The following is a 57,671-nucleotide window of genomic DNA, read 5'->3' as shown; positions in this document are numbered from 1 at the left end:
CTGCACCGCGATGAGCGCGAGCTCGTGGCCGATCGTGTCGTGCAGGTCGTCGGCGATGCGTGCCCGCTCCTCTGCCTGCGCGCGCTCCGCGAGCGCCTCGGCATCCATCTCCCGCTGCTCGGCGCGAAGCAGTCGGTAGCGCCCCCACCACCACGGCGCGACGACCGCCAGGAGAGCAATGAGAACACTCGTCATCCAGTCCCCGAGTGGCGCTCCGCCCGGCAGTAGGAACGACACGGGCAGCGAGACGACGAACACGGCGGCGAAGGCGACGACCGCAGCGGCGAGCGACGACATCCGACGCCCGACCAGATGGCTGGCCACAGCCGCGGGAAGGAGGAGGAGCACGAGCGCGGAGTCGCCCCAGCGCGCGACCGGCAGTGCGGTGAACGTCGCCGCGACCAGCAGCAGGACGCCGGAGACAGTCGAAACCCGTCGCGCCGTCGCACCCCGGGATCGCAGCATCCCACCATCGTAGAAACCGGGGTTGCATCGCGAGACTGACGAAAGTCAGGTGAACACCATCCTCCCGTCGGATGTGACGGCCGTCGCGCCGTCCGTAGCGTCGCCGACATGGACCTGCTCGCGCTTCTGACGGCGCTCGTGACCGACCTCGCGGCATCACCCTGGGTGTACCTCGTGGTGTTCGCCGTGTGCGTCATCGACGGCTTCTTTCCACCCGTGCCGAGCGAGACAGTCGTCGTCGGCGCCGCCACGATCTCGGTCGCGACCGGTGAGCCGTCTCTGCTGCTGCTCATCGGCGTCGCGGCGGCGGGCGCGATCGCCGGCGACAACATCGCGTACCAGCTGGGACGCGGGCTCGGCACGACCCGCTTCCGGTGGATGCGCACCAAGCGGATCGCCTCCGCCGTCGATTGGGCTCGACGCGGACTCGACCGCCGGGGCGCGCTTCTGATCTTCACAGCGCGATACATCCCGGTAGGCCGCATCGCTGTCAACATGACGGCAGGAGCAACGGGATACCCGCTTCGCCGGTTCGTTCCGCTGTCGGTCGCGGCGGGTGTCGCGTGGGCCGCGTACTCGGCGATCTTCGGCATCGTGGCGGGGCAGTGGCTCCACGACCAGCCTCTGCTGGCGGTCGTGCTCGCGGTCGCGGTCGCGGCTCTCGTGGGCGCGGTGCTCGATGCGGTTCTTCGCCGCATCCTCCGACGCGCCGATGCGGCAGCCGGCCTCGGGAAAGCCGGTGCGCTCCCGATTGAGAAGTCGGTGTGCGTGTAGTGGTTCGGCGACTCGTGGCCCGTCCGGGGATGCGAGTAAGCCGATCGGCCTCGGCGCAAGCCCCCGGCGCATTCTCGCGTCCCGCCGGCATCCCGAGAAGGATGGGAGCATGTCGACCCATCCGTACGAGTCGAAACCATGGCTGGCCGCATACGCCGAGGGCGTCCCCCACGAGATCGCGGAACCGACGCAGACGCTGCCGGAGATGATGCAGGCGAGTGTCCGTGCGTACGGGCGCCGACCGGCACTCGAGTTCTTCGGGGCGGTGACGACGTACCGTGACGTGGGGGAGCAGATCGACCGCGCCGCCGAGGGCCTGCGACGTCTGGGCGTGCGCAAGGGCGACCGCGTCGCGATCGTGCTGCCGAACTGTCCCCAGCACGTCGTCGCCTTCTACGCGGCCCTTCGTCTCGGTGCGATCGTGATCGAGCACAACCCGCTCTACACGGCCCGGGAGCTCCGTCACCAGTTCGAAGACCACGGCGCGCGCTTCGCGATCGCCTGGGACAAAATCGCCGACACGCTCGCCGACTTCCCCTCGGACCTGAAGCTCGAGCGGATCGTGAGCGTCGACATCACGACGGCTCTGCCGCTGACCAAGCGGATTCTCCTGCGCCTGCCGATCCCCCAGGCGCGCGCATCCCGCGCACAGCTGACCGGTACGCCCAAGGCCAGGAACCTGCTCACCTGGAGCAGACTGCTCGGCAACCGTCGTCTTTCTCGCCGCATCCCGGGGCCTTCGCTCGACGACATCGCGCTTCTGCAGTACACCAGCGGCACGACGGGTGCGCCGAAAGGCGCGATCCTCACGCACGCGAACCTGCGGGCGAACGCCATGCAAGGTCGGGCCTGGGTTCCGGGACTCGTCGAAGGGCAGGAGGTGTTCTACGGCGTGCTGCCTCTGTTCCACGCCTACGGCATGACGCTCTGCCTGACCTTCGCCATGAGCATCGGCGCCAAGCTGGTCCTCTTCCCGAAGTTCGGCCTGGACCTGGTGAAGGATGCCGCGCGCAAGAGCCCGCCGACCTTCTTTCCGGGAGTCCCTCCCATCTACGATCAACTCGCGCGAGCGGCATCGCGGGGAACGATCGACCTCTCGACCGTCCGCTTCGCGATCTCCGGCGCGATGAGCCTTCCCGTCGCCACGGTCGGCCGCTGGGAGGAGGCCACCGGCGGCCTGCTCGTGGAGGGATACGGGATGACCGAGACATCCCCCGTCGCGCTCGGCAACCCGATCGGCCCCACCCGTCGCCCGGGCACGGTGGGAGTGCCGTTCCCGAGCACCGAGATCCGCGTGGTCGATCCCGACGATCCCACCGTCGACCGGCCACTGGGTGAACCGGGCGAACTGCTGATCCGCGGACCGCAGGTGTTCCAGGGCTACTGGGGGCGACCCGCCGACACCGCCGCAACGCTGCTCGCCGACGGCTGGCTGCGAACCGGTGACATCGCATCCGTCTCGCCCGACGGGTTCGTCACCATCGTCGACCGGCTCAAGGAGCTCGTCATCACCGGCGGCTTCAACGTCTCACCCACCGAGGTGGAGCAGGCGCTGGAAGCGCACCCCGACGTCTCCGAAGCGGCCGTGGTGGCGCTTCCCCGGACGAGCGGAGGCGAGGACGTCGCCGCCGCCGTCGTGATGCGGGAGGGCGCGGTCCTCGACGTCGACGCGCTCCGCGACCACTGTCGCACTCGCCTCACGGCCTACAAGGTGCCCAAGCACATCGTCGCCGTCGAGGACCTCCCCCGGTCCCTCATCGGCAAGGTCCTGCGCCGCGAGGTGCGGGAGCGGATCCTCGCCCAGCGGTAGCGCGAGCTTCTCACCGGAACGTGGGCGAAGGCTGAACTTCAGCCAAGGATTGCTCGCACCAGCGACTTCCCCTTGTCCCCCAAATGGGGGACAAGGTACGGTCGTCGATGCGGGGGAGAGCGTCTGGTGCAGAAGCGCTCATCTGGGGCCCGCGACGGAGACGCGGCGGTCTGGGGGCGCGGCGTCTCCGCCATGAGCGACACTCCCCTCGGGACGTGGTGGGGGCAACCATCACGCCCGAGGGGAGCGAAGGAACCGCGTCGGCCGCACGAACTTCCCGCTGGGGACGGGAACGACGCTGGGGACGCCGGCGCGGCGCGGGTGACGCATCGGTTCACGCCGAACGATATGGGGGTGCCGGTTGTTAGCGCAATCATCTTGCGCAGGACCGCGCTGTGGTGCTGCGGACCGTTCTTCGTGGTGATGACCGGCGCACCCGCGTGGCACGGCGCGGCCGCGAGCTCAAAGCATGTCGACTGTTCCAGTGACGTGGTCGAAGAAGCCGCCGAACGGAGCATCCGTGTCGCCGGTGTCGCGCGCATCGAGCGGGACCGTCTCCTTGGTGAGGACGATGCGCTCGCGGCCGGTCATGTACACGCTCACGTCGCGGTTGCCCACAACCACGAACTCGACGAAACCGCCGCCCGCTCGGATCGCCTCCGCGATGCGCCGTTGCAGGTCGCCGTAATCCTGCGCCTGAGCGAGAAGGAACGGGTCCTCGCCGATGGTCAGCGTCGTACGCTCCATCGTGTGGTCGTCGGTCATGGGCACGGACGATAGGGGCTCGAGAGCGTGCGCGCCACGGGGTTGCGTGAACGCTGCTTACTGCCCGGCCGGAGCAGTGGTGGAGGGAGACGGCGCCGGCTCGGTCGCCGGTGTGGGCGCCGTTGACGGGGCGGTCGTCGGTGCCGGGTCCGGTGCTTCGTCCCCGGGCTGCGGGACAGGGGTGCTCTCGACGTCGGGCTGAGGCGGGCTGCTCGGTGTGGCATCCGGGGACGGGCCCGTGGACGGCGTCTGCTCCACCGGGCTGGGCGTCTCGGTCCTCGCGTCACCCTGGAGGATTTTGAGGATCTCGACTTTGTAGCGACTCAGCGCGTCGGCCAGCTCCGACAGCGGCCGGCCGGGGATGGACTGCGCGTAGGCGGCGATCTCCTTCCACAGCTCCTCGAGCGCGGCCATGGTTGCGGCATCCGGCGGGCCGTCGAGGGTGACCACGAGCTGGCTGGCGAGCGCGAACGCGACGCACTCGATGCACTGATAGTTGACCGCGGCCGAGAGGTTCTGCGGCACGACCACATCGGCCTCGCCGACGATCAGAACGACCTGGAAGCTCACCGCCACCGCCGCGCAGCCGGTGCAGCTGGCGAACGCGTAGGCCTCGTTCGTGGTGTCGACGAGGTTGTCATCTGCCCAGACGAGAGCGAAGGCCACGTCGTAGACGACCGAGCCGTCCTCCATGGCGACGGCGAGCGCCTGCGTGTCACCGGCGGATGCCGCCTCGGGCTTGGAGAAGGGGAAGACCCACGACGGCTCGGCGCTGTCGCGCGGCACCAGTACGACGGCGAGGAGCGGCTCCTCCGGTCCGGGCAGCGCCGCTCCTCCGGGGACGACCGCGACGGTGGAGCCCTGCTGCCCCTCCTGGATCACCGGCGTCTGCGCGCCGAACGAAGCCAACGGTGTAATGGCGCTCGCGAGAGTGCCGGATTCATAGGGCTGGACCGGCCGATACCGGTGCGCGTCAGGCCACCAGGCCAACGCGACGGCGGCGAGAAGCGCCAGCAGCGCGGCGATGGCGGCCGTACGGCGCACGGGGCGCCCCGCCGTCCGCTGCCATGCCGAGCGGACGAGCTGCCTCACGAGCCGGATCAGGATGTAGATCACGCCCGCCATGGGGATCGCGATCGCCACGATGCCGAGCAGATGAGCGCCCGCCGCGGCGACGTCGCCGCTCGCGGCCCCCTGCCCGAGCATGGCCGCCTGCTCCTGCACGCCGTGCCACGCCGTACCGAGGAGCCTCGGGAACGCCAGGACCAGGGCGACCGCCATGAGGATCAACAGCGGGACGACCAGAAGCACCCAGGCCGTGATCACAGCGCGAGCCCCGGGCTTCAGCATCCGGGCTTCAGGGTCGTTCCAGCGCCAGGGGAGCAGGCTTCGCAGCGTCGGGCCGATGCGCTGGAACAGGTCCGGCACACCGGTCGCATCGGCGAGGACGTGATAGCCGTCGAAGCGGACGATGGGGATGAGCTGGCGCACCATCATGATGAGCTGGGTCGCCACGATGAGCAGGATGGCGTCGAAGCCGGTGGCCCACCAGATCCCCACCATCGCGACGGCGACGATGGCGTTGAAGTAGAGCCCGCCGAGATCGGTCAGCAGCCGGCCGCGCCGGTTCAGGCGGTAGGAATCGGTGACGTCGGTGTAGAACGCTGGCCAGACCAGGTACAGGCCCGCGCCCATGGCGCCCGGCGCGGCACCGGCGCGCGCCGCGGCGGCCGCATGCCCGAACTCGTGGAAGCCGGCGGATGCCAGCGTCACGGCGAAGACGAGCAGGAGAAGGGCGGGTTGCGCGAACGCCTCGTGCGTCGCCGAGGCCAGGCCCTTCACCATGAGGACCCACCAGCACACCGCCGCGAAGGCCGCGAGCCCCGGGATGGCGACGAACGGTGAGAACAGCACCCGGAAGGGGCGGGTCAGTCGCCGCGTCGCCTCGGGGCTCGTCACCGCGATCCGGAACCGCATCCGAAGCAGCGGGTCCGCCTTCTTCACGCCGGGCTGGGATCCGTCCGCCAGGCGGAGCAGCCCGAGCGGCAGCAGGTGGGCGTCGATGAGCTTCTGGACGTCGCCGGCGCCGACCTTCCGTCCCTCGGCCACGCTGACCGCTTCGGCGATCCCCGTCGCGTCGCGCTTGCCGTCGATGGATGCCAGCACGCGGTACAGCAGCGGTGTGAGCTGCAGCACCTGGCCGTCGGCGCGCCGAACCAGGGCGGGCGGCTCCCTGTACCCCGACCCCTGCATCTCGCCGAGAAGCTGGACGCCGTCGGCGAGAGCAGGCGCGGACCGGGCGGCAGGCGCGGCGGACGGCGCCCCGGGCGGAGATGACGACAGGGGCGATTCGGCCGGGTGCGGCGGCATCGTCGCTTACTGCTGCAGGTCGGACTGTTGGTCCGCGGTCGCGGTGGCCTCGCCCTCGATGTTCTGGGTGATGATCGCGTCCTGCTGGGCGATCGACACCGCGTCGCTGTCGACGGACCCGATGTTGGCAGCCACCGCGGCGTCGATGGGCGCCGCCACGTTGGCGTTCGCGGCGACGGCGCCGTTGATCGGCGCGGCGAGGTCGGCGTCGGCGGCAAGGTTCACATCGACGTTGAGGAGGTTGCCGTCGAGGGCGGAGGCGAGGTCGCCGGGGAGCGTCTCGCCGTCGACGGGCAGCGCACCGCCGTCCACGGGAAGGGCCCCGCCGTCGGTGGGGAGGGCGCCGTCATCGACCGGGAGGGCGCCGCCGTCCACGGGCAGCGACGCCGCGGCCGGCTCGGCCGTGGCTGCGGCATCCGTCGTCGCGGCCCCGTCGGAGGCGGACTGGTCGATGGCGCTGTCCTGCGTCGAGGCCGCCGTCGCATCGGCGGCGATGCCCTGCTCGATGACCGTGCCCTGGTCCGCCATCGCCTGGGCGCTCGAGCCGGAGGAGAGGATGTTCGCACCCACCGCGGCGTCGATCGGCGCCGCCACGTTGGCGTTCGCCGCCACCGCGAGGTCGATGGGCGCCGACAGGTCGAGCGCAAGGTCGAGATCTGCGTTGAGGTCGAGGATGGAAGCCACTTCCTTGTCGGGCAGGGCGGTCACTCCCTGTGCTTCCAGTTCCTCAGCGGACAGCGAGTCGCGTTCGTTCTCCGTGCTCAAGGTTCTCTCCTTCGGTGCAGCGGTCGGTGCGTCGGCGGGCGCTCGCCCGGTGAACCCCGAGGTTGCCCCAGATCGGATGCGTCACGGAAGGGCTTGCAAACGCGAACGCCATTCGGCTAGGACCGCGACCGGCGCTCTCGGCTGCCTGGGCGCACCTCGCCATAACGTTTCCCGACGGCGCGCACCAGCCCCTCGTGGCAGAAAACCGGGGTCTCTACCTTTGAGGAATGGCGCGCGACGAGCAACTGCCGGAGCACCTCTACACCGGCCCGATCACCCTGCCCGGCGTTACTCCGACCGACGGCGAAGAGCCTGATCCCGAGACGCCCGAGATCAGCTACGACGAGCAGCGCTATCCCGCGCGCCCTCGGCGCCTCCGCCCGCGCGATCACCTCCGCGGCAGCAGCGTGCGCCGCATCAGGACCGACCCGCGCACCGCGAACGGCACCAATCCCTCGTACGTGGAGTGGCTCGTGCGGCAGGCGATGCTCAAGGATGCCGACGTCCTCGCGCGTCAGCTCTCGGGGCAGCCGACGATGTGGCGCCACGCGTACGCCCGTCCCGACGCGCGCCGGGCCATCGCGACCAGCGACGTGTGGTTCACGGCGTACCCGATCTCGCTCATCACCCGGCCCGGGCAGTCGTTCCTCGCGGCACTCGGCGAGGAGGAGCTCTGGGAGGCGTTCGAGCGCATCGGGATCACCGCCGTCCACACCGGCCCCGTGAAGCGGGCGGGCGGTATCAGCGGGTGGCTGGAGACCCCGAGCGTCGACGGTCACTTCGACCGCATCAGCACGCAGATCGACCCGGCGTTCGGAGCCGAGGACGAGTTCCGCGCCCTGTGCGATGTCGCCGACGCGCACGGCGGAAGCATCATCGACGACATCGTTCCCGGGCACACCGGAAAGGGCGCGGACTTCCGGCTCGCCGAGATGGGGTACAAGGACTACCCCGGGATCTACCACATGATCGAGATCCCGCCCGAGGACTGGTCGCTACTTCCCGAGGTGCCCGAGGGCGCCGACAGCGTGAACCTCGACCCGGCCACCGAGCACAAGCTCGCCGAGCACGGATACATCATCGGCGCCCTGCAGCGGGTGATCTTCTACACGCCGGGCGTGAAGGAGACGAACTGGAGCGCGACCGCCCCTGTCGTCGGTCCCGACGGGCGCACGCGCCGGTGGGTCTATCTGCACTACTTCAAGCAGGGGCAGCCATCCATCAACTGGCTCGACCCGACTTTCGCGGGGATGCGGCTCGTCATCGGCGACGCCCTGCACTCGCTCGGCGAGCTCGGCACGAGCGCGCTGCGTCTGGACGCGAACGGCTTCCTCGGCGTGGAGAAGAGCGCCGAGGGGCTTCCGGCCTGGTCGGAAGGGCATCCGCTCTCCCACGCGGCGAACCACATCATCGCCGGCATGGTGCGCAAGGTCGGCGGCTTCACGTTCCAGGAGCTCAACCTCACAATCGAGGACATCCGCGACACCGGGGCGGTGGGAGCAGACCTCTCCTACGACTTCATCGGACGCCCGGGCTACCACCATGCCCTCGCCACGGGCCAGACGGAGTTCCTCCGGCTCGCGCTCACCCAGTCGCTCCATCTCGGCGTCCAGCCCGTGCAGCTCGTCCACGGGATGCAGAACCACGACGAACTGACGTACGAGCTCGTCCACTGGGCCACCCGGCACGGCGATGATCAGTTCCGCTTCCGCGGGCGCGAGATCACCGGCGGTCAGCTCGCCGAAGAGGTGCGCGCCGACCTGACGGAGAAACTCACCGGCTCGGCCGACTACAACCGTGTCTTCACCCAGAACGGGATCGCCTGCACGACGGCATCCCTCATCGCGGCCACACGCGGGATCGAGCGCCTGGACGACATCACGGACGACGACATCCCCGCGATCCGCGATGCGCACCTTCTGCTCTGCGCCTACAACGCCTGGCAGCCCGGCGTCTTCGCCCTCTCCGGCTGGGACCTCACCGGCATGCTGACCGTTCCGGCCGACGAGGTCTCCGACCTCATCGCGGCCGGCGACACCCGGTGGATCGAGCGCGGCGCCCACGACCTGCTCGACGTCGATCCCGATGCGCGCCGCTCGGCGGCCGGCATGCCTCGGGGGCGTTCCCTCTACGGCGCGCTGCCCGCGCAGCTCGACGACCCGGCATCGTTCGCCTCGCGTCTGGCCGGCATCATCGACATCCGGCGCGCGTACGGCATCGCGACCGCGACGCAGGTCGACATCCCCGAGGTCGCCCACGCCGGGATGCTGGTGCTCGTGCACCGTCTGGACGACGGTGACCCGCACGCGGATGCCCCGATGCAGGTGACCGTGCTGAACTTCTCGCAGGAGCCGACCGAAGGGACCGTCCGGTCTGAGGAGCTCGTGCCGGGGAGCCTCGTGACCGACGCCGCGTCGGGCGACGAGGTCGGCCGCGTCGACGATCTGCGGAGCTTCTCGGTGTCGCTGCCGGCGTACGGAGCGATGTTCCTGCTGCTCCAGCCTCCGGAGCCGGTCGGCGAGCACCCCGAAGCGGAGTGAGCGGTCCTCGGCAGCCGGACCGATCGCGTCCGCGCGCCGGGGCGCCTTACGAGAGGGCGGCGTCGATGCCGGCCAGTGGCACGGGGAGCCAGTCCGGGCGATTGCGCGCCTCGTAGATCGACTCGTAGACCGCCTTGTCGAGCACGAGCGCCTGCAGCAGCACGGGATCCAGCTCGACCGATCCGTCGGCGGCGGCGTAGGCGTCGACGAACGCGGCCTGGCAGGCCTTCGCCCAGCTGCCCGCATCAGGTCCGCCGGCGACCGCGCCGGCGTAGTCGAAGGAACGCAGCATGCCAGCGACGTCGCGGGGAGTCAGATCGGGGATCGCGCGTTCGGCCATCGGGCGGAGGGGCTCGCCTTCGAAGTCGACGATGCGCCACCCGCCGTGAGGCACCGCGAGCACCTGACCGAGATGCAGATCACCGTGGATGCGCTGCAGCCGCGGCCACGGGCGCTCGAGCGCCGTGCGGTAGACCGCCTCGACCGCCGGGGCACGATCGGCGACGGCGGGCACTTCGGACGCGGCGATCGCGAGCCGGCGCCGCCAGGCCGTTCCCGTCGACGTCACCGCGTCGGGCCCGGCATCCGACGTCCCCAGCGCTGCGCCGAGCGCGGCGTGGACCCCAGCCACGGCTGTCCCGAGGTCGCGCGCGGCGTCGGTGAAGTCACGTCCCTCGCCCGCCGCCTCGAGCGCGACCGTCCACCCGTCACGCACACCCGGCAGGAACTCCTGTGCGAAAGCGACGGTGCCGTGCGCGACGCCGGATCCGCGGCCGACATCCGGCCACTCGGCGTCCAGGCTCCCGAGGAACCGCGGCACGTAAGGCGACCCCGCTTCGCTCAGCGCGCGCTGGACGGTGACGTCGGGATTCTCGCCGTGGTGCAGCGTGCGGAAGAGCTTGAGGATGATCGTCGGCTCGCCGTCTTCGTCGAACACGATCGAGGTGTTGGACTGCTCGCCGGTGAGCACGCGGGAGCCGGTCACCCTGCTGACATCGACCCCCATCTCCGCGAGCATCGCGACGGCGAACGCGGGATGCCGGGCGGCGTCGACGAGATAGCCGCTGTCGTCGCGGCCGACGACGGCCTGCGGGTCGAGCGGCTCGGCCACCAGCGAGAGGGGCACGTGGTAGAGCGCCGGGAGCGTGCCCGCGTCGTCCATGAGCAGGTAGCGGATCGCCTCGGGCACCGGTTGCGCATCGAGGACGCGGAATCGTGGCGCGTGGCTCTTGCCCGCGTACCACCGCTGTTGCGCCACCCAGGCGCCGAGATCGTCAGTGAACTGCACACCTCACCTTGACCGGCGCAGGCCCTGCGAAGAAAGGGGTGGACGAGCGACCGCGAAAGGGCGTAGGGGCTACCCCGACCTATCCCATGCCGTCGGCTGCTGGGCCCAGGCGGCTGGTCGTTGACGCGCCACGCAGACGCTGTGAGACGATGCACCGGATGGACACCGAGACGCGGGACGAACTTCGCCTTCTGCGAGCTCGCGCGTACGGCCCTTCGGCTGATATCCAGGGGGACCCGGCAGCGCTGCAGCGTCTTCACGAGCTCGAGGCACTGGTCAGCCGACCGGCGCCCGTGTCCCCCGTTGCCGCCGCGGCGCCCCGGGCCGCGGAACCTGCACCCGCGCCGGAGCCGGTGGCGGTGTTCGACACCCCCTCGCATGCGGAAGCGGCGTCAGCGCTCGCTGTGGATCCGGAGCCCGCGTCGGCGGAGACCGAGGGTACGCCACCGCCGCCGAGGTCCGGCATCCGGCGTCGGACTCGGGTGCTGTGGGTGCTGTCGGTGCTGGCTTCGGCCGCCGTCGCGGCTGGGATCACTTACGGCCTGACGTCGGTCGCTCCCGTCGCGGTGTCTCATGGGGCGCGGCAGATCGCCACGCTCGAGCCGACATCGGTCCAGGTCCCCGCCGGCTGGATGGGTGCAGGTCCGAGCTCGGTGACGTGGGAGTTCTATGGTCTGACACTCTTCGAGACCGCGCACGGATTCAACGGGCCCGGCGACGAGTGCTTCACCCTCGTTCGGACGGACCAGGTGCCCGCCGAGGACGCCGATACCGGGTCATGGTCCTTCGACGGGAACATGTACGCCTCGTGCGGCGTCGGGGTCTTTCCCGCCACGATCGAGATGGTCGTCGACAGCAATGCGCCCGAGGAGCTGCGCGCTCAGTTCCCGGACCGCGCGCTGCAGTTCGTCATGGACGGCGACCGGGTCGGCGTCTTCCTCGACGAGAACTGAAGACGGACCTCACCCGAACGTGCGCAGCGCACGCTCCAGTGCCGCGAGGTCCGAGCGCGTCTCATCCGTCATCAGGAGGCCGTGAGATCCGAGGCGTCGGGTGTGTTCGCCTCGGCACGGGATCGTGACGATCGTCGTGAGGCCCGCTCGCCAGGCGGGCACCAGCGCCCTCACCGCCTGCCTGATGATGTCGTCGCGGATGCCTCGAGCATGTGAAGCGGCGTGCGCTTCATCTCCTTGTCGGGACCACTCCCGGTACGACGGGTCCTCGAGTGCTGCATTGCCGAACTCGTCACGCCAGCTCGGGCCGACGACACCTCGAAGAAGAGCGGCACGCTCGGGGCCGCCCGGCGTGTTCTGGATCCTGTCGAAGACATCCGGACCCAGGGGAGGCGCCCCGGCGTGCTCGGCGGCGGCATCCCAGATGACCGGCCATGCCGCATCCCAGGTGGCTCGGGTCGCGGGGCTGAGTGTCAGCTCCGTCGCGGCGGCTGGCCTGCTGACGAGGGGCGGCGGGAGGTCGGCGCCCTGCGGCTGGAGAGCATAAGCCTCTCGGATCCACAGCAGCTCGAGCAGCACGGTCGGTCGGTCCTCGACCGCGATCAACATCCCGTGCGGCCACTGCTCGCCGGGTACCGGCTGTGCGGCTTTCATCGTTGCGCGCTCTCGGCGCGGCGACCGATCGTCAGCCATGCGATGGCGCCGATCACCGGGACGAAGAGGACCACGAGTGTCCACAGCAGCGCCTGCGCGGCGGTCATCCGTCTCGCGGATCGGGCCAGCGTGACGAGAGCCACCGCGATGAGCGCGACGACCACGACCGTGACGATCGACCATGCGATGTCATACTCGGCCGGAACCAGCGGATTGTGTCCGTCGCCCACGGGTACAACCTACGGGCCGGACACGAGGGTCGCCAGCGCATACGGCTGAGGCTCACGCCTTACGCGAGCCGCCAAGGGAAGAGGGACCAGAGCACCGCTGCGGAGGCCGCCCAGAACAGAGCCACGAAGACGACGTCGCGCGTGCGGAACGGCACGAGGTGTCGCTCGGTCCGATCGGCGTAGGCGCCGAAGGCGCGCGCGTCCATGGCGAGAGCGACCCGCTCGGCGTGCCGGATCGCACCGGCCAGGAGCGGCACGATGTACCCGAACCAGCGGGCGATGGCCGAGAACGGGCCGTGACCGCCATGGGCACCGCGCACGCGGTGGGCCTGACGGATGATGTCGAGCTCGTGCCCGAACCGCGGCACGAAGCGGAACGCCGCGAGCGCGGTGTAGCCGATGCGGTACGGCACACGCAGCTGCTGGACGGTCGCGCGCACCAGGTCGGGCCCGGTCGTCGAGAGCCCCGCGATGAGGGTCAGTGCGACGATCGCCGCCAGGCGCAGGCCAGTCGCGAACCCGACCTCGAACGCGCCGCCGTACATCGTCCAGCCGCCCAGCTGCCACACCACCACGGACTGGTCCACGCGCCCGGCGTCCGCCCACAGCGCGAAGCCGAGGGCGATCATTGCAGCGCTGAGCGGAAGCGCGAGGAAGAGGATCGCGGCGAGCCGGCGCGTGAAGCGCGCGCCGACGAGCAGCACCGCGTACGCCAGCGCGAGGAAGGCCAGCGGGGTCTCGACATCCCGGACGAACACCAGCAGCACCATCGCGGGAAGCGGCGCCGCGAGCTTCGCCAGCGGGTTCAGGCCGTACAGGAACCGCACGGCCGGCGCGTCGATCTGCGGCGCATACGGGTCGGGGTGGTTCGAGGTCGCCACGACAGCATCGCTCATGCGTCGCCTCCCCGCGTCGCCGCAGCTGTCCGCGCGATGCTCTCGCTCGCGTCGGGGAGGTCGGCGAGTCGCACGATGCTCGACAGCTCGGGATGCCTGCGCACGCCGGCGAGCGCGCGCCGGAGCGGCGGCATTAGCAGGCGCGCGCGTTCGATCAGGTCGGCATCCGCGAAGACGTCGGCGGTGTCGCCGGCAGCGAGGATGCGCCCGTCGGCCATGACGACCGTGCGGTGGGCGTACTCGGTGACCAGTTGCATGTCGTGGGTCACGATGACGACGGTGGTGCCCGTGGCGTTCAGCTCGCTCAGCAGCGCGAGCAGCTCGTCGGCGCGGGCGCGGTCCTGGCCGAACGTGGGCTCATCGAGCACCAGCACGGGCGCCCCGGCGACGAGGGCCGTGCCCACCGACAGGCGGCGCTTCTGGCCGCCCGACAGCAGGAAGGGGTGGCTCTGCGCCTTGTCGGAGAGGCCGAAGCGGGCGAGCAGCTCCTCCGCGCGAGCCCGGACCTCGGCATCCGGCAGGTGCTGCAGCTTCAAGCCGTGCGCGATCTCGTCGAGCACGGAGTGCGCGATGAACTGGTGCTCGGGGTTCTGGAACACGAACCCGACCCGCCGCGACAGCGTGCGCGCGTCGGAGCGGGCGACGTCGAGGCCGTCGATGAGCACGGTGCCACTCGGCGGCGTGATGACGCCCGCGAGCGCCTGGATGAGCGTGGTCTTGCCCGCCCCGTTCGCACCGATGACCGCCACGAACTCCCCGCGTGCGATGTCGAGGTCGATGCCGTGCAGCACCTCCGTGCGCCCCCGGCGGAGCGTGAGGTTGCGCACCGAGATGAAAGGTGCCTCCGCAGTCCGGTTCTTCCCCGGATTCGGATCGAGGGCGCTGCTTCGGATGCCAGTGCGCGAGGCATCCGAATCCGCGGGGGTGGTCCGAATCCGCGCGGGCGCGGTCGAGGGTCGGGGCGGAGTCGCCGCGGCCTCGAGGGCGGCGTGCAGCTCATCGGGCGTCAGCGGCAGCGGGTCGAGCGTGAAGCCCGCGCGGCGCAGACGCAGCGAGGCGAGCGTCGACACCGGGAGCCACACGCCCATGTCATGCAGCCGCTCGGCCTGAGCACGGAGGATGTCGTCAGCGGAGCCGTCGGCGACCAGACGACCGTCGTGGTCGAGCACGACGACGCGGTCGACGAATCCGACCGCCGCGTCGAGGTTGTGCTCGACGAGAAGGATGGCGCGGTCACCCGCCGCGACGAGGTCGGCCAGCGCCGCGTATACCTCCTCGATCCCGCGTGGATCCAGGTTCGCCGTCGGCTCGTCGAGCACCAGCAGCGGCGAGCCCATCGCGAGCGCGCAGGCGATGGCGAGCCGTTGGCGGCCACCGCCCGAGAGGCGATCGGGATTCTCGGTGCGACGCTCCCACAGACCCACGCGGCGAAGCGCCGTCTCGGCGCGTTCCAGCACGTCGGCCACCGGCATCCGGAGGTTCTCGGGACCGAAGGCCACCTCGTCCAGGACCGTCCCGGTGACAAGCTGCGCGTCGGGGTCCTGGAAGACCATCGCGACGTGGGTGCTGAGCTCCGCGACGGTCGCCGATTGCGTGTCGTGCCCCGCGACCCGCACCGACCCCGACACGGTCGCCGGGACCGCATGCGGGATCAGGCCGTTGAGAGCGAGGGTCAGCGTCGATTTCCCCGAGCCGCTGGGCCCGAGGAGCAGCACGACCTCGCCCGGCGAGATGTCGAACGACGCGGATGCCGGAGCCGGCGTGGCCTCACCCTCGTGCGTGATCGCCAGGTCCGCCACGCGCACGAGCGCCGACGGAGCGGATGCCGCACCCGCGGGCGGCGCGCTCGCGGGTCGCGCGGCGGAGCCGGCGGGCTCGGGTGCAGTCACAGGGTGTCCCAGGCGGAAGGAACGAAGGCAAGCCTGACCAGCCCACCCTAACGGCTCCGCCTGCTCGAAGCAGGACGGTGCCGGTGCGGCCCGTGCAGCGCGACCTCTTGCCGACGTCACGTCGGAGGCGCCCGGGCACAATGGCTCTCGTGATCCGCATCGAACTCGCAGCACCGGATGGGGTGCGGTGGGCTCCCGAGCAATCCGTCGGCGATGGGGTGCTCGTGGTCGCCGGGTCGAGCGGCCGCATCGATGAGGACCGCGCTCGAGTCTTCGCCATGCATGGATGCTGCGCGGAGTCCATCCGATGGTTCGGAGGGCCGGGACAGCATGCGGGGCCGTGGGAGATTCCGCTCGAGGTCTTCCTCGAACGGGTCGATGCCCTGAAAGCTGACTGCGACCGCGTGTGGGTCGTCGGCACATCCTTCGGCGCGGAGGCTGCGCTGCTGTGCGGCGCGCTGTAAGACCGAGTTGACGGTGTCATCGCGTTCGCGCCGTCAGATGTCGTGTGGGCAGGATACGACGAACGGGGCCGAGAGACATCGCACTGGACCCTCGGCGGCACGCTCCTTCCTTACGTGCCGCTGGACTGGGCAGAGTACGAAGAAGAGACGCCGCCACGCTTCCGCGCCGTATACGAGCGCTCGCGACGCACGTTCCCGGGCGACGCCGCAGCAGCGGCGATCCCCGTCGAGCGAATCGGCCGACTCCTTCTGGTCGCCGGCGGCGACGATCACGTGTGGCCGAGCACCGCTCACGCCGAACGCATACGGATCCGCCGGGCGGCCGCCGGACTGGCCACCCCAATCGTCACTGCGCTCGACGCGGGTCATCGCGCGATCCTCCCCGGCGAACCGCGCGTTGCGGGCGGGGCGGCGATCAGCCGCGGCGGGACGGAAGCTGCCGATCGCCGGCTCGGGGAGCGGGCCTGGGCGGCGATCGTCTCACAACTCGATTCGGCACGTCATCGCGATTCGGGGACGTGCTTGTAGCGGAGCGTATCCCGGTGAGATTTCGCGATCAGCGTGACGGCCAGCAGAGCGCTGGCTCCCCCGACGATCAGAGCTGCCGGCGCGCCGACGACAGCGGCCAGCATGCCTCCCCGCATGTTCCCCAGCTCAGGGCCGGCGACTCCCGATGACGTGATCGACGGCTGAGACGCGGCCTCGGTAGCCGTCAGGCGTGACGAGCTGGACGAGGGCGCCGCGGGTGATCGCTCCGATGGTGTCGGCGGCTCCGGCGATGACGAGGCCTCTTGCGCGCAGAGCGACACCTTGACGAGCCGGGCACTCGCCTGAGCGTCGATGGCTCAGTGCGGCGATCCTGGCGAAAGGTCGTGGAGCGCCTGTGCGGTTCTGCTGTCCGCTGGGTAGAAGGCTTCGATCCGCAGTTCCTCGATGGTGACATCGAGAGCTGATTCGACGGCGGACGAGATGCTGAAGAGCCTCAGCTCCTGTCCATCCATGCTCAGCTCGAGAGGAACGACGACATCGGTGATCGCGGGTCTTCCGGCCCGGTCGCCCGGGTAGGACTCGACCTCCTCGGCCAGCGCACGCAGCCTCCGATCGCCAGTGCGGTCCGCACGGCTGCGCAACTGGCCGAGGAGGTGTGCGCGCCACTGACCCAGGTTGCTGATGCGCGGGGCGAGGCCGTCGGGATGCAGCGACAACCTGATCGCGTTGACGGGAGGCTCGAGCAGGTGCGCGACGCAGCCCCCGAGCAGCACGTCCGTCGCAGCGTTGCGGTCCACGATGTCCCACCAGCGGTCGATCACGAGCGCAGGGTGAGGCAGATGCGCATCTAGGATCCGCTGGAAGGCCACGCTCACTGAACGCAATTCCGGGGCCTGCAGCGAGCGTTGCGGATGGGTGGGAGCGAAGCCAGCCGAGAGTAGAAGCTCGTTGCGCTCCCTCAGCGGAATCTCGAGGCTCGAGGCGAGGCGGTCGATCATCTCGCGGCTGGGCATCGACCTTCCCGTTTCGACGAAGCTGAGGTGCCGGGCGGACACGTCGGCATGCGAGGAAAGCTGCAGCTGGCTCATGCGGCGGCGCTCGCGCCACCCCCGGAGCAGACTTCCCACCGCAGGCGTTTGGACGCTCGTCATGCCCCGACACTAATGAGGCACGTATGGCGACGCGATGACGTGGGAGGTAATCGACGCGACGCGGGGTCGAGCATGACCATGGCTGACGGCGGTTCCCCGCCGCTTCCAGACCGAAAGGAACTCCAATGGACGCTCTCGCGAACCACTACATCGCAACTTGGAACGCCACCGACCCGGTCGCACGTGCGCGCCTGCTCGCGGAGCACTGGTGTGAGGACGTGACATACACGGATCCGCTCACCGAGGTTGCCGGCCACCAGGGGATCGGTGCCACGATCGGCGCGGTGCAGGACCAGTTCCCCGGGTTTGTGTTCTCGCTGGTCGGGTCCCACGACACGCATCACCAGCAGACGCGTTTCCAATGGGGGCTCGGCCCCGCTGGCGCAGATCCGATCATCATCGGTTTCGATGTCCTCGTCGCTGCGGAGGATGGCCGCATCCGACAGGTGCTCGGCTTCCTCGACCAGGTCCCCGCCTGACGCAGCAACGCCGGCTCGAGACCGCCGTTCCGGGATCGGCGGCGGTCCGGGCGGTTGCGGGGGTCCGCCGGATCAGTTTGGGCCCGGGTTTGCAACTATACCTACTGGTAGGTATAGAGTCGTGTCATGGATTCTCGGGAGCGGCTCGTGGAAACGATGAGCGAGCTGATGTGGGAGCGCGGCTATGCGGACACCAGCCCTCGCGATGTGCGGGAACGATCTGGAGTCGGCCAGGGCAGCATGTATCACCACTTCCCGACGAAGCGCGAACTTGCGCTCGCCGCGCTGGAACGCAATATCGCCGACCTCCTGCCGGCCTCGAGTGAGCTCGACGGCACGGAAGGCAGTCCCCTGGCGCGGATTCAGGCGTATCTGATGCGGCCCCGCGATGCACTCAAGGGCTGCAAGGTGGGGCGGATGACGCAGGATCCGCAGGTTCGCGAAGACCCCACGCTCCTCGCTCCCGTCGGCCGCGCGTTCGCGCAGGTCCACGCCAGCTGGGTGAACGCGCTTCGCAGCGCGATCGCGACGGGCGAGCTTCGCGACGACCTCGATGCGGAGCGGTTGGCGCACACCCTCATGGCAGTGCTGCAAGGCGGATACGTGCTGGCGATCGCTCAACAGGACTCGAAGCCGTTCGAAGATGCGCGCGACGGCGTGCTCGACCTGCTGCGCGCCGCTGCGCGGCCCCACGCCACTCCCGCCCCGGGCGACGACACGAAGGAACGGATGCCATGACAGTACGTATCGGAATCAACGGATTCGGCCGGATAGGTCGCAGCTACCTGCGCGCGGCGCTGGCTTCCAACGCCGATGTCGAGGTCGTCGCGATCAACGATCTCGCCGCCACATCGACGCTCGCCACTCTGCTGGAGTGGGACTCCCTCGCCGGCCACCTCGACGGGGTGGAAACCGAGGATGACGTGCTCATCGTGCAGGGTCGGCGCATCAAAGTCTTCGCCGAACCCGACCCGGCGAAGATCATGTGGTCTGAGGTCGGCGCCGAGGTCGTCATCGAATCCACCGGCCGCTTCACCGAGAAGGCGGCAGCGTCGGTCCACCTTGCGGGCGGAGCGAAGAAGGTCCTCGTGTCAGCGCCGGTCAAGGGCGACGTCCCCACCGTCGTACTCGGGGTGAACGACCACGATCTCGACCTGAACGCACACGACGTGTTCTCCAACGGTTCGTGCACCACGAACTCGCTCGCGCCACTGGCTAAGGTGCTCCACGAGTCCTTCGGTATCGAGTCCGGGTTGATGACGACCGTGCATGCCTACACAAGCGACCAGCGGCTTCACGATGCCCCGCATTCCGACCTGCGGCGCGCCCGCGCGGCGGCGATATCGACGATCCCCGCCTCGTCAGGAGCAGCTGACGCCATCGGCAAAGTGCTGCCCGAACTCGACGGGCGCCTCACCGGCGCCGCGCTTCGCGTCCCGGTGCCTGTCGGGTCGATCACCGACCTGACGGTCTCGCTGCACAGAAAGGTGACCGCGGAGGACGTCAACGCCGCCTTCCACGCTGCCGCTTCCTCCCCGCGTTTGAATCGGTACCTGCAGTATTCCGAGGCCCCACTCGTCTCTGCTGATATCGTCGGCAACCCGCACTCCTCGATCTACGATGCACCGCTGACGCAGGCCGTCGGCCGCCAGGTCAAGGTGCACGGCTGGTACGACAACGAATGGGGTTTCTCAAACCGTCTCGTCGAGTTCTCGGAACGACTCGGCGCGGTGGTCTGACGTGTGTGGACGAGTCGCCTGATGAAAAGCCCGATATGAGTGGCCTTCCTGAAGGGCACGCGGATTTCCGTCACGTCGGATCACCGTCGGCGGACTGGCCGATACGGATCGTGCAGCATCCGGATCTCTCCATCGATGATCTCGCGGCGCTGCGCGCGTTGTTCGACTCGGAGTATCTCGCCGACTACGGGTCATGGAACCCGGATCAGCCCTATGGCTACTCGCCGGCCGACGTCCACGTGATGGTGTTCGACCAGGAGCGCGTCATCGCGCACGTCGGCTTCCAGGTGCGCACCATCACGGTCGGTGGCGTGGCCGTCGTCGTCGCCGGCACCGGAGGCGTCCTGGTCGATGCGGTCCATCGGGCGCGGGGGGTGGGCCGTCGAGCGATGCTGGCCGCGCACGCCGCTATGCGGGCAGATCCTCGAATCGCCTTCGGCTACCTCGGCTGCCGATCAGAGGTGGTCCCGTTCTACGAGAGCGCGGGATGGCAACGGATCCACGTCACCGAGCGATGCACGTCGCGCATCGACCAGACCACCGTGCTGACCGAGACCGCTGCGCCCCTCCTCATCCATCCGGTCCACGCGCAAGCGGCCGATTGGCCGCCGGGAGACGTGGATCTGCGCGGAACGCCCTGGTGACCGATCGCGGGGCGGTCAGCCCCGCGATCCGCGCACCACTCCGGCCCGGCGCAGCGCCGCGCCGATGGCAAGGCCGACGGCGGTCCACCCCATCGGGCCGAGCAGGGACAGCAGCAGATACGCGACCTGCGCCCACATCTCCAGTGCGCCGAGGTCTGCGGCGAAGAACACCACGACCGCGACCAGGATGCCGATGACGACGGCCGAGAGGAAGAAGCGCCAGGGTGCCCACGACCGGTAGCGGACGGCGGCGGCGACGAGCTCCTGGATGCCGCCGAAGAGAACCGCCGTGCCGAGGAACTGCCACGCGTAGATGGGGGCGATCGCGCTCGAGACCAGCGCCGCGAGTCCGTGAGTCACCAGCGCGACCCACGGCGTGCGGAGCGCCTCCTGCGCGATGATGCCCGGCAGCACGTGCACGCCGAGCAGCAAGCCGTACACCGGCGGGAACGCGACCAGCAGCGGCACCGTCAGCCAGCCTGCCGCGCCGCCCAGGATGCCGGTCGCCACTCCGATCGCCGCGCATGTGAGCAGAACGCTCGTCGACAGGCGGGAAGAGCGGGCCACCTGCACAGACTATCGAGCCGGTGGATTCCCTTTCTCACACAGCTCTCATTTCTGAAAGGCGACTGAGAGTTACGTTTGAGCGAGCCGTGCCCCAACGACGTGGCGCGGCGACTCCCCACTCCTGACCCTCGATGGAGGCAACCATGGGTCGAACCTCCGTGAGAGCGGCTGCGGTCGTCACACTCGCCGCGCTGTTCACCGGTACCGCCACCGCTGCATTCGGTGCGACTCCGGAGGAGGAGGTGAACACCCCGATCCCCATCGATCTCTCGGCCGGGCGCTACATCGTCCTTCTCGAGGAGGCCCCCGCGGCCACGTACGAGGGCGGCGAGAACGGACTGGCCCCCACCAAGCCCGAGAAGGGCGACAAGCTCGACGCGTCGGCGCGCGATGTGCAGCGCTACTCCAACTTCCTCGAGGACCGGCAGCAGGAGGTCGCCCAGGAAGCGGGCGTCACGCCGGACGGCAACCTCACCATCACCCTCAACGCGTTCACCGCGAACCTGACGGCCGCGCAGGCGGCCAAGCTCGCTGGGGCGAAGGGCGTCAAGTCGGTCGTGCCGGACGAGATCCTGCACCCCGACGCCGTGCCGTCCACGGAGTTCCTCGGGCTCGAGGGCGACAACGGCGTCTGGAACGCCGTCGGGGGCGTCGGTGAGGCCGGCGCCGGCACGGTCGTCGGCGTGGTCGACACGGGCATCGCGCCCGAGAACCCCTCCTTCGCCGGAGCGCCGCTGGGCACGGCGCCGGGCGCTGAGCCGTACCTGGACGGCAACACCGTCGTGTACGCCAAGGCGGACGGCAACGCCTTCCGCAGCGACCGCGTGACCGGTCAGGCGTGGAGCAACGACGACTACTCGACCAAGCTCGTCGGCGCCCAGTACTTCAGCGCCGGCGCAGCGGCGGCGGGCTTCGACTTCGCCGACGACTACCTGTCGCCGCGCGACAAGGACGGCCACGGCTCGCACACCGCCGGCACCGCGGCGGGCAACCACGATGTCGCGGCATCCGTCGAGGGCATCGACTTCGGGAACGTCTCGGGCGTCGCGCCGGCCGCGAAGGTCGCCGCATACAAGGCGTGCTACGTCGGTCCCGACCCGCTGGTGAGCAGCGACGACATCTGCGCGCTCAGCGACCTGATGGCAGCGATCAACGCCGCCGCCCGCGACGGCGTCGACGTGATCAACTACTCCATCGGCGGCGGTGCGGCGACCACGACGTTCGCCACCGAGGATGCCGCGTTCTTCAACGCCGCGGCAGCGGGCATCTTCGTCGCGGTCAGCGCGGGCAACGACGGCCCCGGTGCGTCGACCGCCGACCACGCCTCGCCGTGGTACACCACCGTGGCGGCATCGACCGTCCCGACGTACGAGGGCACGGTCGAGCTCCCCAACGGCTTCCTCGCGGCCGGGGCATCGGTGAGCGTCCCGTTCGGTGAGACCGTCACCGCGCCGGTCGTCTACGCCGGAGACGCCGCGGCCACCGGCGCGGCGGTGACGGAGGCGCAGCTGTGCTTCCTCGACACCCTCGACCCGGCCGTCGTGACGGGCAAGATCGTGGTCTGCGACCGCGGCACGAATGCCCGCGTCGAGAAGTCGCAGGCGGTCGCCGAGGCGGGCGGTGTCGGCATGATCCTGGTGAACGTCACGCCGGGCTCGCTCGACAACGACTTCCACTCGGTGCCCACCGTGCACATCGCCGACACGTACCGCGCCGACCTGCTCGCCTACGTGCAGGGCACGCCGGATGCCACCGCGACACTGCACAGCGAGAACATCACGGGCATCGAGACCCCGACCCCGGTCGTCGCAGGCTTCTCCAGCCGCGGCCCGATGCTCGCCGATGGCAGCGACATCCTCAAGCCCGACGTCAGCGCACCGGGTGTCGCGATCCTCGCGGCGACGCAGAACGCCGAGGGCGAGCAGCCGACGTTCGGCTTCAAGTCCGGCACGTCGATGTCGTCGCCTCACGTCGCCGGTCTTGCGGCGCTGTACCTGGGTGAGCGTCCCAACGCGACGCCGGGCGAGATCAAGTCGGCCATGATGACGACCGCCTACGACACGAAGAACGGCGACGGCAGCACGAGCACCGACCCGTTCGCGCAGGGCGCCGGACACGTCGACCCCACGCGGTTCTTCGAGCCGGGTCTGATCTACGACAACGGTCCGGCCGACTGGGCGGCGTACCTGCAGGGCAAGGACCTGTACGACTTCGGCGTCGAGCCGATCGACGGCAGCGACCTCAATCTCGCCTCGATCGCGATCGGCTCGCTGTCGGGCCCGCAGACCGTCACGCGCACGGTGCGTGCGACGACCGCCGGCACGTACACCGCCTCGGCCGAGGTCGCGGGCGTGGACGCCGTCGTGGAGCCGGCATCCCTCACCCTCGCCGAGGGGCAGACGGGCACGTTCACGGTGACCTTCACCAAGACGACCGCCGACCCGGAGACGTGGGCGACGGGCTTCCTCACCTGGTCGGGCCCGACGACGGTGCGCTCACCGATCGCCATCTACCCGGTGACCGCGGACGCTCCCGCGGATGTCGCCGGCGAGGGCATCAACGGCAGCACGACCGTCGAGATCACGCCCGGCGTGACCGGGGAGCTGCCGCTGAACCTCAGCGGCCTCGCCCCCGCGGTGCTGCAGACCGAGGAGGTGTTCGGCAACGGCGTCGAGGTGCCGGGTCACTCCGGCAACGAGACGTCCGGTGACGCCGACGGCTACTCGTACTACGTGGTCGAGGTGCCGGAGGATGCGACGCTCGCCCGGTTCGACCTCGACTCGTCGGACGACGAGGGCTCCGACCTCGACCTGTTCGTGTACCGCGTGGTCAGCGCCGAGGACCTGCGCTACTACGAGTCGTGGCAGTCGGCCAGCGCCGCCGCGGACGAGTCGGTCGTGCTGACGGAGCCGACGGCGGGGACGTACCTCGTCGAGGCGCACGTGTACTCGCACACCGCGCCGTTCACGTGGGACCTGACGACCGCCGTGGTCACGCCCGAGGGCGAGGGCTCGCTCACCGCGACCCCGAACCCGCTGCCCGTGACCGAGAGCACGCCGACCAGCTACACGCTGTCGTGGACCGGCCTCGCGCCCGACACCCGCTACTACGGCGTGGTGCAGTACGGCGAGTCCGACGTGCGCACGGTGCTGACCGTGGACGCCGGCGCTGCGGCTCCGGTCAACAAGGTTGCACCGAAGATCGCCGGCTCGGCGAAGGTGGGCAAGACGCTCAAGGCCAACCCCGGTCGCTGGGAGCCGAAGGACGTCGCGCTCGCGTACCAGTGGCTGCGTGACGGCGCCCCCATCGAGGGAGCCACCGCGCAGACCTACACCGTGACGCAGGCCGACGCCGGAACGGCGTTGTCGGTGCAGGTCACCGCCACGCAGGAAGGCAACATCAACGCCGGCGCGGCGGTGAGCGAAGCCAAGATCATCCGCTAGACACCCCCATGAAGGCGCCCGGGCTTCGGCCCGGGCGCCTTCGTCTGCCCTGGCGTCTCACCCCGGTGATCGAGCAGCGCGCCAGCGCGTATCGGGATCCCCGAAGCGGAGGTGACGTACCGGCGGCCGCCCGGCGCGTGATCCGACGTGAGTTCAGACGCGGCGACGACGCCGCGTCAGCCGCACGGCTGGAAGCGGCGGTGCCGGGATCCGCTCGTCGCCGTGCTCCACGACGCGACCGAACCGGTCCGAGCCTGCCTCCCAGGCCTCGCGTGCCTCGACGATCTCGTCGTGGCTGCGCCCGACGAAGTTCCACCACATGACGATCTCGTCGTCGAACGGCTCGCCGCCCAGCAGGAACAGCGTCGCGCCCGCCTCGCTCGCGATCACCACGTCGTCGCGCTGGAGCCCGAGGTACAGCAGGTGCGCGGTGTCGAGAGTGACGGATGCCTCGCCCCGCTCGCCGTCCGAGCCGGGTTCCACCAGTGCCACCTCGCCCTCGACGGCGATGAGCGCGTGCTCCCATGATCGCTCCAACGGCACTCGGACGGTCGACCCGGGCGGGATGCGCAACTCCGCTCCGACGATCGGGGTGTACGTCGATGCCGGCGACACGACGCCGTCCAGCTCGCCGAGGACCACCGTCGCAGACCCGGGCTGTCCCGACTCCGCCATCAGGGTCACTTCGGGGAGCACGGTGTGCTGCTCGAACGCGGGCACGCCGTGCCGACGCGACTCCGGCAGGGCGACCCACAGCTGGAGGGCATCCAACGGCGTGGCATCCTCGCCGACCGAGTACTCGGAATGCGCGATGCCGGCACCGCTGGTCATGAGGTTCAACGCCCCGCGACGGACGATGACGTCGCTGCCGACGGAGTCGCGGTGACGCACGTCGCCGACGTACGGCCAGGTCACCGTCTGCAGGCCGATGTGGGGGTGCGGCTCGACGCGCATCCTGGTGCTCTGCGGGCCGAAGCGGTCCAGGAAGCACCATGCGCCGACGAGCGGCAGATCGCGCTGCGGCAGCGACCGTCGCACCGACATCGCGCGGACGCCGCCCAGCGGCACCTCGCGTGCTTCCAGGAGCAGCGTGCGGGGGCCGTCGCAGGCCGCCGCACCGCCCAGCTCCATGGCATCCGGGTCGAGGCCGCCGGCCACACCGGCCGACCCGGCGGACGAGGTGTCGAGCCTGGTCATGTCGCGTCCGCCGTCAGTTCGACGCGGGCCGCGATGGCCACGCCACCCGGAGGCCGGGCACGTCGTTGTCGCGGAGGTAGGCGGCGACGACCGGGCACAGCGGCACGATCACATCGTCGCGCTCGGCCTCGTCGGCCATCGCCTCGGCGATGAGTGTCTGCGCCAGGCCGCGCCCGCGGAAAGCGGGGTCGATCTCGGTATGCGGGAATCGGAGGCGCCCGCGCGCGTCGGTCGAGAACTCGGTGAACCCGGCGAGCACATCGCCCACGTGGATCTCGTAGCGCCCGGCCTCGTCGTTGCGCGCGACGGTGGTCTCGTCGGTCTTCGCTGGCATCGGCATCCTCTCGTCCCTCCCCTCAACGTAGGCGGGGTCGCGGGTGTTCCGCCAGCGCCGGACCCGTGCCGGTGTCGCGCCCGGTCCCTAAGATCGCAACGTGTCGATGTTGCACGTCGTAGGTGTCCCCAGCAGCGCGGGCAGCTACGCGCCCGGACAGGAGCAGGCGCCCCGCGCACTGCGAGCGGCGGGCTTGATCGCAGCGCTCGAGCAGGCCGGCAACACCGTGGTCGACGCCGGCGACCTCACGCACCGGGTATGGACGCCCGATCGCGAGAACCCGTACGCGCAGAACCTCGACGATGTCGTGGCATCGACCACGGAGCTGGCCGAGACGGTGACCACGCTCGCGCCCGACGGTGCGCGGCTTCTCGTTCTCGGCGGGAACTGCCTGGTCGCACTCGGCGTGTGCGCGGGCCTGCGACGAGCGGGAATCGACCCGCGCCTGGTGTACCTCGACCGGCACTTCGACCTCAACACGCCCGAGAGCACGAACGAGGGGGCCCTGGACTGGATGGGCGTCGGCCACGCGCTGGCGCTGCCGGGCACCGCCGACGCACTCACCGATGCCCTCGGGCCGCGGCCCCTGCTGGCATCCGACCGGGTCTTCTTCCTCGGCGTCGACCCCGAGGCTGCGACGGACTGGGAGAGACAGCAGGTCGCGGAGCTCGGCCTGCCCATGGTCACGCTCGATGAGCTGTCCGCCGCACCGGCGTCGGCCGCGCGCACCGTGCTGGCCGACGTCGGCGCCGGTCCGTTCGTGGTGCACGTCGACGTCGACGTGCTGGACTTCATCGACGCGCCGATCGCCGAGAACGTCAACGGCCGCAACACGGGGCCGACGATCGAGCAGCTCGGGGAGGCGCTGACCGAGCTCCTGCGCAGCCCCGGCTGCCGGGCGATCTCGGTCGGTGAGCTCAACCCGATCCACGCCGAGGCCGATCCCGCCGCCCTTCCGCGCTTCGTGCAGGCTCTCGCCGGCGCGCTCGCACGGCGGTAGCGCCACCCCACGGGGAGCGGATGCCACGGCACGACCTGGCAGACTCGGACGATGCCCGTCTCGCTCCTGGATGCCGTGCCCCGTGGTGCGGACGCCGACGCGATGTACACCGGGTTCGTCGAGTGGGCGGCCGATCGAGGGCTGACACTGTACCCGGCGCAGGACGAGGCCGTCATCGAGATCGTGTCGGGGTCGAACGTGATCCTGTCCACGCCGACGGGGACCGGCAAATCGCTCGTCGCCGTGGCCGCGCACGCCGCGTGCCTGGCCCGCGGAGGCCGCAGCTATTACACGGCGCCCATCAAGGCGCTCGTGAGCGAGAAGTTCTTCGCCCTCGTGGACATCTTCGGCGCCGCCAACGTCGGCATGGTCACCGGTGACTCCTCGGTCAATCCGGACGCGCCGATCATCTGCTGCACCGCCGAGATCCTCGCGAACCTCGCACTGCGCCACGGCGCGGATGCCGGCGCGGATCAGGTCGTGATGGACGAGTTCCACTACTACGGCGACCCGGACCGCGGCTGGGCGTGGCAGGTGCCGCTGCTGCTTCTGCCGCGTGCGCAGTTCATCCTGATGTCGGCGACCCTCGGCGACGTGACGACCATCGCGGCGGACCTCGAGCGTCGCACCGGGCGCCCGGTCGCACGCATCACCGGCGTCGAGCGCCCCGTGCCGCTGCACTTCTCCTATGCCCGCACGCCGGTGCACGAGACGGTCGAAGAGCTGCTGCAGACAGGTCAGGCGCCCGTGTACATCGTGCACTTCTCGCAGGCCGCGGCGATGGAGCGGGCGCAGGCGCTGTCGTCGATCCGCGTCGTCACCCGCGAGCAGCGCGAGGAGATCGCCGACGCGATCGGCGGGTTCCGGTTCACCACGGCCTTCGGGCGCACCCTCTCCCGTTATGTGCGGGCCGGGATCGGCGTGCACCACGCCGGGATGCTGCCCCGATACCGCCGCCTCGTCGAGACGCTGGCGCAGCGGGGACTCCTGCGCGTCATCTGCGGAACCGACACCCTCGGCGTGGGCATCAACGTCCCGATCCGCACCGTCCTCATCACCGCTCTCTCGAAGTACGACGGCACCCGGATGCGCCAGCTCACGGCCCGGGAGTTCCACCAGATCGCCGGACGCGCCGGCCGGGCCGGCTTCGACACCGCCGGCACGGTCGTCGTCATGGCGCCCGACCACGAGATCGAGAACGCGGCGGCGCTCGCGAAGGCCGGCGACGACCCCAAGAAGATCAAGAAGGTCGTGCGCAAGAAGGCGCCCCAGGGGTTCGTGAACTGGAGCGAGGCATCCTTCGAGCGCCTGGTCGCCGCTGAGCCGGAGCCGCTCGCGCCGCAGCTGCAGCTGACCGCCGCCATGCTCATCAACGTCATCGCCCGCGGCGGCGACGTGTTCGGCAACGTGCGCGCCCTCGTCCGCGACAATCACGAGCCGCGGCACCGCCAGTTCGAGCTGGCACGTCGGGCGCTGGCCATCTTCCGCACCCTGCTCGCCGCCGGCGTCGTGGAGATCGACCGAGGTGACGACTCGTCTCGCTCGGCCCCCGGCGCGGCGACGATCCGGCTCACCGTCGACCTGCAGCCCAACTTCGCGCTCAACCAGCCGCTGTCGCCGTTCGCGCTCGCGGCGATCGAGCTGCTCGACCCCGAGGATGCGCCCGGCGCCGCCGGCACGGGCCACTACGCGCTCGATGTCGTGAGCGTCATCGAGGCGACGCTCGACGACCCGCGCCCGGTGCTGTCGCAGCAGGAGTTCCGCGCCCGCGGCGAGGCGGTCGCGGCGATGAAGCAGGAGGGTCTCGACTACGACCAGCGCATGGAGGCGCTCGAGGAGGTCACCTACCCCAAGCCCCTCGAGGAGCTGCTCGCACAGGCCTACGAGGTGTTCGCGTCCAGCCAGCCATGGGTGCGCGACTTCGAGCTGTCACCGAAGTCCGTCGTGCGCGACATGTTCGAGCGGGCGCTGTCGTTCTCGGAGTTCATCTCGCTCTACCAGCTCGCCCGCAGCGAGGGGCTCGTGCTCCGGTACCTCAGCGACGCCTACCGCGCCATCCGTCAGACGGTGCCGGCCGACGCCCAGACACCGGACCTGCTGGATCTCATCGCGTGGCTCGGCGAGGTCGTGCGTCAGGTCGACTCGAGCCTCGTGGACGAGTGGGAGGCGCTGATCAACCCCCAGGACGACCCCGAGGCGCCCGTCGTCCCTCCCGCGCCGCCGTCCGTCCTGAACAACCGGCGCGCATTCGGCGTGCTGGTGCGCAACGAGCTGTTCCGCCGCGTGCAGCTGGCGGCGTTGCAGCGTGACGATGAGCTGGTCGAGCTCGACCCGGACGTCGACTGGCCCGCCGCGCTCGACGCGTACTTCGACGAGCACGACGAGGTCCTCACCGGCGGTCCCGCGCGCTCGCCGCGCCTGGTCGACATCGACGAATCGGATGCCGCCGGCACGGGCCATTGGCGGGTGGAGCAGATCATCGACGACCCCGAGGGGCATCACGACTGGCGCATCCGCGCGGTCGTCGATCTCGCGGCATCCGAGGAGGCGGGCACCGCCGTCGTCCGTGTCACGGAGGTCGTCCGGCTCTGACCGCGGGGCAGCATCCGTCCTCGGCGCCCGTGTCCCGAACATGTCCCGAAAAAACGGCTGGGATGCCGGTTCCAGGCCTGTTTCCGGGACGCGCGGCCGCTTCTTCGGGACACGGCGGCGGGGGCGTAGGTGGGCGGGCGCGGCGGGCGCCGGGCGAAGTCAAGGCGCTCGCGCCAGAGATGGAAGTCGACCTAGCGTCGTCGTATGAGTCGAGCGGAGCAAGAGCGTCCCTGGTGGGACACGGCCGTCGTGTACCAGATCTACCCGCGCAGCTTCGCGGACTCCGACGGCGACGGCGTGGGCGACCTGCGCGGCATCCTGCAGCACATCGACCACCTCGCCGATCTCGGCGTCGACATCGTCTGGCTGTCGCCGGTGTACCAGTCGCCGCACGACGACAACGGCTACGACATCTCGGACTACCAGCGCGTCGACCCGATGTACGGGACCCTCGAGGACCTCGACGAGCTGATCGCCGCGCTTCACGAGCGGGGCATCCGGCTGATGATGGACCTCGTCGTCAACCACACCTCCGACGAGCATCCGTGGTTCGTCGAGTCGCGATCGAGCCGCGACAGTCCCAAGCGCGACTGGTACTGGTGGCGGGATCCGGTCATCGACGAGGACGGCCAGCGCCAGGAGCCCAACGACTGGGGCTCGTTCTTCTCCGGGCCCGCCTGGGAGTGGGATGCCGCGACCGGCCAGTACTACCTGCACCTGTTCTCGCGGAAACAGCCCGACCTGAACTGGGAGAACCCCGAGGTGCGCGCCGAGATCCACCGGATGATGAACTGGTGGCTCGACCGGGGGATCGACGGCTTCCGCATGGACGTCATCAACTTCATCTCGAAGGACCCCGCCCTCCCCGACGGCGACCCGATCCCGGGCTCACCATGGTCGGACGGCGCCCCGCACTTCTCGTACGGCCCGCGCATCCACGAGTTCCTGCAGGAGATGCACCGCGAGGTCTTCGAGGGGCGCGACGCCCAGCTCGTCACCGTCGGCGAGATGCCCGGGGTGACGACGGAGCAGGCGCGCCTCTTCACAGACCCCCGTCGCGGCGAGGTCGACATGGTGTTCCAGTTCGAGCACGTCTCGCTGGACCACGGTGAGATGGGCCGGTTCACCCGGCGCTCGGTGGAGCTCGTGCAGCTGAAGACGGTGTTCGACCACTGGCAGCGTGCGCTGGCCGATGTCGGCTGGAACAGCCTCTACTTCAACAACCACGACCAGCCGCGCAGCGTCAGCCGGTTCGGCGACGACGGCGCGCACTGGTACGAGTCGGCCACGACGCTCGCGACGCTGCTGCACCTGCAGCGGGGCACGCCCTACGTCTACCAGGGCGAAGAGCTCGGCATGACGAACATGAGGTTCTCCGACATCGCCGAGGTCCGAGACATCCAGAGCGTGAACTTCTACCGCGAGGCGCTCGCCGCGAGCGACGGCGCCTCGGCGTCCGAGGTGTTCGAAGGCGTCCTCGTCGGCGGCCGCGACAACGCCCGAACACCGATGCAGTGGTCGGCCGCGTCGAACGCCGGATTCACCACGGGTGAGCCCTGGATCGCCGTCAATCCGAATCACTCCTGGCTCAACGCCGAAGCGCAGCGCGACCAGGAGCGTTCGGTCTTCGCCTGGTATCGCTCGCTGATCGCGCTGCGACACGAGGACCCGCTCGTCGTACGGGGCGACTTCACGCTGATGCTTCCCGACCATCCGCGGCTCTTCGCCTTCACCCGCTCGCACCCGGACCACGGCGGGATGCTCGTGGTCGGCAACTTCTCGAGCGGCGATGTGAACGTTCCGGCGGACCTGTTCGACGATTGGACGGATGCCGAGCAGGTCCTCGCCAACCACCTGGGCGATCGCCGGTTCGAACCCGTGATGCGCCCCTGGGAGGTCCGCGTCCTCCGCGTCCAGTGAGCAAGGACGGCGATGCGGTGGCGACAGCTCAGCCGAGGCTGAGGCCGCCGTCCGTGGTGAGCACCTGCCCCACCACCCAGGACCCCTCCGCGGTCGCGAGCCACGCGATCAGGCGGGCGGGATCGGCCGGCTCGCCGTACCGGCCGAAGGGCGTCCGCCGCATCCACTCCTCGATTTCGGCGAGCGGCCGATCGGTCGTGTCGGGATCGAGGTAGCCGGTGTTCACCGGACCCGGGTTGATCGTGTTGAGGATGATGCCGAGATCGAGCAGGTCGGCGGCGACCGTGCGGGTGACACCGGCGAGAGCCGCCTTGCTGGTCGCGTACGCCACCTCGCCGGGCATCGGCCCGTCGATCTGGCCGGACGTCATCCAGAACACGTGACCGGTCGGCTCCGGGTACGGCGCACGGCGAGCACGGCGCTCTCCCGGGCGCATCGCGGGCGAGGCATCCGCTGTATCGGCCCGCAGCGCTGCGAACGCGCGCGTGAGGAGGATGGTCGACCGCGCGTTGGTCTGCCAGAACGAGTCCAGCCGGTCGGCGGTCATGTCGAGGAGCGAGCCGTCGTCGCCGCTCTGGGCGTGGTTGCACACGAGGATGTCCAGCCGGCCGGTGAGCGCCGAGGCCGCCTCGATCACGACCGGGACGGCGCCGGCGTCGCGCAGGTCGGCGCTGACGTCCCCGAAGGCGGCGCCGGGTGACAGAGCGTCGCGCAGCTCGGCGCGCACGGCGTCGAGGTCGTCGCCGCCCCACGGCAGCCGGGTGTCGTGCGGGCGGAAGTGATGGATGAACACGTCGGCGCCGAGCTGGGCGAACTGGCGCGCGACCGCGAAGCCGATGCCGCGGCGCCGTGAGACGCCGGTGACGAGCGCGGTCTTGCCGTGCAGTGGAAGGGAGGAGGAGAACATGCGATGCCTTTCGCGGATGCGCGATGGCGGCATCCGTTGGTCTTCGCGCGAACGCGCGGTCTGCGGGTGACGGGGCAGGTCACAGGCATTGCATGGCTCAGAGAATACGCGATGCACCAGGATGGCGGCATGCCGACCTACGTGGGGTTCCTCCGGGCGATCAACCTCGGCCGCAACCGCGTCTTCCCCAAGGACGACATCCGCCGGGTGGTCGAGCAGGCCGGCTTCACCGACGTCGCGACGCACATCAACACCGGCAACATCCGCTTCTCGACGCCCATGCGGTCCAGGGAGAGGATCGAGGCTCAGCTCGAGCGCGCCTTCGCCGACGACCGCGGGTTCGAGGTGCCGACGATCGTCTACCGCCTCGACGAGTTCGCCGGCCTCGCGAGGGATGCCGCAGAGCTCAGTGCCGCGCATCCCGGCCTCGCGCGGCATTACGTCTACCTGCTCAAGGAAGAGCCGTCGCCGGAGATCGTCGCCCGTCTCTCCCAGCTCGCCTCGGATGCCGGCGAGGTGGTGGTCCGCGGCCGCGCCGCACACGCCCTGCTGCGCCCCGGCTACGAGGCGGGGAACGTCGACCCGCTCGGGGCGGTCAGGCTCCTCGGCGTCGCGACGAACCGGAACCTCAGCGTCATCACAACGCTCGCGTCGAAGTGGGCATGACGGGGCATCCCGGTCTTTCGGCGCAGACCCCCGGCGGCGTCCGAGGCCGCGGCTACCCTGGTACGGGTGAGTGTTCCGCAGGGCGACCCGTACGCCGATCTGGCGTGGGATCCCGATGAGTTCGCCCCGCCTCCGCCCGAAGACGACCCCTACGCACCCTCCGGCTGGTTCCCCCCGGATGCCGCAGGCCCCGACGCGCTCGCAGCGCCGGCGTTCACGGCATCCGGTCCTCGACGTGACTTCGTGGGAGCCGACCCCCGCGGCGTGCTGCAGGACGTCTACGGGTACGACTCCTTCCGCGGCGAGCAGGCCGCGATCGTCGACCACGTCATCGCCGGCGGCGACGCGGTCGTGCTCATGCCGACCGGTGGTGGCAAGAGCGTCTGCTACCAGGTGCCGGCGCTCGTGCGTCCCGGCACGGGTCTCGTGGTCAGCCCGCTCATCGCGCTCATGCACGACCAGGTCGATGCCCTCGTCGCCAACGGCGTCCACGCCGCCTACCTGAACTCGACGCAGAACCCGCAGGAGCGGGCGGCCGTCGAGCGGGCCTACCTCGCCGGTGAGCTCGACCTGCTCTACGTCGCCCCCGAGCGGCTGAACCTCGAGACCACCCTGCGCTTCCTCGCCCGCGGCCGGCTGAGCGTCATCGCGATCGACGAGGCCCACTGCGTGTCGCAGTGGGGCCACGACTTCCGCCCCGACTATCTCGCGCTCGGAGCGCTCGCCGACCGGTTCCCGGGCGTGCCGCGGCTCGCCCTCACGGCCACCGCGACACCCGCGACGCACCGGGAGCTGACCGAGCGTCTGCGGCTGCCCCGCGCGCGGCACTTCGTGTCGAGCTTCGACCGGCCCAACATCCAGTACCGCATCGAGACCAAGACCGACCCGCGGCGGCAGCTGGTGCGCTTCATCCGTTCGCAGCCCGAAGGCTCGGCGGGCATCGTCTACGCCCTCAGCCGCAAGTCCGTCGAGCAGACAGCGGAGTTCCTGTCGGGGCAGGACATCGACGCGCTGCCGTATCACGCGGGTCTGCCGGCCGAGACCCGCGCGGCGAACCAGGCGCGGTTCCTGCGCGAGGACGGCGTCGTGATGGTGGCGACGATCGCCTTCGGCATGGGCATCGACAAGCCCGATGTGCGGTTCGTCGCCCACATCGACCTGCCGAAGTCCGTCGAGGGGTACTACCAGGAGACCGGGCGCGCGGGCCGCGACGGCGAGCCCTCGGTGGCGTGGATGGCGTACGGGCTCGGCGACGTCGTGCAGCAGCGCCGCATGATCGACCAGTCACCCGGCGACCGGGCATTCAAGACCCGGCTCGGGCAGCACCTCGACGCCATGCTCGCCCTGTGCGAGACCGTCGGATGCCGTCGCCAGAACCTGCTGTCGTACTTCGGTGAGGACTCCAAGCCGTGCGGCAACTGCGACACGTGCCTCGAGGCGCCCGAGACGTGGGACGGCCTCATCCCGGCGCAGAAGCTGCTGTCGACCATCGTCCGTCTGCAGCGGGAGCGCGGCCAGGCTTTCGGTGCCGGCCACCTCATCGACATCCTTCGCGGCACGGCCACCGACCGCATCCGACAGCAGGGGCACGACACCCTCTCGACGTACGGCTTGGGCGCGGATCTCAGCGAGCAGGACTGGCGCAGCGTGATCCGGCAGCTGCTGGCGCGGGGCATCCTGGTGGCGCGTGGGGAGTACGGAACGCTGGCTCTCGGCGAGCCTGCCGCCGGCGTGCTCCGGGGCGAGGCGCCCGTGCCGCTGCGACGGGATGTGCTCGGACGCGTGCCCGCGACGCGCGTGCGCCGGTACTCCGCGACCGAGACGCTCGACGACGACGACGCGGCGCTGTTCGAGGCCTTGCGCGTCTGGCGTGCGGGGGTCGCGAAGGAGCTCGGTGTGCCGGCGTACATCGTGTTCGGCGATGCGACCCTGCGGGCACTCGCGCAGCTGCGGCCGAAGCGTCTCGCCGACCTCGACGGGGTGAGCGGCATCGGGGCGAAGAAGCGGGAGGCCTACGGCGAAGCCGTCCTCGCCGTCGTCGCGGCGGCCTGAGGAGGCCATCGCACCGCCCTCGCGCCTGCCGCGTTCGCGTGGCGGCAGCATGCCTTGAGTCACGCGAGCCCCGAGGGAGAGCGTCAGCGCGGGCGGTACGCGCGCACCCGCTCGACGCGCAGCACGTGCGGCAGCGCGGAGAGGTCGCGGGTGCCGTCGCCGCGGGGGAACTCGTAGATGTCGAGCATCAGCTGCACGGGATAGCCGATCGCCTGCGCCACCGTCCTCACCCAGCGGCCGTCGATGAAGAACCGCAGGCGGTCCGGCGTCCACTCGACCGCATAGTCGTGCATCTGGGTGAGGTCGCCGTCGACCCGGACCTTCTGGAAGTCCGTACGCAGCCGCGGATCGTGCTGCGCCTTCACGCCGACGCCCACCAGACCGCCGTCCTCATCGATGTCGCTGCCGAAGATCTCCGCGATGCAGATCTCGCCGCAGTCGTCCGGCTGCTGCTCGAAGCCGATCGGCCAGAACGCCACCATCACGTCCGGATGCCGCACCGCGGCCATCCTCACCTCGATGACGCCGTGCCGTACGAGCAGTCCCCGGTGGTCCGGCTGCTCCTCGCGCACGCGCAGCCCGGCGCGGAACCGGTGCTGACCGATGCCGCTGCCGAGCGGTCCGGAGTGCTGACCGGACTGCAGGTGCGAGACGCGCAGGTCGCCGTCGAGCTCCGGCGCCCACGGTGCGGTGTCGGGGTCGATCCGCAGCTCGAGTCCTCCATGGCCGACACTCCAGCGGGATGCTGCAGCCTCGCGCGACGACCAGTGCGGCAGGTAGTACGGCCACCATCGCTCGGGATCGAGGCCCGGACCGGCGAAGCGCTCGTCGACGTGGAGCTCATAGCGTGCGCGGTCGAGCGGCGACATGTCGAGCACCCAGATGTTGAACGTCATCTCGGCGCCGCGCCAGAGTTCCGTCACGCGGCCGCGGTGCTCGAACCCGGCGCGCCGGCACAGCGCATTGGACGCGGGATTGTTCACGCTCGGATACGCCACTACAGGCCGCGCCTCATCCTTCACCGCCACTTTCGCAAGGAGAAGCCGGAGCGCATCGCGCGCGACGCCGCGACCCTGCCATGCGGGGAGGACGTTCCACCCCGCTTCCCACACCGCCTCGCCCTCATGTTCCCTCGGCCAGAACCCGATGCCGCCGGCCGGTGCGCCGTCCACGACGATCCGGTACATGAACGCTTCCCCGGTCTGCCAGCGCCGCAGGTAACGCTCGTGTCGTGCCCGGATGTCATCCGCGGACTCCGGTCCACCCAGGTGAGTCGTCATTTCGGGCGTGTTGGCGGCGACGAGCAGTGGCAGGTCATCAGCGCTCCACCGCTCCAGTCTCACGACGCCGCTCACGAGCTCAGTGTGCACCGCCGCGCCGACAGAGCGCACCACCACCTCGGTCCGCTCCGCTGCAACTTGCCGCCGGTGTCGTGCACATGATCAGATCGACGGGCGTCGAAATTGCAACGATTCACACGGGACGGCCGCGTCCCCCAGGAAGGACGACGATGACCAATCTCGCAGCGGTGATGCCCGAACTCGGTCGGATCGAGGTCCGCGACGTCCCGGAGCCGCAACCCGGCCCTCGGGAAGCGGTCGTCCAGATCGAGGCGGTGGGCGTCTGCGGGTCGGACACCGCGTACTTCACGCACGGACGGATCGGCGACTGGGTCGTCGACGGCCCGCTCATCCTCGGACACGAGGTCTCGGGTCGTGTGGTCGCGACCGGCGAGGACGTGACGCGTTGCGCCGTGGGGGATCTCGTCGCGATCGAGCCGGGGACGCCCTGCCGCGACTGCGAGGACTGCATGGCCGGGCGCTACCACCTGTGCCCTCGCCTGCGCTTCCTCGCGACGCCGCCCTACGACGGTGCGCTCGTGCAGCGGGTCGCGTTCGATGAGCGCAACCTCTTCGTCGTGCCGGCGCACATGACCGCCGAGGAGGCGGCGCTGTGCGAACCTCTGTCGGTGGGTATCTGGGCGTGCCGACGAGCGGAGCTGCGCCCCGGGGAGCGCGTGAGAGTGTCGGGCGCGGGTCCGGTGGGCATCCTCGCGGCGCAGGTGGCGCGCGCCCTGGGCGCGTCGTCGGTCGTGGTCACCGACGTCTCGGAGTTCCGCCTCGGCAGGGCCAGCGACCTCGGCTTCGACGTGGAACACAGCGGAGAGGTCGCCGAAGGGCCCGGTCACGAGGATGCGGACGTCCTGCTCGAATGCTCCGGTGCACCGGGGGTGCTGACGCAGGGTCTGTGGCGGCTGCGCAACGGCGGCCGAGCCGCGATGGTCGGGATGCCGAAGGCTGATGTCTCCCTCCCGCTCTCCCGACTGAACGTCAAAGAGATCTCGATCGCGCTGGTGAATCGCTACGCCCATACGTGGCCAACCGCCATCTCGCTCGTCGCGTCCGGGCGCGTCGACGTCGCCTCGCTCGTGACGCACCGATTCGGTCTCGAACAGACCGAGGACGCCCTCACGCTCGCGTCCCGCGTGCCCGACTCGCTCAAGGCCGTCGTCCACCCGCAAGGGCTGCCGGACGAGGCCCGCTGACGACCTCTCGGCGGTCGGCTCTACAGCTCCTGCGAGTAGTAGTAGGCGCGCTCGCCGGTATCGGGATCGGTGCCTCGGAAACCGTGGCGCTCGTAGAAGCGCTGGGCGTCGGCATCCGCTTCGTCGACGTTGATCTCGATCGCCGAGACGCCCATCGCCCGGCATTCGGACAAGAGGCGCTGGATGATCGCGGTGCCGGTTCCTGTGCCGCGGACAGGAGGGGCGACGTACATCTCGTCGAGCAGCGCCACCGGACCTGGGTACCAGACATTCGGTCGCAGGGTTACAAGGGCCAGCCCGGCGGCCGGCTCGCCGCCGAGCAGGGCGAAGGTCGTCGGGCCCGCCAGCAGCGCGCGCAGGCGCTCCGCGAGCACAGCCGCTCCGGGCGACGGCGTGTCGAATTCGGTGTTGAAGTCGTGCAGCATCCGGGCGACCGTATCGGCGTCGCCGATGCCGGCGCGTCGGACCGCGACCTCCGTCATGGCTCCACGCTAGCGGCCGCACGAGGCCCGCTGACGACTCTCTCCGCCGGAGGAGCGGCCTCGCGGCAGATACGGTGGAACCAGAGCATGTCGGCCGGCATCTCCTGTGCGCTTCGAGCGTCGGACCGCCGGCATGCGACATCCCCCTCTTCCCGAGGAGACATGTGAGCGACCGCGCCCTCATTCCGGACTGGCCACGCATCTCGGTGGTGACCAACGACGACGGCACCGGCTCGGTCACCGTCGACGGCGCGACCACGGCCGTGAAGGCGCGGGACGCCGCCGGCGCCCGTCAAGCCGTCATCGCCCTCGTGGTCGAGGTCGCACAGCAGCATGGCCGTGCCGTGCGGGTCGCGGCGAGCGGGAGCGACGGCGTGCGCGCGCTGGTGGTGGCACCGGACGGATCGGTCGAGGAGGGGATCGAGTCCACGACCGGCCCGATCGTCGCGGTGCCGACGGCCGAGCCGGCGCCCGCCCCGGCGGCCGCGCGCGCGGTGACCGCGGAAGCCGCCCCGACGCCTGCCGCGGCATCCGACGAGCCCGCACTCACGCGCCGTGACGCGCGCCTGCTCACGGCGCGCGACTTCGCCGAGTCCGCCAAGCCGCCGAAGCGGATGCCCGCGACCGAGGGTGTTCGCGGCGGATTGAACAAGGTCGGCTTCCGCCTGGCTCCCGGCAAGAAGGAGCAGGCCAAGCGCGACCGGCACGACACCATCCAGGACGCCTTCGCCGGCCGCAAGACCATCGCGGTGATCGGCGAGAAGGGCGGCGTCGGCAAGACGACGACGACGTACCTGCTGGGAGCGACGCTCGGCCGCGTCCGGGGCGGCAGCGTCCTCGCATGGGACAACAACGAGTACAAGGGCACCCTCGGCATCCGCTCGGTGCCGTCGCCGACGCACGACCGCACCGCGATCGACCTGCTGCGCCACGTCCACGCCAACCCCGGTCAGCTGAGCTCAGCCGACCTGGTCGACTTCGTCCGCGGACAGAAGGACAACAAGTTCGACGTCCTCGCCTCGCAGAGCCTCGACGGTGACAGCGAGGTGATCGACGACGAGGCGTTCGGCCTGCTGCACGACACGCTGAGCCGCTCGTACCGCGTCATCATCGTCGACACCGGCAACAACTCCAAGGCCGGCACGTGGCAGTCCGCCGTCGCCGCGGCCGACGTCCTCGTGCTGACGACCATCGTGAAGGAGGACAGCGCCCGCACGCTCGCGTCGATGGCCGACACCCTCGTCGCCCACGGGCACGAGGCGAAGCTGCGCAACGCCGTCACCGTCATGAGTCACCCGTCGCCGACGAGCTACCCGGATCTCGAGAAGCGCCTGACCCGGCACATGGGCGAGCTGACCCGGCAGGTCGTGTCCGTGCCGTTCGACGTCGCCCTCGACCGCGGCGACGTGATCGACTACGACGCGCTCTCCGACCGCAGCCGCGAGGCGTGGATGGAGGTCACCGGCGCCGTCGCCGCCGGCCTGAAGTAGCTCCACCGGCCCCGCGGAGCTGCCTCGCGCGGACCCGCTGTCAGGTCCGCACAAGCCGCCGGTCCGACGCCACGGCCTCGGTTTGTGGGCATCCGCCAACCGGTTTGCTGGCGCGTTGTAGGAACTCCTACCGTCAAGGTGACTTCCTACTCGCGACACCGGAAGGTGATGCACATGGCCGACGCCGTCCGCACGAAGAAGCCCGCCACCAGCAAGCGCACGCCGGCTGGAGGTGCCCCGACCGCGCCGCACACGGCGGCCGAGGCATCCGAGGCCCGCATCGACATCGCCGCCGTCACCGACCTGCTCCTCGGCACGTGGGCGGACACGCGGCGCGAGGCCCGCGCGATGATCAAGGACCCCGCCTTCTGGCAGGTCCACGGGATGCCGATGCCCGAGCACCGCGAGCGGGTGCTGTCGCAGCTGCACCTGCTGGTCGAGAACGGCGGCTCACGTCGCGCGTACCCCAAGCAGTACGGCGGGCTCGAGGACAACGGCGCCAACATCGCCGGCTTCGAGGAGCTCGTCCTCGCCGACCCCAGCCTGCAGATCAAGTCCGGCGTGCAGTGGGGTCTGTTCGGTTCGGCCATCCACCAGCTCGGGACCCAGAAGCACCACGAGAAGTGGCTGCGGGCGGTCATGGATCTCGAGCTACCCGGCGCGTTCGCCATGACGGAGACCGGTCATGGATCGGATGTCGCGGCGATCGGCACGACCGCCACGTACGACCCCGAGACCGAGGAGTTCGTCATCCACACGCCGTTCCGCGGCGCCTGGAAGGACTACCTCGGCAACGCCGCGCTGCACGGCAAAGCGGCGACCGTGTTCGCGCAGCTCATCACCGGCGGCGTCAACTATGGCGTGCACTGCTTCTTCGTGCCGCTGCGCGACGACGAGGGCAACTTCCTCCCGGGCGTCGGCGGCGAGGACGACGGTGTCAAGGGCGGCCTGAACGGCATCGACAACGGCCGCCTGCACTTCGACCACGTCCGCATCCCGCGCGAGAACCTGCTCAACCGCTACGGCGACGTCGCCGCGGACGGCACCTACAGCTCCGCGATCGCGAGCCCCGGCCGGCGCTTCTTCACGATGCTCGGCGCACTCGTGCAGGGCCGGGTGTCGCTGGACGGCGCCTCGACGACGGGCACCGCCCTCGCGCTGTACATCGCCCTCACCTACGCGAACCAGCGCCGCCAGTTCGACTCCGGCAGCGGCACGGACGAGGTCGTGCTGCTGGACTACGGCAAGCATCAGCGCCGCCTCATCCCGCTGCTGGCGCAGAACTACGCCCAGTTCTTCAGCCACGACGAGCTGCTGAGGAAGTTCGACGGCGTGTTCTCAGGTCGCACCGACACCGCCGAGGAGCGGGAGGACCTCGAGACCCTGGCCGCCGCGCTCAAGCCCCTCTCGACCTGGAACGCGCTCGCGACGATCCAGGAAGCCCGCGAGGCCTGCGGCGGCGCCGGCTTCCTGGCTGAGAACCGCATGGTCGGCCTCCACCAGGACCTCGATGTCTACGTCACCTTCGAAGGCGACAACAACGTGCTGCTGCAGCTGGTCGGCAAGCGGCTGCTGTCGGACTACGCGAAGCAGTTCAAGGGAGCGGATGCCGCCACGCTGGCCCGCTACGCGGTCGGTCAGACCGCCGGCAAGGTCTTCCACGGTGCCGGTCTTCGTCAGCTCGGCCAGGCGGTCGCCGACCTCGGCTCCACCGCGCGATCGGTCGAGCTGGGTCTCCGGCAGGAGCAGCAGCACGAGCTGCTGGCGGGCCGCGTGCAGCAGATGATCGCGGATGTGGCATCCGCCCTGCGTCCCGCCGCGAAGCTGTCGCCCGCCGAAGCCGCGGCACTGTTCAACGCCCACCAGGCAGAGCTCATCGAGGCCGCGCGCGCGCACGGCGAGCTGCTGCAGTGGGAGGCGTTCACCGACGGCGTGCACCGGATCGCAGACGCGGGCACGAAGCAGGTCCTGATCTGGCTGCGGGACCTCTTCGGCATGCACCTGATCGAGAAGCACCTGGCGTGGTACCTCATCAACGGCCGGCTCTCGACGCAGCGGGCGGCCGCCGTCTCGCGGTACATCGACCGGCTCTGCTCGCGGCTGCGCCCGCACGTGCAGGACCTCGTCGACGCGTACGGCTTCGAGCCTGAGCACGTCCGCGCCCCGATCGCGTCCGGCGCCGAGCGCGAGCGGCAGGACGAAGCCCGCGCCTACTACGCGGCGCTCGCCGCGGCGGGTGAGGCTCCCGTGGCGGAGAAGTCGCTCAAGAAGCGGTAGCCGTCGCCGCCGTCAGGCGGCGGACCAGCCGCAGATGCCGCATTCGCCCGTGGCCGACACCTCGACGAAGCAGTTCGGGCAGACCTCGCGCTGCTTCTCCGGGACGACCGGCTTCGCCGGGCGGCGTGCGGCGCGCTCACCGGACGCGCGAGCGGATGAACGTCCCGTCGGAGCGATCGTCGGGGCGGGGCGCTGCACCTTCGGCACATGCACCGCGCAGTAGAAGCGCACGTACCCGTCGTGGTTCTTGGGGTGGCGGTGCTTGTACGCCCACAGCTCCGTGCGGGGGAGCGGCTCCGAGTCGGTACCGCAGACGAAGCAGCGGGTCGGCTCGCCAGGCACGACGTCGGCGGCGAGCACCGGGTTCTCGAAGGGGATGGCGTCCCGCCAGTCCGATGACGCGACGATCCTCATGCGTTCCTCCTGTACCGCGACGGCGAAGCGCCGACACTCCACCGTAAGCGACGCTTCGCCGAGTCGAGAATCGCCGCCTCGCATCTCGCTTCGCGGTTCACGAGGAGGGCGCTCGACGACCGGTGGAACGGTCGTCGAGCGCCCTCGACACGGCGCGTTCCGCGCCTGCTCAGCAGCCGCGAGGAACGAGCGAGACGCCACATCGACTGCGGGTCAGGCGGTCTGGCCGCTGTGGGTGCCCTCGGCGATCTCCTCGACGACCTTCGCGTTGAAGGCGGGCAGGTCGTCGGGGGTGCGGCTCGAGACCAGGCCCTGATCGACGACCACCTCTTCGTCGACCCAGTCCGCCCCGGCGTTGCGCAGGTCGGTCTTGAGGCTCGGGTAGCTCGTCATCGTGCGGCCGTTGACGACATCCGCCTCGACGAGCAGCCAGCCGCCGTGGCAGATCACACCGACCGGCTTGTGCTGCTCGAAGAACGTCCGCGCGAACGTCACGGCATCGCCGTCCATGCGCAGGTGATCGGCGTTGACGACTCCGCCCGGCAGCATGAGCGCGTCGAACTCACCCGCGTCGGCATCCGCGACCCGCACGTCGACCGGCTGGCTGTGGCCGTTCTTGCCCTCGATGGCGTCGCCGTCCGGAGCGACCATCACGGCCGTGGCGCCGGCGCCGGTGACCGCCTCCCACGGGGAGGTCAGTTCGCTGTCTTCGTATCCGTTCGTCGCGAGGAACGCGATTCTCTTTCCACTCAGATCAGTCATGACTCCACGGTAGGTCGCTGCCCTCGCCGGGTGCAGGGGCTTGACACCTCGGCGCCGTCGGCCGAGCTCGCTCGCGGACGTGTCGGCGCGGGGTCCTAGGCTGGCGCCGTGAGCACCGACGTCCGCATCGGCCCCGAGGGCACCGCGCGCTGCGCCTGGGTCGGCGAGGATCCCGAGTACCGCCGGTACCACGATGAGGAGTGGGGGATGCCGCTGCACGGCGATCGTCCGCTCTTCGAGAAGATGAGCCTCGAGGGGTTCCAGGCGGGGCTGTCGTGGATCACGATCCTGCGCAAGCGCCCGCGGTTCCGCGAGGTGTTCGCCGGGTTCCAGCCGGAGGCGGTCGCCCGGTTCGACGAGTCCGACATCGAGCGGCTCATGGCCGACGCCGGGATCATCCGCAACCGGGCGAAGATCCTCGCGACCATCTCCAACGCGCAGCTGGTGGTCGACATGGCGCCGGGCGAGCTCGACGAGCTGCTGTGGTCGTTCGCGCCCCCGGCCAAGCCGCGGCCCCGGACGTTCGCCGAGGTTCCGGCCACCACCGCCGAGTCCGACGCCATGAGTAAGGCCCTGCGCAAGCGCGGCTTCCGGTTCGTCGGCTCGACGACGATGTACGCGCTGATGCAGTCGGCCGGGATGGTCGACGACCACGTGGAAGGATGCTGGCGCGCGGCATGACGCGTCGCCGCCATGACGACGACGCCGAGACCGGCTGAGCGTGCTGCCGCGCTGATCCCTTGCGCCGGCGCGGTCGCAGTGCCACACTCCCAACCAATCACGGGATCCTGCCGGGAGACCCTCGCCCAACAGTCCGTCGCAGCGTTGCCGCGGTCATGTATCACGGGGCTTCCGAGGCGCTCTTCGATGAGGGCTGCCACGCCGGAGCCCGCTCCCGCGCAGCATCATTCCTCGTCACCGATCCGATATCACCGCCTCGCTGCTCGGGAGCATCGGCGACACAGGTCGCCGCAACCCGTCCACCGAGCCAGAGGAGCGCACCATGCGCAAGGTCTTCTTCGTCATCAGCGTGCTGGCCATCGCGGCCGTCGTGCTGCAGTTCTACTTCGCGGGGCTGGGAGTCTTCAGCGTGCCTGAGGACAACCTCTTCGCCATCCACGGCACCAACGGGCGCATCGTGCTGCCGGTGCTGTTCCTGCTCCTGATCATCTCGGCCGCCATCGCGCGCGCCGGCAAGCGGACGATCTGGCTCACCGTGCTGGCGCTGGGTCTGCTGATCCTGCAGACGCTGCTCTTCATCTTCACGGGCATGATCTTCGGCATCGGCCCGGAGAGCAGCGAGATCCCGTTCGCCGCAACGGCGATCATCAGCCTGCACGCGCTCAACGGCGTGGCGATCCTCTTCGTGCTCAGCGTCATCGCGCGTCGAGCATGGGTGCTCGGATATCGCACGCCGGGTGAGGTGTCGGGCTCAGCGCGCGCCGGTGAGACCGTGAGCGCCACGGAGCCGGGCCTGTCCGCCTGATATGCCCACCACTGCGTTGCAGGTCGCCGCGATCGCCTCGGCGATCGCGGCGGCTGCCGCGTGGGCGGCGGTCGCGACAGTGCATCGGCCCGTCCGGTCGAGAGGATGGATGCTGCCGGCGACCGCCGCGGTGACCGCCACGCTCCTGTTCGTGATCACAGTGAGCGTGCTGTGGTCTCGCTCGTGGTGGTTCGCCGCCGAGCACGTGACGGTGTCGGCCCCGCTGGCGCTGCTGGCATCCGCCTGGTTCGCGGCCTCCGCGGCGAGGGACCTCCGCGCCGGTGGCGGCGCGAGAGAGCAGTCCTCCTCGACGCGCGCCGCCGCGTGGGCCGGATGCACGGCATCCGTCACGGCGCTGGTCGGAGCGCTCGTCGTGGGCGCGCCGTTCTCCCCGTGGAGCGCGGTGGCCCTCGCGCTCCTGGCCGTGGGGGGAGCGGCCCTCGCGGCGCTGGCCGGAAGGCCGCACCCCGCGCGTCGCCCCATCGCGATGGTCGGCGCGGGCCTCTTCGGCGTCGTCGCCATCTCGGCCGTCCTCGTGGGGATCGGACTGTCCGACCCGGGGCCGCTGCGCAGCGCCGTGCACGCGCACGGCGCGGGCGGCGAGGGGGCGCTGGTCGCCCAGGGTCTTCCGGGAGAGGGACCGCAGCACGCTGTGACTCTGCTCCGGGACACCACGACCCGTCCCGCCGACGTGTCCGTCGACCTGCACGCGCGCGCGGGCTCTCACACCCTGCCCAGCGGAACGGAGATCGACGCATGGACCTTCGGCGCGCTGGGCGGAACGCCGATCGAGGCGACGGTCGGCGACCTCGTCGAGGTGCGACTCCACAACGTCGACATCGACGAGGGCGTGACCGTCCACTGGCACGGCTATGCGGTGCCCAACGGCGACGACGGCGTCGCCGGCGTCACCCAGGATGCGGTGGCGCCCGGCGAGACGTTCACCTACCGGTTCGTCGCCCAGGAGCCGGGCACCTACTGGTACCACACCCATCAGGCCGCGTCCGAGGGTGTCGTGAGAGGACTCTACGGCTCCTTCGTCGTCCGGCCCTCGGGCGGGGAGGCGGCCGATGTCGACACCGTCGCCCTGCTTCACAGCTTCGGTCACCGGCTCGTGATCGGGGCATCCGATCAGGCGCAGGTGCGGGCGGTGCTCCCGGGAAGCACCGTGCGGCTGCGGCTGGTGAACACCGATCAGATCTCGCGCACCGTCCGGGTCAGCGGTACGGACTTCCGGGTGCTCGCCATCGACGGCACCGACATCGAGCAGCCCGGGGCGCTCTCACGACGCGATCTGGTGATCCCCGCCGGCGGAAGGATCGACGTCGGGTTCGACATGCCCGACCGCGGCGTACGCATCGACGACACCGGCTCGCGCACCGCGCGCCTGGTCTACCTGCCGCACGAGGGCGCTCCCGAACCGGAACCCGTGCCGTCCGAGGGCGTGTTCGACGCGGTCGCCTACGGCGAAGGGATGCCGCCCGCATGGGCCGCGGAGCCGTTCGATGTGTCCCGCACGATGGTGCTCGACCGTCTGCCGAGGCTCACCTCGAGTGGCCCGGCGTACGCATACACGATCGACGGAGCGGTGTTCCCGCAGATCCCTCCCACCGTCGTGCGAGAAGGCGACACCGTCGAGCTCACGATCGTCAACCGCGGGTTCGAGGTGCACCCGATGCATCCGCACGGGCACCGCGTGCTCGTGCTCGAGGTGGACGGGCGTCGACCGGCCTCGCCGCTGTGGCTGGACTCCTTCGACGTGCGACCCGGCCAGGTGTGGCGGGTGGCGCTGGTCGCCGACAACCCCGGCATCTGGATGGATCACTGCCACAATCTCGAGCACGCCGCGCTGGGGATGGTGTCGCATCTGGCCTATGAGGGGGTTTTCTCACCGTTCGACCATGGCGGCGAGACGGGGAACCGCCCCGAGTGAGTCGAGGCTTCGAGCACGATTGAGGAAGCGGCGTGTCCGCGATCGCGGCCACAATGTAGGGTCGCCATCGATCGAGAGGACCCCATGGCCGAGGCATCCGTCCCCCACATCGCCGACTCGCACGACATGATCCGCGTCATCGGTGCGCGCGAGAACAACTTGAAGGACGTCTCGGTCGAGATCCCGAAGCGTCGGCTCACCGTCTTCACCGGCGTCAGCGGCTCGGGCAAGTCCTCGCTCGTGTTCGCCACGATCGCGAACGAGTCGCAGCGCCTCATCAACGAGACCTACCCGACCTTCGTGCAGCAGTTCATGGCGCAGCTGAACCGGCCCGAGGTGGACGGGCTCGAGAACATCAGCCCCGCGATCATCGTCGATCAGGAGCGCATGGGCTCCAACGCCCGGTCGACCGTGGGGACGGCGACCGACGCGTACGCCATGCTGCGCATCCTGTTCAGCCGGCTCGGGCAGCCGCGCGTGGGCTCGCCGCAGGCGTTCTCGTTCAACATCCCCTCCGCCAAGGGCAGCGGGGCGATCACCGTCGAGCGCGAGGGGCAGAAGGGCAAGCCCGAACACCGGACGTTCGAGATCACCGGCGGCATGTGCCCGCACTGCGAAGGCCTGGGCGAAGTCAGCGACATCGACCTCGATGAGCTGTTCGACCGGAACAAGTCCCTCGCCGAAGGCGCGATCACGATCCCCGGCTACAACGCCGACGGCTGGATGGTCCGCATCTTCACCGAGTCCGGATTCATCGACCCCGACAAGAAGATCCGCGACTTCACCGAGACCGAGCTGCACGACTTCCTCCACAAGGAGCCGGTCAAGGTCAAGGCCGCCGGCATCAACATGACCTACGAGGGCCTGGTGCCCAAAATCACGAAGGCGATGCTGCAGAAGGACCGGGACTCGCTGCAGCCGCACATCCGGGCGTTCGTCGAGCGCGCCGTGAAGTTCATGCCCTGCCCCGCGTGCGGCGGCACGCGTCTGAACGAGGGCGCCCGCTCCTCGAAGATCCGGGGGATCAGCATCGCGGATGCCGCCGCGATGCAGATCTCCGACCTCTCGGCCTGGCTCGACACGGTCGACGACCCCGAGGTGGCGCCGCTCATGACGGGGCTGCGCAAGACGATCGCCTCCTTCGTCGAGGTCGGCCTCGGGTACCTGTCGCTCGACCGCGCGTCCGGCACCCTCTCAGGCGGCGAGGCGCAGCGGACGAAGATGATCCGTCACCTCGGCTCGCCGCTGACCGATGTGACCTACGTCTTCGACGAGCCCACCGCCGGCCTCCACCCGCACGACATCCAGCGCATGAACGACCTGCTGCAGCGGCTGCGCGACAAGGGCAACACCGTGCTCGTCGTGGAGCACAAGCCCGAGGTCATCGAGATCGCCGACCACATCGTCGACCTCGGTCCCGGCGCCGGTCGCGCCGGCGGCGAGATCCAGTACACCGGCGATGTCGAGGGGCTGCGCGCCTCGGGCACCATCACCGGTCGGCACCTCGACGACCGAGCCCAGCTGAAGCCCTCGACCCGCACGCCGAAGAGCGCGCTCGAGATCCGCGGCGCGAGTCAGCACAACCTCAAGAACGTCGACGTCGACATCCCGCTCGGCATCCTGACCGTCGTCACGGGTGTGGCCGGGTCCGGCAAGTCATCGCTGATCCACGGCAACGTGCCGGCGTTCGACGACGTCGTCGTGGTCGACCAGTCGCCGATCAAGGGATCGCGGCGCAGCAGCCCGGCCACCTACACCGGTCTGCTCGACGTCATCCGGTCCGCGTTCGCGAAGGCGAACGGCGTGAAGCCGGGCCTGTTCAGCGCCAACTCGGAAGGCGCGTGCCCTGCCTGCAAGGGCCTGGGGGTCATCATCACGAATCTGGGCTACACACAGAGCGTCGAGACCCTGTGCGAGGTCTGCGACGGCAGCGGTTTCAGCGACACGGTGCTGGAGTACCGGCTCGACGGCAAGAACATCGCCGAGGTGCTCGCGATGTCGGCGGACGAGGCATCCGCGTTCTTCAGCAAGGGCCCCGCGCAGGCGACGCTCGCGCGGCTCATCGACGTCGGCCTCGGATACATCACGCTCGGGCAGGCGCTGAACACGCTGTCCGGCGGTGAGCGCCAGCGACTCAAGCTCGCCATCTCGATGGCCAAGAAGGGTGCCGTCTACGTGCTCGACGAGCCGACGACGGGTCTGCATCTCGCGGATGTCTCCAACATGCTCGGCATGCTCGACCGTCTCGTCGACGCCGGGAACAGCGTCATCGTGATCGAGCATCACCAGGCCGTCATGGCGCACGCCGACTGGATCATCGACCTGGGCCCCGGCGCCGGTCACGACGGCGGCGAGATCGTCTTCCAAGGGACACCGGCCGACCTCGTCGCGACCGCCGACACGCTGACGGCGAAGCACCTGCGCGAGTACGTCGGCGCCTGACGCGCGCCGCGCGAGGCCGGGACGGATGCTCAGGCGGCGGTCGCCATCCCGCCGCAGCGGACGGTCGCAGCCGCCATGACGTCCTGCTTGGTGGCGAAGTACGCCGTGCCCATCGGCGCCTGCACCCACACCACCTCGAACCCCTCGGGGGCCCGCTCCACGTATGCGATCAGGCAGCGCGGGTCGTCGTGCGGGTAGGAGGTGTCGGTGATGACCCAGCCATTGCCCAGCAGTCGCACCAGTTCCAGGCGGTCTGCGGTCGGAACGGAAGGAATGGTGAGCATCGCAGCCTCCTCGATGAGCGTGACTCAAGCAAACACTGAGGCACCGACAGTGTCCCGAGGGTTGATTTCGGATTCGCGCGTGTGATATTCGCGCCCTCGCAGAGCGAGATGAACACGACGGGGTGAAGCGGCGGGTGAAAAACCGGGCACAGAAGCGCCGCGTCCTGTAGAAACCATCTTGGTGCCTGAGAGTTTCATGGGAGTCGTGCCCAGGAACGTCGACCTCTGACGCTCGGGCCCTCGGGGGAGGAAGACCATGGCGCATCCGTTGCGACGTTCGAGCGGCGATCTGAAGCGGCAGCGTCGCCGGCCGTCCTGGCTCTCGGTCCGTGGGAAGCGGACCTTCGCAGGTGCGGCTCTCGCCAGCGTGCTCGGGCTGGTGCTCGGCCTGGTGCCTGCTGTGCCGGCGGCAGCGGCGGGACAGCCGGTCGCGGAGGTGACGATCACGGACGCCAACGGCGTCCCGATCGACAGCGTCGTACCGGTGACGTCGGCGAGTGTCGAATACCAGGTGCGCGTCTCGTACACCTGTACCGGCGACGCCGACTGCACCAACATGACCGTCGCCATCGCGGCGCCGCCCAAGGACCCGTACTACGACACGTACCGCAAGGAGTCCGGTTCCGACTGGATCGCTCCGTTCAGCCCGGCGCCGCCGATCACGGGTGATCTCGCCTCCGGCTACACGGTCCGTCTGGGGACCGTGGCGGCGGGAGCCACGGGCACGATCGTGTTCAGGTACTTCCTCAAGGGCCCGGTGGGGACGCCTGGCAGTCAGCACACGAACAACCTGGGTTGGGGCAACTTCTTCCCGCCCGGGTTCGGCATCGACCCCCAGGTCACCGTCACCGCTGACAACGCCGCCCCTGTGAACGTCACGGATCACGCAACCTACGACAGCGTGGTCCCGACGCCGAGTCTCGTCTTCAACGCCCCGGGCTCCGTCAAGACCGACACTCCGATGACGGTGACGATGGAGGCGCGATCCGGATGCTGGACACGTAACGGCTACAACACGCTGAAGGCTCAGTACAACAGTCTGTGCAGCACCTCCGGTTCGGTCGCAGTGAAGCTCCCCGCGGAGGCCGTCTGGGTGAGCGGCAGCGGTGGCACCTATGACGCCGACAGCCACACGGTGACGGTCACGGCTGGGCCCGACGCGTGGTACGGACTTCTGAGCGGGGCGTTCCAGGTGACATTCCCGCGCTCCGCTTATCCGGAGACAGGGGAGGGGTGCTTCGCCTCCGAGGCGTTCGAGGCGACCGGCAGCGTGACCTACCTCAATGGCGTCGTCAAGGCCACGACACCCGTCAGTCAGTCCCGCACCACCACCGTGGACAACTGCCAGCCGTTCATGAAGGGCACCTTCAACAAGGGCGCCACCGCGGCCCGCTACAAGATCCCGACCACGACGCCCACCACGGGTCCGTACTGGCAGGTGGACACCTATCACCAGGGCAACAAGCCCGGCGTGGTGACGGTCGTCGATGACACGCTGGACCAGCCGGGCATGCCTGTCTCCTCCATCTCGACCAGCGCGGGCGCCACCATCAGGTACACGCTGGACGGCGGAACCACCGGAGAGGTGACGGGCACAACCTATACGGCGCCGACGGGGCGCCGAATCGTGAAGGCGACCGTCGTCTCCTCGCCCTTGGCAGGTCCCAACCTCGAGCCGAGCGGCACGGCCAGCACGCGGTTCTGGGTCCGCTACTTCTTCTCGGTGATGCCCGGCGCGACGCCGGAGGACCGCGTGAACACCGCGAGCGCCACGATCTCGTACCCCGACTACCCCGAGATCGCGCCCTTCACGCCCACCGGAAGCCCCGACTCTCAGACGGTCACCCTGTACGAGGTCGAGCCCTTCGCGAAGGCATCCGTCGACAAGTACTCGAACGCCGCCACGTATCCCGTGCAGGCGGCCTCCTACGGCGGGAGCCACTGGGTCGTCGACGTGTGCAATCAGAGCAACGTGGACGGTGTGGCCACCGTCACCGACACCTTCGACCAGGCCGGTCTTCCCGTCTACCACATCAGGACCAACGTCCCCGCGACGGTCACCTACACGCTCGACAACGGCACCACCGCAACCGTGACCGGGACGGATTATGCCGCGCCGACCGGTCGCTCGATCGTGAAGGCCACTGTCGTCTCGCCCACGCTTCCCGGACCGAATGCGACGTCGGCCGGTACCGGCTGCTCTCTGTTGCGCGTGATCTTCTACTTCCGCGTGGAGGCCGGCGCAGCGGCGGGTGAACGGGTCAACACCGCGTCGGCGACGATGACCTATCCGAACACGGACCTGGGCACAGTGCCGGCGACCGGCAGCCCCGACACGCACACCGTCAACCTGTACACGAACACGCCGTACACCATCGAGGCGACCTCGCTGAGTGAGACCAACAACACCAGCCAGAACGCGAACCCGCGAGCCGGTGACGAAGTGGTCTGGTCGGCCAACGCGCGGTTCTGCAACCTGGCGACGGACAGAACCATCACCCCGCAGTACATCTTCGTCGCGCCGCGAGGTTGGAACATCCTCCCCGACGGAGCGACGTTGGCCAATGTGCCGGGTTCGACCTTCGCCTACAAGACGATCAGCTACGAGGGCGTCCCGCGCAATGCGGTGATCGTCCAATGGCCGGCGGGTGTCGCGGGCGTCGGAACAGGGTCCGGCAGCAACTGCGCTCCGCTGTCCCAGCTGTCGGTGAAGACGTCGCCGACCCTCGCGGCGCCGGCGGGCGCGCAGAGCGCGCACTTCTTCGTCGGCGACGTGGCGAACGCGACTGCCGAGTCGTACTCGCCGACTCGGGTGAATGAGGCGGCCACGGGCGCCGACATCGACACCGACGGCACGACGGCCGATTCCTTCGCGCTTCGCGCCGACACCGTCATCGTGCAGGGGGTTCCGGGGCTGAACCAGCTCAAGGAGATCTGCCAGCCCGACAGCACTCGATCCGACGGGTGCAACTGGCTCTCCGACCCCGCCGTCACTGTCGGAGTCCCGCCGAACGCGACCTCGATCAAGTACCGCGTCACCATCCGGAACACCGGGCAGACGGATCTGACGAACGTGGTGGTCTACGACGTCCTGCCGTACCCGAACGATGTCGGCACATCGGACGCATCCGCGGGCGTCTCCCGGGGCAGCACGGTGAAGGAGACGCTGTCGAACCTGACCGCGGACAGCCCCACAGGGATGACGTTCACGTATTCGACCTCGACCAATCCGCCGAGATCCGAGGTGTTCTCCGGCCCCACCACCGGCGACTGGAACGCACCGCTGGCGGGAGCCAGCGCGATCAGGGCCACCATCCCGACCCTCAGCGCAGGGACGTCGCGCACGTTCATGTACGAAGCCGCCCTGGTCGGTGCCGCGGCCGACCAGACCGCCTGCAACTCGCTCGCTGTGAAGGGCGACACGCTGGTGACGTCGGAACCGCCTCGAGTCTGCGCCTCGACGCAGGAGGCGGACTTCGAGATCGCCGCGGCGGACCGGCTGCCGCTGCAGGCGGATCGCCTGGGAGTCGTGCCGTTCGCGGTGACGAACAAGGGCGGTTCGGCGCTGGCTTCCGGCGTGGTGAGCCTGCGGGTGCCCGCCGGGCTCACGATGGGGTCGCTCTCGACGCCGGGCTGGTCGTGCGCCGCGGAGGCTCCTACCGGTCCGACGACCGTGGAATGCAAGCCGGTGCAGCCGGACGGCGTGACGACCCGCGAGCTGGCGAAGGACGCGACAGAGACGATCTCGCTGCGCGTCCGCCCGTCGGCGGGCGCAGCCGAGGAGCTGTGCGTGGACGCGGATGTCGAAAGCTCGAAGTTCGACCCTGAGGACGGCAACAACACCGCCAGCGCCTGCGCCTCTGTGGTGACCGGTCCAGAGCTGCAGGTCACGAAGGACGATGACCGCGACGCCGTGGCGCCGGGTGACACGTACACGTACACGATCACGTTGGCGAACCGCCTGGTGGCCGAGGCGCTGCCGAGCGCGACGCTGACCGACACGTTGCCGGCCGGCCTGCAGCTGGTCGAGACGAGCCCCGCCGCGACGGTATCCGGGCAGACCGTGACCTGGCAGCTCGGTGGGCTGAACCCGGCGGGCGTGGAGTCCGCGGACGGTGACATCGCGACGGGTGGAGCGGGTTCGACGACATCCGTGACGGTCACCGTGAAGGCTCTGCCCTCCCTGAGAGGCGAGGTGGTCAACACCGCGCGAGCGACAGCCCCAGATCCCGTCGATGCGGCGCGGGTGCTGTCGGCGGAGGGTACGGACACCGACGACCTGCAGCGCTCCACTGTCACCAAGTCCAGCGACGCCGCCGCAGCCGGTGTGCGCAGCGGTGACCGCGTGACGTACACCGTGACGCTGAGGAACGACGGCACGGCGGACTACACGGAGAGCGACCCCGCACGTCTGATCGATGACCTCTCAAACGTGCTCGATGACGCGACCTTCGTCGAAGGATCAGCCGAGGCGAGGATCGACGGCGGTTCTGCGACGCCGGTGGCCGACCCCCTGCACGAGCGCCTCAGCTGGTCGGGCCCGCTGAAGGCCGGCTCGGCAGTCACGCTGACCTATCAGGTGACCGTCGGGGAGGGGCAGCCGGGCGACGTGCTGACGAACACCGCGTACGCCGCCGGATCGCCCAGCAGCTGCACCGACGGCCTGACGCCCGACAGTGACTCGTGCGCCAGGGTGACGACGCAGTTCGCGCCGACGCTCGCCAAGGTCGTGAAGTCGTCCGCGCAGAACGACGACGGTACCTGGACCACCGTCTACTCCGTCGTCGTGACGAACACCAGCCCGACGGCGGCTGCGACCTACACCCTCAACGACGCTCTGGCGTTCGGCGCGGGGATCTCCGTGGTGAGCGCCGCCGTGACTTCGGCGCCCGAGGGCGTCGCCACGACGTGGTCGGGGTCCGGACCGATCGCGACGGGTGTCACCATTCCGGCGAACACCCAGCATGCGTTCGAGATCACAGCGGTCGCCGACGCCGGTACGACCGGCGGCACACCCGCGGGAACGTGCACGACCGGTGTCGCGGGCGGGTTCGCCAACCGGGCGACGCTCGCCACCTCTGACGGTCGGACGGCGTCCGCTGAGGCTTGTGCCGCACCGGTCGAGCCCACCGTCGACAAGGTGGTGGCGCCGGCGAGCCAGTTGGGCGACGGGCGGTTCCGCGTCGAGTACACGGTGACGGTCAGCAACGCGCACGCCGTGGACCTCCCGTACACGCTCGACGACAAGCTGGCCATCCCGGCGGGCATCGCCGTGGACCAGGTGACGGTGGAGGGTCCGACCGGCGCGCCGGTGAACCCGGCCTTCAACGGCACGGATTCCACGGCGCTGCTCACCGGCGCCGACCGGATCCCAGCGGGATCGGCGGACGCGCCTGCGACGCGCGTGTTCACGGTCGCCCTGATCGTCGACGCGGGGCAGTCCGGGTCTGCCGGCGCCTCCGCGCTCGCGTGCGCTCCGGCGGGCAGCGGCGGCTACCGTAACGTCGTCGACCTGCACGCCGGCACCAGCGCGACGGTGCTCGACACCGCCGACGCCTGCACGAACGCGGTGCCGCTGCCCATGCCGGAGGTCACCAAGCGGGTGGTCTCCACGGCGGTGAACGGCGATGGCGACTGGACGATCGTGTACGACATCGCCGTGAAGAACCCGGATGCCACCTACTCGACCCGGTACTCGCTCCAGGACGAGCTCCGGTTCGCGGAGGGTGTCACCGTGCTCGAAGCGGAGGTCACCTCCTCGGAGGTCACCGTGTCGAACGCCTGGGACGGTGAGGCCGACACCGCCGTGACCACCGATCAGGCGCTGCCGGCGGCGACGACGCACACCTACACCGTCACCGTCCTGGCCGATCCTGGAGCATTCGACGCGGAGTCGGCGGCGGCCGACTGCCGGCTCGACGCCGGAGAGACGGCCACGGGCTTCTCGAATCTGACGACCGTCACATCGGGCGTGAAGACGGCCTTCGCGTCCGCGTGCGAGCCGATCAACGACCCGAGCGCGGTGAAGACGACGGTGGGTCAGCCGACGCAGGACCCCGAGACCGGTGTATGGACGCTCCAGTACGACATCACGGTGAAGAACCGCTCGACGACCACGGTGGGAACCGTCCCGTACACGCTCACCGACGAACTCGGCTTCCCGGCCGACGTCGCGGTGCTGGGTGTGAGTGTCGAAGCGCCCGACGGGGTGATCGTCAACGACGCCTTCGACGGCGAGAGCGACACCACGATCGCGGAGGCGGGCATCGGCAGGGCGGCGAGCGAGACCGCTCCGGCGACGCAGGTGTACACGGTGACGGTGGAGTTCACGGTCCCGGCCGGGCTCAGCGAGGGCGTCGCGTGCGATCCGGCTCAGGGACCGGGAGGCCTCTTCAACGCGGTCGAGCTTGCGGTCGGTTCGCGGATCTCCGGCGCGGTCGCATGTGCGAACGTCCCGGACGTTCCGATGCCGGGGCTCACCAAGACGGTGTTGTCGCAGGAGCAGCAGGCCGACGGCACATGGGAGCTGCTGTACCAGGTGACGGTCGCCAACCCCTCGGCCACGGCGGCGAGCGAGTACACGCTCGACGACGAGTTCGCGCTGGGCGAGGGCATGACGCTCGAAGGCGCTCCGTCGGTCGTCGCACGTCCCGAAGGCGTGACCGTGGAGCCGGACTTCGACGGTGGAGAAGCAACGACGATCGCGGAGGAGATCCTCCTTCCCGCAGGCGGCGCCCACACCTACACCGTCCGCGCCGTCGTGGACGCGGGATCGGTGACGGGCGACGACCCTGCTGGTGACTGCATCCTCGACGCGGACGAGGCGGGAACCGGCTTCGGCAACACCGCCTTGCTCGACAGCGGCGTGGCGGCATCCGACACCATGGCCTGCGCTCGCGCATGGGACCCGGGTGTGACGAAGGAGCTCAACGGCCGGCCGGTCCAGCAGTCCGATGGGTCGTGGCTGCTCAGCTACACCATGACGGTGACCAACCCGTCACCGGTGCGCTTGAGCTACGGACTCGAGGATGAACTGGCCTTCCCCTCGGGCACCGACATCACGATCGAGTCGGCCGCGGGGCGTCCCGGATCTCCCTCCGTGGAGGCGGATTGGGATGGCCAGGCGCAGCTGCAGCTGGTGGCCGATGGCACGGCGCTGCCGGCGGGCGCGATGCACGTCTTCGACGTGACCGTGCGGGCACTCCTGCCCGAGGACCAGGAAAGCGTTCCCGGCGGCTGGGCCAACACCGCCACGGTGCGATCCGGAGTGGACGGGGTGATCGAGACCGCCGCGCTGGCGGAGGCGGACATCCTTGTTCCCCGACTCGCGATCGCGAAGGAGGCCACCCCGTCCGAGCCGCTGCTGCGGATCGGCGACACCGTCGACTACGTGATCACCCTGGAGAACGTGGGCGAAGGCGACTTCACCGCGCTCTACCCCGCCGTCGTCTGGGACGCGCTGGCCGACGTGCTCGACGATGGTGACATCGCCGCAGGACCGGATGCCGCGCCGATGATGGGCGGGGTGACCTTCACGGGGGACGCATACCGGTTCGCGTCGCCACTGGTATCCGGTGAGACGGCGACGATCACGTACACCGTGGCGGTGGCAGATCACGACGGCGACGCCGACCTGGTCAACGTCGCGTATGTCAGCGACCTGACCGAGGACCTGCCGAGTCCCCCGGCGGCCGAGGACTGCGATTCGGACACCTGCGCGCTCACCCAGACCCCGCTCGCTGCGCTGCAGATCGACAAGTCGGCGAGCGCGGCGGTCGCAGCGCCCGGGGACAGGATCACGTACACCGTGACGGTGACCAACAGCGGCCAGGCCGACATCCCCGCCGCCGATCCGGCCGTCCTGACCGACGACCTGACCGGCGTGCTGGACGCCGCCACCTACAACGGCGACGCCGCTGCCGATGAGGGAAGCGCGGAGGTCTCGGGTGCCACGCTCACCTGGACCGGCGGACTGGAAGCGGGAGAGTCGGCCACGATCACCTACTCCGTCACGGTGAAGCAGGATGCCCCTGACGGGGCGGAACTGGTCAACGTCGCCATGACGGATCCCACCCTGCTCAGCGTGGCGCTCGGCGGCGGTGCGACCGAGGAGCAGGTGACCACGCTGTCGCGGGTGCACCGCCTCGCGGTCACCGGAGCCGACGGCTGGGGGATCGGCATCGGCATCGCATTCCTCCTGCTCGTCGGCGGTTGCCTCCTGCTGTTCGCACGACGCAGGCGCCGGTCCGCGGAATGAGATGACGCCAGCCCGGCTCCGCGCGGGCTGACACCGCGATCGGGGGCCCATGGGGGAATCTCCCCATGGGCCCCCGTGCGTGTGGCAGGTAGCATCGCAGGGCGGCCGCGGGGATCGGGGGCACGTGAACAGCCGGGTTAGGCTGAATCGTCCGCTTCCGCGCCGTGTGCCTGGCGCGTCAGGGCTCCACCCCGCGATGCTGCATCACCGCCCCTGGAGGAGGCCGAAGTTCCATGAGGTCGTTCGCCTGGCTCCG

The 57,671-nt window shown here is 70.0% G+C and carries 44 protein-coding genes (2 of these 44 running past the window's edge); 25 read left to right on the top strand and 19 right to left on the bottom strand.

Features of this window, described 5'->3' with window-relative positions:
* Positions 1-465 carry the 5' end (the start) of a sensor histidine kinase gene (locus AC5RVZ_RS12360; protein WP_494066052.1) on the bottom strand. The gene continues 936 nt to the left of window position 1, outside the view, so the window shows 465 of its 1,401 coding nt (coding positions 1-465); the start codon lies at positions 463-465; the stop codon falls past the left edge of the window.
* Between the two features lie 108 nt (positions 466-573).
* Here AC5RVZ_RS12360 and AC5RVZ_RS12355 point away from each other — a divergent pair, with 108 nt between their 5' ends.
* Complete coding sequence (locus tag AC5RVZ_RS12355) at positions 574-1,239, top strand: DedA family protein (protein ID WP_494066051.1); 666 nt, start codon at positions 574-576, stop codon at positions 1,237-1,239.
* 109 nt (positions 1,240-1,348) lie between these two features.
* Entirely contained in the window at positions 1,349-3,049 is a 1,701-nt protein-coding gene (locus AC5RVZ_RS12350) for a long-chain-fatty-acid--CoA ligase (protein WP_494066050.1), read from the top strand.
* A gap of 462 nt (positions 3,050-3,511) precedes the next feature.
* Here the strand turns inward: AC5RVZ_RS12350 and AC5RVZ_RS12345 are convergent, their stop codons facing one another.
* Genes AC5RVZ_RS12345 through AC5RVZ_RS12335 form a run of 3 tightly spaced genes read right to left on the bottom strand, consistent with a single transcriptional unit; the run spans position 3,512 to position 6,949 of the window.
* Positions 3,512-3,814, bottom strand: coding sequence for a hypothetical protein (locus AC5RVZ_RS12345; RefSeq protein WP_494066049.1), 303 nt, complete (start codon positions 3,812-3,814; stop codon positions 3,512-3,514).
* Between the two features lie 57 nt (positions 3,815-3,871).
* Positions 3,872-6,184, bottom strand: a complete 2,313-nt coding sequence (locus tag AC5RVZ_RS12340; RefSeq protein WP_494066048.1) for a hypothetical protein — start codon at positions 6,182-6,184, stop codon at positions 3,872-3,874.
* A gap of 6 nt (positions 6,185-6,190) precedes the next feature.
* On the bottom strand, positions 6,191-6,949 hold the full coding sequence (locus tag AC5RVZ_RS12335; RefSeq protein WP_494066047.1) for a peptidoglycan-binding protein: 759 nt from the start codon (positions 6,947-6,949) through the stop codon (positions 6,191-6,193).
* A 227-nt stretch (positions 6,950-7,176) separates the two neighbouring features.
* Between AC5RVZ_RS12335 and treS the strand changes: the two genes are divergently transcribed.
* Positions 7,177-9,489 carry a maltose alpha-D-glucosyltransferase gene (gene treS / locus AC5RVZ_RS12330; protein WP_494066046.1) on the top strand — a complete coding sequence of 771 codons (2,313 nt, stop codon included), beginning with the start codon at positions 7,177-7,179 and terminating at the stop codon, positions 9,487-9,489.
* Between the two features lie 46 nt (positions 9,490-9,535).
* Here treS and AC5RVZ_RS12325 read toward each other — a convergent pair whose 3' ends face one another.
* Positions 9,536-10,777 (bottom strand): maltokinase N-terminal cap-like domain-containing protein, encoded by a 1,242-nt coding sequence (locus AC5RVZ_RS12325; RefSeq protein ID WP_494066045.1) that lies wholly within the window; start codon positions 10,775-10,777, stop codon positions 9,536-9,538.
* Positions 10,778-10,935: 158 nt separating this feature from the next.
* On the opposite strand from AC5RVZ_RS12325, the gene AC5RVZ_RS12320 reads away from it, so the two are divergent.
* Positions 10,936-11,730 (top strand): hypothetical protein, encoded by a 795-nt coding sequence (locus tag AC5RVZ_RS12320; RefSeq protein ID WP_494066044.1) that lies wholly within the window; start codon positions 10,936-10,938, stop codon positions 11,728-11,730.
* 9 nt (positions 11,731-11,739) lie between these two features.
* Here the strand turns inward: AC5RVZ_RS12320 and AC5RVZ_RS12315 are convergent, their stop codons facing one another.
* The 4 genes from AC5RVZ_RS12315 to AC5RVZ_RS12300 are packed head-to-tail and all read right to left on the bottom strand — an operon-like array spanning position 11,740 to position 15,399.
* Positions 11,740-12,384, bottom strand: coding sequence for a hypothetical protein (locus tag AC5RVZ_RS12315; RefSeq protein ID WP_494066043.1), 645 nt, complete (start codon positions 12,382-12,384; stop codon positions 11,740-11,742).
* Positions 12,381-12,614 (bottom strand): PLD nuclease N-terminal domain-containing protein, encoded by a 234-nt coding sequence (locus tag AC5RVZ_RS12310; RefSeq protein ID WP_494066042.1) that lies wholly within the window; start codon positions 12,612-12,614, stop codon positions 12,381-12,383. The genes AC5RVZ_RS12315 and AC5RVZ_RS12310 overlap by 4 nt, the downstream gene beginning before the upstream one ends.
* Positions 12,615-12,673: 59 nt before the next feature.
* Entirely contained in the window at positions 12,674-13,510 is an 837-nt protein-coding gene (locus AC5RVZ_RS12305) for an energy-coupling factor transporter transmembrane component T (RefSeq protein WP_494066041.1), read from the bottom strand.
* Positions 13,507-15,399, bottom strand: coding sequence for an ABC transporter ATP-binding protein (locus AC5RVZ_RS12300; protein ID WP_494066040.1), 1,893 nt, complete (start codon positions 15,397-15,399; stop codon positions 13,507-13,509). The genes AC5RVZ_RS12305 and AC5RVZ_RS12300 overlap by 4 nt, the downstream gene beginning before the upstream one ends.
* A gap of 149 nt (positions 15,400-15,548) precedes the next feature.
* Here AC5RVZ_RS12300 and AC5RVZ_RS12295 point away from each other — a divergent pair, with 149 nt between their 5' ends.
* Positions 15,549-15,863 carry a hypothetical protein gene (locus tag AC5RVZ_RS12295; protein ID WP_494066039.1) on the top strand — a complete coding sequence of 105 codons (315 nt, stop codon included), beginning with the start codon at positions 15,549-15,551 and terminating at the stop codon, positions 15,861-15,863.
* Positions 15,864-15,977: 114 nt separating this feature from the next.
* Entirely contained in the window at positions 15,978-16,391 is a 414-nt protein-coding gene (locus AC5RVZ_RS12290) for an acyl-CoA thioester hydrolase/BAAT C-terminal domain-containing protein (protein WP_494066038.1), read from the top strand.
* 317 nt (positions 16,392-16,708) lie between these two features.
* Here the strand turns inward: AC5RVZ_RS12290 and AC5RVZ_RS12285 are convergent, their stop codons facing one another.
* Positions 16,709-17,503: a helix-turn-helix domain-containing protein gene (locus AC5RVZ_RS12285; RefSeq protein WP_494066037.1), complete on the bottom strand. Its 795-nt coding sequence runs from the start codon at positions 17,501-17,503 to the stop codon at positions 16,709-16,711.
* 125 nt (positions 17,504-17,628) lie between these two features.
* Here AC5RVZ_RS12285 and AC5RVZ_RS12280 point away from each other — a divergent pair, with 125 nt between their 5' ends.
* The 4 genes from AC5RVZ_RS12280 (at position 17,629) to AC5RVZ_RS12265 (ending at position 20,365) form a co-directional block, all read left to right on the top strand.
* The gene (locus tag AC5RVZ_RS12280) at positions 17,629-17,982 is read left to right on the top strand and encodes a nuclear transport factor 2 family protein (protein ID WP_494066036.1); all 354 of its coding nucleotides are present in this window, start codon (positions 17,629-17,631) and stop codon (positions 17,980-17,982) included.
* Between the two features lie 126 nt (positions 17,983-18,108).
* Positions 18,109-18,720: a TetR/AcrR family transcriptional regulator gene (locus AC5RVZ_RS12275; RefSeq protein WP_494066035.1), complete on the top strand. Its 612-nt coding sequence runs from the start codon at positions 18,109-18,111 to the stop codon at positions 18,718-18,720.
* Positions 18,717-19,721, top strand: a complete 1,005-nt coding sequence (gene gap / locus AC5RVZ_RS12270) for a type I glyceraldehyde-3-phosphate dehydrogenase (RefSeq protein WP_494066034.1) — start codon at positions 18,717-18,719, stop codon at positions 19,719-19,721. The genes AC5RVZ_RS12275 and gap overlap by 4 nt, the downstream gene beginning before the upstream one ends.
* 5 nt (positions 19,722-19,726) lie before the next feature.
* Positions 19,727-20,365, top strand: coding sequence for a GNAT family N-acetyltransferase (locus AC5RVZ_RS12265; protein ID WP_494066033.1), 639 nt, complete (start codon positions 19,727-19,729; stop codon positions 20,363-20,365).
* Between the two features lie 15 nt (positions 20,366-20,380).
* Here AC5RVZ_RS12265 and AC5RVZ_RS12260 read toward each other — a convergent pair whose 3' ends face one another.
* Positions 20,381-20,932 (bottom strand): ECF transporter S component, encoded by a 552-nt coding sequence (locus tag AC5RVZ_RS12260; RefSeq protein ID WP_494066032.1) that lies wholly within the window; start codon positions 20,930-20,932, stop codon positions 20,381-20,383.
* A 143-nt stretch (positions 20,933-21,075) separates the two neighbouring features.
* On the opposite strand from AC5RVZ_RS12260, the gene AC5RVZ_RS12255 reads away from it, so the two are divergent.
* Positions 21,076-24,375, top strand: coding sequence for a S8 family serine peptidase (locus AC5RVZ_RS12255; RefSeq protein ID WP_494066031.1), 3,300 nt, complete (start codon positions 21,076-21,078; stop codon positions 24,373-24,375).
* A 153-nt stretch (positions 24,376-24,528) separates the two neighbouring features.
* Here the strand turns inward: AC5RVZ_RS12255 and AC5RVZ_RS12250 are convergent, their stop codons facing one another.
* Together AC5RVZ_RS12250 and AC5RVZ_RS12245 are read right to left on the bottom strand one after the other, a co-directional pair.
* The gene (locus AC5RVZ_RS12250; protein ID WP_494066030.1) at positions 24,529-25,572 is read right to left on the bottom strand and encodes a pirin family protein; all 1,044 of its coding nucleotides are present in this window, start codon (positions 25,570-25,572) and stop codon (positions 24,529-24,531) included.
* A 13-nt stretch (positions 25,573-25,585) separates the two neighbouring features.
* Positions 25,586-25,906 carry a GNAT family N-acetyltransferase gene (locus AC5RVZ_RS12245; protein WP_494066029.1) on the bottom strand — a complete coding sequence of 107 codons (321 nt, stop codon included), beginning with the start codon at positions 25,904-25,906 and terminating at the stop codon, positions 25,586-25,588.
* A gap of 106 nt (positions 25,907-26,012) precedes the next feature.
* On the opposite strand from AC5RVZ_RS12245, the gene AC5RVZ_RS12240 reads away from it, so the two are divergent.
* The 3 genes from AC5RVZ_RS12240 to AC5RVZ_RS12230 all read left to right on the top strand — a co-directional run bounded on the left by AC5RVZ_RS12240 (position 26,013) and on the right by AC5RVZ_RS12230 (position 31,418).
* A complete protein-coding gene (locus AC5RVZ_RS12240) occupies positions 26,013-26,906 on the top strand; it encodes an arginase family protein (protein ID WP_494066279.1) in 894 nt (297 codons plus the stop codon).
* A gap of 51 nt (positions 26,907-26,957) precedes the next feature.
* Positions 26,958-29,498: a DEAD/DEAH box helicase gene (locus AC5RVZ_RS12235; protein WP_494066028.1), complete on the top strand. Its 2,541-nt coding sequence runs from the start codon at positions 26,958-26,960 to the stop codon at positions 29,496-29,498.
* Positions 29,499-29,702: 204 nt separating this feature from the next.
* The gene (locus AC5RVZ_RS12230; RefSeq protein WP_494066027.1) at positions 29,703-31,418 is read left to right on the top strand and encodes a glycoside hydrolase family 13 protein; all 1,716 of its coding nucleotides are present in this window, start codon (positions 29,703-29,705) and stop codon (positions 31,416-31,418) included.
* 28 nt (positions 31,419-31,446) lie between these two features.
* Here AC5RVZ_RS12230 and AC5RVZ_RS12225 read toward each other — a convergent pair whose 3' ends face one another.
* Entirely contained in the window at positions 31,447-32,325 is an 879-nt protein-coding gene (locus AC5RVZ_RS12225) for an SDR family oxidoreductase (protein ID WP_494066026.1), read from the bottom strand.
* A gap of 129 nt (positions 32,326-32,454) precedes the next feature.
* Here AC5RVZ_RS12225 and AC5RVZ_RS12220 point away from each other — a divergent pair, with 129 nt between their 5' ends.
* Positions 32,455-32,991, top strand: coding sequence for a DUF1697 domain-containing protein (locus AC5RVZ_RS12220; protein ID WP_494066025.1), 537 nt, complete (start codon positions 32,455-32,457; stop codon positions 32,989-32,991).
* 66 nt (positions 32,992-33,057) lie between these two features.
* Entirely contained in the window at positions 33,058-35,043 is a 1,986-nt protein-coding gene (recQ, locus tag AC5RVZ_RS12215; RefSeq protein ID WP_494066024.1) for a DNA helicase RecQ, read from the top strand.
* An 83-nt stretch (positions 35,044-35,126) separates the two neighbouring features.
* Here recQ and AC5RVZ_RS12210 read toward each other — a convergent pair whose 3' ends face one another.
* On the bottom strand, positions 35,127-36,398 hold the full coding sequence (locus tag AC5RVZ_RS12210) for a GNAT family N-acetyltransferase (protein WP_494066023.1): 1,272 nt from the start codon (positions 36,396-36,398) through the stop codon (positions 35,127-35,129).
* A gap of 155 nt (positions 36,399-36,553) precedes the next feature.
* On the opposite strand from AC5RVZ_RS12210, the gene AC5RVZ_RS12205 reads away from it, so the two are divergent.
* Entirely contained in the window at positions 36,554-37,588 is a 1,035-nt protein-coding gene (locus AC5RVZ_RS12205) for an NAD(P)-dependent alcohol dehydrogenase (protein ID WP_494066022.1), read from the top strand.
* A gap of 20 nt (positions 37,589-37,608) precedes the next feature.
* Here AC5RVZ_RS12205 and AC5RVZ_RS12200 read toward each other — a convergent pair whose 3' ends face one another.
* Positions 37,609-38,070 (bottom strand): GNAT family N-acetyltransferase, encoded by a 462-nt coding sequence (locus tag AC5RVZ_RS12200; RefSeq protein WP_494066021.1) that lies wholly within the window; start codon positions 38,068-38,070, stop codon positions 37,609-37,611.
* A 164-nt stretch (positions 38,071-38,234) separates the two neighbouring features.
* On the opposite strand from AC5RVZ_RS12200, the gene AC5RVZ_RS12195 reads away from it, so the two are divergent.
* Both AC5RVZ_RS12195 and AC5RVZ_RS12190 read left to right on the top strand, forming a co-directional pair.
* A complete protein-coding gene (locus tag AC5RVZ_RS12195) occupies positions 38,235-39,560 on the top strand; it encodes a MinD/ParA family ATP-binding protein (RefSeq protein ID WP_494066020.1) in 1,326 nt (441 codons plus the stop codon).
* Positions 39,561-39,734: 174 nt separating this feature from the next.
* Entirely contained in the window at positions 39,735-41,837 is a 2,103-nt protein-coding gene (locus AC5RVZ_RS12190) for an acyl-CoA dehydrogenase family protein (RefSeq protein ID WP_494066019.1), read from the top strand.
* Positions 41,838-41,849: 12 nt separating this feature from the next.
* Here AC5RVZ_RS12190 and AC5RVZ_RS12185 read toward each other — a convergent pair whose 3' ends face one another.
* Together AC5RVZ_RS12185 and AC5RVZ_RS12180 are read right to left on the bottom strand one after the other, a co-directional pair.
* Positions 41,850-42,251, bottom strand: coding sequence for a glucose-6-phosphate dehydrogenase (locus tag AC5RVZ_RS12185; protein WP_494066018.1), 402 nt, complete (start codon positions 42,249-42,251; stop codon positions 41,850-41,852).
* A 213-nt stretch (positions 42,252-42,464) separates the two neighbouring features.
* On the bottom strand, positions 42,465-43,013 hold the full coding sequence (locus AC5RVZ_RS12180; protein ID WP_494066017.1) for a type 1 glutamine amidotransferase domain-containing protein: 549 nt from the start codon (positions 43,011-43,013) through the stop codon (positions 42,465-42,467).
* A 108-nt stretch (positions 43,014-43,121) separates the two neighbouring features.
* Here AC5RVZ_RS12180 and AC5RVZ_RS12175 point away from each other — a divergent pair, with 108 nt between their 5' ends.
* From AC5RVZ_RS12175 to AC5RVZ_RS12160, 4 genes are all read left to right on the top strand, one after another.
* The gene (locus tag AC5RVZ_RS12175) at positions 43,122-43,694 is read left to right on the top strand and encodes a DNA-3-methyladenine glycosylase I (protein ID WP_494066016.1); all 573 of its coding nucleotides are present in this window, start codon (positions 43,122-43,124) and stop codon (positions 43,692-43,694) included.
* A 322-nt stretch (positions 43,695-44,016) separates the two neighbouring features.
* Entirely contained in the window at positions 44,017-44,499 is a 483-nt protein-coding gene (locus AC5RVZ_RS12170; protein ID WP_494066015.1) for a DUF6220 domain-containing protein, read from the top strand.
* Between the two features lies 1 nt (position 44,500).
* Complete coding sequence (locus tag AC5RVZ_RS12165) at positions 44,501-46,432, top strand: multicopper oxidase family protein (RefSeq protein ID WP_494066014.1); 1,932 nt, start codon at positions 44,501-44,503, stop codon at positions 46,430-46,432.
* Between the two features lie 84 nt (positions 46,433-46,516).
* Positions 46,517-48,874, top strand: a complete 2,358-nt coding sequence (locus AC5RVZ_RS12160) for an ATP-binding cassette domain-containing protein (RefSeq protein ID WP_494066013.1) — start codon at positions 46,517-46,519, stop codon at positions 48,872-48,874.
* A 29-nt stretch (positions 48,875-48,903) separates the two neighbouring features.
* Here AC5RVZ_RS12160 and AC5RVZ_RS12155 read toward each other — a convergent pair whose 3' ends face one another.
* Positions 48,904-49,158, bottom strand: a complete 255-nt coding sequence (locus AC5RVZ_RS12155; protein ID WP_494066012.1) for a hypothetical protein — start codon at positions 49,156-49,158, stop codon at positions 48,904-48,906.
* A gap of 256 nt (positions 49,159-49,414) precedes the next feature.
* On the opposite strand from AC5RVZ_RS12155, the gene AC5RVZ_RS12150 reads away from it, so the two are divergent.
* Positions 49,415-57,415, top strand: coding sequence for a DUF7927 domain-containing protein (locus tag AC5RVZ_RS12150; RefSeq protein ID WP_494066011.1), 8,001 nt, complete (start codon positions 49,415-49,417; stop codon positions 57,413-57,415).
* Between the two features lie 233 nt (positions 57,416-57,648).
* Positions 57,649-57,671 carry the start of an Ig-like domain-containing protein gene (locus tag AC5RVZ_RS12145; RefSeq protein WP_494066010.1) on the top strand. The gene runs 6,049 nt beyond the window's last position, so the window shows 23 of its 6,072 coding nt (coding positions 1-23); the start codon lies at positions 57,649-57,651; its stop codon lies beyond the right edge, outside the window.

The sequence above is a fragment of the Arthrobacter sp. Cza30 genome, assembly GCF_059090765.1.
Note: the sequence above shows the minus strand (reverse complement) of the source record. Positions and strands in the feature narration are given on the sequence as shown.

Excerpts from the sequence above, each read along its gene's own strand:
- AC5RVZ_RS12200 (WP_494066021.1), bottom strand. The coding sequence starts at position 38,070 with ATGACGGAGGTCGCGGTCCGACGCGCCGGCATCGGCGACGCCGATACG.
- gap (WP_494066034.1), top strand. The coding sequence starts at position 18,717 with ATGACAGTACGTATCGGAATCAACGGATTCGGCCGGATAGGTCGCAGC.
- AC5RVZ_RS12315 (WP_494066043.1), bottom strand. The coding sequence starts at position 12,384 with ATGAAAGCCGCACAGCCGGTACCCGGCGAGCAGTGGCCGCACGGGATG.
- AC5RVZ_RS12180 (WP_494066017.1), bottom strand. The coding sequence starts at position 43,013 with ATGACTGATCTGAGTGGAAAGAGAATCGCGTTCCTCGCGACGAACGGA.
- AC5RVZ_RS12225 (WP_494066026.1), bottom strand. The coding sequence starts at position 32,325 with ATGTTCTCCTCCTCCCTTCCACTGCACGGCAAGACCGCGCTCGTCACC.
- AC5RVZ_RS12235 (WP_494066028.1), top strand. The coding sequence starts at position 26,958 with ATGCCCGTCTCGCTCCTGGATGCCGTGCCCCGTGGTGCGGACGCCGAC.
- AC5RVZ_RS12350 (WP_494066050.1), top strand. The coding sequence starts at position 1,349 with ATGTCGACCCATCCGTACGAGTCGAAACCATGGCTGGCCGCATACGCC.
- AC5RVZ_RS12355 (WP_494066051.1), top strand. The coding sequence starts at position 574 with ATGGACCTGCTCGCGCTTCTGACGGCGCTCGTGACCGACCTCGCGGCA.
- AC5RVZ_RS12275 (WP_494066035.1), top strand. The coding sequence starts at position 18,109 with ATGGATTCTCGGGAGCGGCTCGTGGAAACGATGAGCGAGCTGATGTGG.
- treS (WP_494066046.1), top strand. The coding sequence starts at position 7,177 with ATGGCGCGCGACGAGCAACTGCCGGAGCACCTCTACACCGGCCCGATC.
- AC5RVZ_RS12220 (WP_494066025.1), top strand. The coding sequence starts at position 32,455 with ATGCCGACCTACGTGGGGTTCCTCCGGGCGATCAACCTCGGCCGCAAC.
- AC5RVZ_RS12150 (WP_494066011.1), top strand. The coding sequence starts at position 49,415 with ATGGCGCATCCGTTGCGACGTTCGAGCGGCGATCTGAAGCGGCAGCGT.
- AC5RVZ_RS12160 (WP_494066013.1), top strand. The coding sequence starts at position 46,517 with ATGGCCGAGGCATCCGTCCCCCACATCGCCGACTCGCACGACATGATC.
- AC5RVZ_RS12170 (WP_494066015.1), top strand. The coding sequence starts at position 44,017 with ATGCGCAAGGTCTTCTTCGTCATCAGCGTGCTGGCCATCGCGGCCGTC.
- AC5RVZ_RS12340 (WP_494066048.1), bottom strand. The coding sequence starts at position 6,184 with ATGCCGCCGCACCCGGCCGAATCGCCCCTGTCGTCATCTCCGCCCGGG.
- AC5RVZ_RS12285 (WP_494066037.1), bottom strand. The coding sequence starts at position 17,503 with ATGACGAGCGTCCAAACGCCTGCGGTGGGAAGTCTGCTCCGGGGGTGG.
- AC5RVZ_RS12320 (WP_494066044.1), top strand. The coding sequence starts at position 10,936 with ATGGACACCGAGACGCGGGACGAACTTCGCCTTCTGCGAGCTCGCGCG.
- AC5RVZ_RS12185 (WP_494066018.1), bottom strand. The coding sequence starts at position 42,251 with ATGAGGATCGTCGCGTCATCGGACTGGCGGGACGCCATCCCCTTCGAG.
- AC5RVZ_RS12345 (WP_494066049.1), bottom strand. The coding sequence starts at position 3,814 with ATGACCGACGACCACACGATGGAGCGTACGACGCTGACCATCGGCGAG.
- AC5RVZ_RS12230 (WP_494066027.1), top strand. The coding sequence starts at position 29,703 with ATGAGTCGAGCGGAGCAAGAGCGTCCCTGGTGGGACACGGCCGTCGTG.
- AC5RVZ_RS12205 (WP_494066022.1), top strand. The coding sequence starts at position 36,554 with ATGACCAATCTCGCAGCGGTGATGCCCGAACTCGGTCGGATCGAGGTC.
- AC5RVZ_RS12250 (WP_494066030.1), bottom strand. The coding sequence starts at position 25,572 with ATGACCAGGCTCGACACCTCGTCCGCCGGGTCGGCCGGTGTGGCCGGC.
- AC5RVZ_RS12245 (WP_494066029.1), bottom strand. The coding sequence starts at position 25,906 with ATGCCAGCGAAGACCGACGAGACCACCGTCGCGCGCAACGACGAGGCC.
- AC5RVZ_RS12190 (WP_494066019.1), top strand. The coding sequence starts at position 39,735 with ATGGCCGACGCCGTCCGCACGAAGAAGCCCGCCACCAGCAAGCGCACG.
- AC5RVZ_RS12255 (WP_494066031.1), top strand. The coding sequence starts at position 21,076 with ATGGGTCGAACCTCCGTGAGAGCGGCTGCGGTCGTCACACTCGCCGCG.
- AC5RVZ_RS12240 (WP_494066279.1), top strand. The coding sequence starts at position 26,013 with ATGTTGCACGTCGTAGGTGTCCCCAGCAGCGCGGGCAGCTACGCGCCC.
- AC5RVZ_RS12305 (WP_494066041.1), bottom strand. The coding sequence starts at position 13,510 with ATGAGCGATGCTGTCGTGGCGACCTCGAACCACCCCGACCCGTATGCG.
- AC5RVZ_RS12165 (WP_494066014.1), top strand. The coding sequence starts at position 44,501 with ATGCCCACCACTGCGTTGCAGGTCGCCGCGATCGCCTCGGCGATCGCG.
- AC5RVZ_RS12280 (WP_494066036.1), top strand. The coding sequence starts at position 17,629 with ATGGACGCTCTCGCGAACCACTACATCGCAACTTGGAACGCCACCGAC.
- AC5RVZ_RS12155 (WP_494066012.1), bottom strand. The coding sequence starts at position 49,158 with ATGCTCACCATTCCTTCCGTTCCGACCGCAGACCGCCTGGAACTGGTG.